The 55,976-nt window shown below is 55.3% G+C and carries 61 protein-coding genes (2 of these 61 only partly in view); 38 read left to right on the top strand and 23 right to left on the bottom strand.

Annotated elements, in window-relative coordinates; all coding sequences use genetic code 11:
* From gltB to ACO6S1_RS05845, 5 genes are all read left to right on the top strand, one after another.
* Window positions 1–564, top strand: the 3' portion of a protein-coding gene (gene gltB, locus ACO6S1_RS05865; protein WP_422345386.1) for a glutamate synthase large subunit. 3,963 nt of this gene lie to the left of the window's left edge; the window shows 564 of its 4,527 coding nt (coding positions 3,964–4,527); the start codon falls outside the window, past its left edge; the stop codon is at window positions 562–564.
* 70 nt (window positions 565–634) lie between these two features.
* Window positions 635–961 (top strand): hypothetical protein, encoded by a 327-nt coding sequence (locus ACO6S1_RS05860; RefSeq protein WP_422345385.1) that lies wholly within the window; start codon window positions 635–637, stop codon window positions 959–961.
* Between the two features lie 101 nt (window positions 962–1,062).
* Entirely contained in the window at window positions 1,063–1,398 is a 336-nt protein-coding gene (locus tag ACO6S1_RS05855; RefSeq protein WP_422345384.1) for a VOC family protein, read from the top strand.
* 141 nt (window positions 1,399–1,539) lie between these two features.
* Window positions 1,540–1,977 carry a hypothetical protein gene (locus ACO6S1_RS05850; RefSeq protein ID WP_422345383.1) on the top strand — a complete coding sequence of 146 codons (438 nt, stop codon included), beginning with the start codon at window positions 1,540–1,542 and terminating at the stop codon, window positions 1,975–1,977.
* 100 nt (window positions 1,978–2,077) lie between these two features.
* Window positions 2,078–2,749, top strand: coding sequence for a glutathione S-transferase family protein (locus ACO6S1_RS05845; protein ID WP_422345382.1), 672 nt, complete (start codon window positions 2,078–2,080; stop codon window positions 2,747–2,749).
* Here the strand turns inward: ACO6S1_RS05845 and ACO6S1_RS05840 are convergent.
* A complete protein-coding gene (locus ACO6S1_RS05840) occupies window positions 2,746–3,213 on the bottom strand; it encodes a GNAT family N-acetyltransferase (RefSeq protein WP_422345381.1) in 468 nt (155 codons plus the stop codon). The two genes, ACO6S1_RS05845 and ACO6S1_RS05840, sit on opposite strands and share 4 nt — an antisense overlap.
* A gap of 4 nt (window positions 3,214–3,217) precedes the next feature.
* On the bottom strand, window positions 3,218–3,979 hold the full coding sequence (gene ubiG / locus ACO6S1_RS05835) for a bifunctional 2-polyprenyl-6-hydroxyphenol methylase/3-demethylubiquinol 3-O-methyltransferase UbiG (protein WP_422345380.1): 762 nt from the start codon (window positions 3,977–3,979) through the stop codon (window positions 3,218–3,220).
* A 72-nt stretch (window positions 3,980–4,051) separates the two neighbouring features.
* On the opposite strand from ubiG, the gene ACO6S1_RS05830 reads away from it, so the two are divergent.
* The 5 genes from ACO6S1_RS05830 to ACO6S1_RS05810 all read left to right on the top strand — a co-directional run bounded on the left by ACO6S1_RS05830 (window position 4,052) and on the right by ACO6S1_RS05810 (window position 10,457).
* On the top strand, window positions 4,052–5,317 hold the full coding sequence (locus tag ACO6S1_RS05830) for an aspartate kinase (protein WP_422345379.1): 1,266 nt from the start codon (window positions 4,052–4,054) through the stop codon (window positions 5,315–5,317).
* A 118-nt stretch (window positions 5,318–5,435) separates the two neighbouring features.
* Window positions 5,436–6,440, top strand: a complete 1,005-nt coding sequence (locus tag ACO6S1_RS05825) for an NAD(P)H-dependent flavin oxidoreductase (RefSeq protein ID WP_422345378.1) — start codon at window positions 5,436–5,438, stop codon at window positions 6,438–6,440.
* Between the two features lie 77 nt (window positions 6,441–6,517).
* Window positions 6,518–7,054 (top strand): PH domain-containing protein, encoded by a 537-nt coding sequence (locus ACO6S1_RS05820; RefSeq protein WP_422345377.1) that lies wholly within the window; start codon window positions 6,518–6,520, stop codon window positions 7,052–7,054.
* Entirely contained in the window at window positions 7,051–8,577 is a 1,527-nt protein-coding gene (locus ACO6S1_RS05815; protein WP_422345376.1) for a PH domain-containing protein, read from the top strand. The genes ACO6S1_RS05820 and ACO6S1_RS05815 overlap by 4 nt, the downstream gene beginning before the upstream one ends.
* Window positions 8,578–8,660: 83 nt before the next feature.
* Window positions 8,661–10,457 carry a DUF885 domain-containing protein gene (locus ACO6S1_RS05810; RefSeq protein ID WP_422345375.1) on the top strand — a complete coding sequence of 599 codons (1,797 nt, stop codon included), beginning with the start codon at window positions 8,661–8,663 and terminating at the stop codon, window positions 10,455–10,457.
* Window positions 10,458–10,495: 38 nt separating this feature from the next.
* On the opposite strand, the gene ACO6S1_RS05805 is transcribed toward ACO6S1_RS05810, so the two are convergent.
* The 6 genes from ACO6S1_RS05805 to ACO6S1_RS05780 form a co-directional block, all read right to left on the bottom strand.
* Window positions 10,496–11,146 (bottom strand): hypothetical protein, encoded by a 651-nt coding sequence (locus ACO6S1_RS05805; RefSeq protein ID WP_422345374.1) that lies wholly within the window; start codon window positions 11,144–11,146, stop codon window positions 10,496–10,498.
* An 89-nt stretch (window positions 11,147–11,235) separates the two neighbouring features.
* Window positions 11,236–11,772, bottom strand: coding sequence for a demethoxyubiquinone hydroxylase family protein (locus tag ACO6S1_RS05800; protein ID WP_422345373.1), 537 nt, complete (start codon window positions 11,770–11,772; stop codon window positions 11,236–11,238).
* Window positions 11,765–12,250 (bottom strand): disulfide bond formation protein B, encoded by a 486-nt coding sequence (locus tag ACO6S1_RS05795; protein WP_422345372.1) that lies wholly within the window; start codon window positions 12,248–12,250, stop codon window positions 11,765–11,767. Before ACO6S1_RS05795 ends, ACO6S1_RS05800 begins: the two co-directional genes overlap by 8 nt.
* Before the next feature lie 10 nt (window positions 12,251–12,260).
* Window positions 12,261–13,625 (bottom strand): S41 family peptidase, encoded by a 1,365-nt coding sequence (locus ACO6S1_RS05790; RefSeq protein ID WP_422345371.1) that lies wholly within the window; start codon window positions 13,623–13,625, stop codon window positions 12,261–12,263.
* A 335-nt stretch (window positions 13,626–13,960) separates the two neighbouring features.
* The gene (locus tag ACO6S1_RS05785) at window positions 13,961–14,383 is read right to left on the bottom strand and encodes a bactofilin family protein (RefSeq protein WP_422345370.1); all 423 of its coding nucleotides are present in this window, start codon (window positions 14,381–14,383) and stop codon (window positions 13,961–13,963) included.
* Window positions 14,376–15,569: a M23 family metallopeptidase gene (locus ACO6S1_RS05780; protein ID WP_422345369.1), complete on the bottom strand. Its 1,194-nt coding sequence runs from the start codon at window positions 15,567–15,569 to the stop codon at window positions 14,376–14,378. Before ACO6S1_RS05780 ends, ACO6S1_RS05785 begins: the two co-directional genes overlap by 8 nt.
* Before the next feature lie 254 nt (window positions 15,570–15,823).
* Here ACO6S1_RS05780 and ACO6S1_RS05775 point away from each other — a divergent pair, with 254 nt between their 5' ends.
* From ACO6S1_RS05775 to ACO6S1_RS05755, 5 genes are all read left to right on the top strand, one after another.
* A complete protein-coding gene (locus ACO6S1_RS05775; RefSeq protein WP_422345368.1) occupies window positions 15,824–17,077 on the top strand; it encodes a glutamate-5-semialdehyde dehydrogenase in 1,254 nt (417 codons plus the stop codon).
* Between the two features lie 10 nt (window positions 17,078–17,087).
* Window positions 17,088–17,729 carry a nicotinate-nucleotide adenylyltransferase gene (locus tag ACO6S1_RS05770; RefSeq protein WP_422345367.1) on the top strand — a complete coding sequence of 214 codons (642 nt, stop codon included), beginning with the start codon at window positions 17,088–17,090 and terminating at the stop codon, window positions 17,727–17,729.
* Window positions 17,730–17,824: 95 nt separating this feature from the next.
* Complete coding sequence (rsfS, locus tag ACO6S1_RS05765) at window positions 17,825–18,151, top strand: ribosome silencing factor (protein WP_422346148.1); 327 nt, start codon at window positions 17,825–17,827, stop codon at window positions 18,149–18,151.
* Window positions 18,152–18,171: 20 nt separating this feature from the next.
* Window positions 18,172–18,594 (top strand): 23S rRNA (pseudouridine(1915)-N(3))-methyltransferase RlmH, encoded by a 423-nt coding sequence (locus ACO6S1_RS05760; protein WP_422345366.1) that lies wholly within the window; start codon window positions 18,172–18,174, stop codon window positions 18,592–18,594.
* A 4-nt stretch (window positions 18,595–18,598) separates the two neighbouring features.
* Entirely contained in the window at window positions 18,599–19,795 is a 1,197-nt protein-coding gene (locus ACO6S1_RS05755; protein WP_422345365.1) for a murein hydrolase activator EnvC family protein, read from the top strand.
* Window positions 19,796–19,836: 41 nt separating this feature from the next.
* Here the strand turns inward: ACO6S1_RS05755 and ACO6S1_RS05750 are convergent, their stop codons facing one another.
* Window positions 19,837–21,345, bottom strand: coding sequence for a YifB family Mg chelatase-like AAA ATPase (locus tag ACO6S1_RS05750; RefSeq protein WP_422345364.1), 1,509 nt, complete (start codon window positions 21,343–21,345; stop codon window positions 19,837–19,839).
* Between the two features lie 207 nt (window positions 21,346–21,552).
* Here ACO6S1_RS05750 and ACO6S1_RS05745 point away from each other — a divergent pair, with 207 nt between their 5' ends.
* From ACO6S1_RS05745 to dapE, 9 genes are all read left to right on the top strand, one after another.
* Window positions 21,553–22,278, top strand: coding sequence for a hypothetical protein (locus ACO6S1_RS05745; RefSeq protein ID WP_422345363.1), 726 nt, complete (start codon window positions 21,553–21,555; stop codon window positions 22,276–22,278).
* A 153-nt stretch (window positions 22,279–22,431) separates the two neighbouring features.
* The gene (locus tag ACO6S1_RS05740) at window positions 22,432–22,770 is read left to right on the top strand and encodes a hypothetical protein (protein WP_422345362.1); all 339 of its coding nucleotides are present in this window, start codon (window positions 22,432–22,434) and stop codon (window positions 22,768–22,770) included.
* Between the two features lie 142 nt (window positions 22,771–22,912).
* The gene (rpmH, locus tag ACO6S1_RS05735) at window positions 22,913–23,047 is read left to right on the top strand and encodes a 50S ribosomal protein L34 (protein WP_422345361.1); all 135 of its coding nucleotides are present in this window, start codon (window positions 22,913–22,915) and stop codon (window positions 23,045–23,047) included.
* Window positions 23,048–23,079: 32 nt separating this feature from the next.
* Window positions 23,080–23,475, top strand: a complete 396-nt coding sequence (rnpA, locus tag ACO6S1_RS05730) for a ribonuclease P protein component (protein WP_422345360.1) — start codon at window positions 23,080–23,082, stop codon at window positions 23,473–23,475.
* A gap of 6 nt (window positions 23,476–23,481) precedes the next feature.
* Window positions 23,482–23,694 carry a membrane protein insertion efficiency factor YidD gene (yidD, locus tag ACO6S1_RS05725; RefSeq protein WP_422345359.1) on the top strand — a complete coding sequence of 71 codons (213 nt, stop codon included), beginning with the start codon at window positions 23,482–23,484 and terminating at the stop codon, window positions 23,692–23,694.
* Between the two features lie 64 nt (window positions 23,695–23,758).
* Entirely contained in the window at window positions 23,759–25,573 is a 1,815-nt protein-coding gene (gene yidC, locus ACO6S1_RS05720) for a membrane protein insertase YidC (protein WP_422345358.1), read from the top strand.
* Window positions 25,570–26,190, top strand: a complete 621-nt coding sequence (gene yihA, locus ACO6S1_RS05715) for a ribosome biogenesis GTP-binding protein YihA/YsxC (RefSeq protein WP_422345357.1) — start codon at window positions 25,570–25,572, stop codon at window positions 26,188–26,190. Before yidC ends, yihA begins: the two co-directional genes overlap by 4 nt.
* A gap of 50 nt (window positions 26,191–26,240) precedes the next feature.
* Window positions 26,241–26,912 carry a glutathione S-transferase family protein gene (locus ACO6S1_RS05710; RefSeq protein ID WP_422345356.1) on the top strand — a complete coding sequence of 224 codons (672 nt, stop codon included), beginning with the start codon at window positions 26,241–26,243 and terminating at the stop codon, window positions 26,910–26,912.
* An 8-nt stretch (window positions 26,913–26,920) separates the two neighbouring features.
* Window positions 26,921–28,063 carry a succinyl-diaminopimelate desuccinylase gene (gene dapE, locus ACO6S1_RS05705; protein ID WP_422345355.1) on the top strand — a complete coding sequence of 381 codons (1,143 nt, stop codon included), beginning with the start codon at window positions 26,921–26,923 and terminating at the stop codon, window positions 28,061–28,063.
* A 95-nt stretch (window positions 28,064–28,158) separates the two neighbouring features.
* Here the strand turns inward: dapE and ACO6S1_RS05700 are convergent, their stop codons facing one another.
* The 3 genes from ACO6S1_RS05700 to ACO6S1_RS05690 are packed head-to-tail and all read right to left on the bottom strand — an operon-like array spanning window position 28,159 to window position 30,720.
* Window positions 28,159–28,719 (bottom strand): Smr/MutS family protein, encoded by a 561-nt coding sequence (locus ACO6S1_RS05700; protein WP_422345354.1) that lies wholly within the window; start codon window positions 28,717–28,719, stop codon window positions 28,159–28,161.
* A gap of 5 nt (window positions 28,720–28,724) precedes the next feature.
* Window positions 28,725–30,029 carry a murein transglycosylase A gene (locus ACO6S1_RS05695; protein ID WP_422345353.1) on the bottom strand — a complete coding sequence of 435 codons (1,305 nt, stop codon included), beginning with the start codon at window positions 30,027–30,029 and terminating at the stop codon, window positions 28,725–28,727.
* A 28-nt stretch (window positions 30,030–30,057) separates the two neighbouring features.
* Entirely contained in the window at window positions 30,058–30,720 is a 663-nt protein-coding gene (locus ACO6S1_RS05690) for a Tim44/TimA family putative adaptor protein (protein WP_422346147.1), read from the bottom strand.
* Window positions 30,721–31,056: 336 nt separating this feature from the next.
* On the opposite strand from ACO6S1_RS05690, the gene secB reads away from it, so the two are divergent.
* Genes secB through trpS form a run of 3 tightly spaced genes read left to right on the top strand, consistent with a single transcriptional unit; the run spans window position 31,057 to window position 34,211 of the window.
* The gene (gene secB / locus ACO6S1_RS05685) at window positions 31,057–31,569 is read left to right on the top strand and encodes a protein-export chaperone SecB (RefSeq protein WP_422345352.1); all 513 of its coding nucleotides are present in this window, start codon (window positions 31,057–31,059) and stop codon (window positions 31,567–31,569) included.
* A gap of 54 nt (window positions 31,570–31,623) precedes the next feature.
* Window positions 31,624–33,213, top strand: a complete 1,590-nt coding sequence (gene murJ, locus ACO6S1_RS05680) for a murein biosynthesis integral membrane protein MurJ (protein ID WP_422345351.1) — start codon at window positions 31,624–31,626, stop codon at window positions 33,211–33,213.
* 2 nt (window positions 33,214–33,215) lie between these two features.
* Window positions 33,216–34,211 carry a tryptophan--tRNA ligase gene (gene trpS / locus ACO6S1_RS05675; RefSeq protein WP_422345350.1) on the top strand — a complete coding sequence of 332 codons (996 nt, stop codon included), beginning with the start codon at window positions 33,216–33,218 and terminating at the stop codon, window positions 34,209–34,211.
* Window positions 34,212–34,247: 36 nt separating this feature from the next.
* Here trpS and ACO6S1_RS05670 read toward each other — a convergent pair whose 3' ends face one another.
* Window positions 34,248–34,727: an Lrp/AsnC family transcriptional regulator gene (locus tag ACO6S1_RS05670; RefSeq protein WP_422345349.1), complete on the bottom strand. Its 480-nt coding sequence runs from the start codon at window positions 34,725–34,727 to the stop codon at window positions 34,248–34,250.
* A gap of 151 nt (window positions 34,728–34,878) precedes the next feature.
* Here ACO6S1_RS05670 and ACO6S1_RS05665 point away from each other — a divergent pair, with 151 nt between their 5' ends.
* The gene (locus tag ACO6S1_RS05665) at window positions 34,879–36,993 is read left to right on the top strand and encodes a S9 family peptidase (RefSeq protein ID WP_422345348.1); all 2,115 of its coding nucleotides are present in this window, start codon (window positions 34,879–34,881) and stop codon (window positions 36,991–36,993) included.
* Here ACO6S1_RS05665 and ACO6S1_RS05660 read toward each other — a convergent pair.
* Complete coding sequence (locus ACO6S1_RS05660) at window positions 36,979–38,583, bottom strand: AbgT family transporter (RefSeq protein WP_422345347.1); 1,605 nt, start codon at window positions 38,581–38,583, stop codon at window positions 36,979–36,981. The two genes, ACO6S1_RS05665 and ACO6S1_RS05660, sit on opposite strands and share 15 nt — an antisense overlap.
* A gap of 93 nt (window positions 38,584–38,676) precedes the next feature.
* Window positions 38,677–39,312 (bottom strand): GNAT family N-acetyltransferase, encoded by a 636-nt coding sequence (locus tag ACO6S1_RS05655; protein WP_422345346.1) that lies wholly within the window; start codon window positions 39,310–39,312, stop codon window positions 38,677–38,679.
* 169 nt (window positions 39,313–39,481) lie between these two features.
* On the opposite strand from ACO6S1_RS05655, the gene ACO6S1_RS05650 reads away from it, so the two are divergent.
* The 6 genes from ACO6S1_RS05650 (at window position 39,482) to ACO6S1_RS05625 (ending at window position 44,573) form a co-directional block, all read left to right on the top strand.
* The gene (locus ACO6S1_RS05650) at window positions 39,482–40,324 is read left to right on the top strand and encodes a class II aldolase/adducin family protein (protein ID WP_422345345.1); all 843 of its coding nucleotides are present in this window, start codon (window positions 39,482–39,484) and stop codon (window positions 40,322–40,324) included.
* 50 nt (window positions 40,325–40,374) lie between these two features.
* A complete protein-coding gene (gene murA / locus ACO6S1_RS05645) occupies window positions 40,375–41,658 on the top strand; it encodes a UDP-N-acetylglucosamine 1-carboxyvinyltransferase (RefSeq protein WP_422345344.1) in 1,284 nt (427 codons plus the stop codon).
* 86 nt (window positions 41,659–41,744) lie between these two features.
* Window positions 41,745–42,155, top strand: coding sequence for a nuclear transport factor 2 family protein (locus ACO6S1_RS05640; RefSeq protein WP_422345343.1), 411 nt, complete (start codon window positions 41,745–41,747; stop codon window positions 42,153–42,155).
* Between the two features lie 14 nt (window positions 42,156–42,169).
* The gene (locus ACO6S1_RS05635; protein WP_422345342.1) at window positions 42,170–42,511 is read left to right on the top strand and encodes a putative quinol monooxygenase; all 342 of its coding nucleotides are present in this window, start codon (window positions 42,170–42,172) and stop codon (window positions 42,509–42,511) included.
* Between the two features lie 21 nt (window positions 42,512–42,532).
* On the top strand, window positions 42,533–43,780 hold the full coding sequence (locus ACO6S1_RS05630) for a cytochrome P450 (RefSeq protein WP_422345341.1): 1,248 nt from the start codon (window positions 42,533–42,535) through the stop codon (window positions 43,778–43,780).
* 28 nt (window positions 43,781–43,808) lie between these two features.
* Window positions 43,809–44,573, top strand: coding sequence for an SDR family NAD(P)-dependent oxidoreductase (locus tag ACO6S1_RS05625; RefSeq protein ID WP_422345340.1), 765 nt, complete (start codon window positions 43,809–43,811; stop codon window positions 44,571–44,573).
* A gap of 118 nt (window positions 44,574–44,691) precedes the next feature.
* Here ACO6S1_RS05625 and ACO6S1_RS05620 read toward each other — a convergent pair whose 3' ends face one another.
* From ACO6S1_RS05620 to ACO6S1_RS05610, 3 genes are all read right to left on the bottom strand, one after another.
* Window positions 44,692–45,441, bottom strand: coding sequence for a hypothetical protein (locus ACO6S1_RS05620; RefSeq protein WP_422345339.1), 750 nt, complete (start codon window positions 45,439–45,441; stop codon window positions 44,692–44,694).
* Between the two features lie 114 nt (window positions 45,442–45,555).
* Entirely contained in the window at window positions 45,556–45,993 is a 438-nt protein-coding gene (locus ACO6S1_RS05615; protein ID WP_422345338.1) for a DUF1330 domain-containing protein, read from the bottom strand.
* Window positions 45,994–46,018: 25 nt separating this feature from the next.
* The gene (locus ACO6S1_RS05610; RefSeq protein WP_422345337.1) at window positions 46,019–46,570 is read right to left on the bottom strand and encodes a GNAT family N-acetyltransferase; all 552 of its coding nucleotides are present in this window, start codon (window positions 46,568–46,570) and stop codon (window positions 46,019–46,021) included.
* 88 nt (window positions 46,571–46,658) lie between these two features.
* Between ACO6S1_RS05610 and ACO6S1_RS05605 the strand changes: the two genes are divergently transcribed.
* Entirely contained in the window at window positions 46,659–46,880 is a 222-nt protein-coding gene (locus ACO6S1_RS05605) for a hypothetical protein (RefSeq protein WP_422345336.1), read from the top strand.
* A 262-nt stretch (window positions 46,881–47,142) separates the two neighbouring features.
* Window positions 47,143–48,060, top strand: a complete 918-nt coding sequence (gene rarD / locus ACO6S1_RS05600) for an EamA family transporter RarD (RefSeq protein ID WP_422345335.1) — start codon at window positions 47,143–47,145, stop codon at window positions 48,058–48,060.
* 5 nt (window positions 48,061–48,065) lie between these two features.
* Here rarD and pyrC read toward each other — a convergent pair whose 3' ends face one another.
* On the bottom strand, window positions 48,066–49,112 hold the full coding sequence (gene pyrC / locus ACO6S1_RS05595; RefSeq protein ID WP_422345334.1) for a dihydroorotase: 1,047 nt from the start codon (window positions 49,110–49,112) through the stop codon (window positions 48,066–48,068).
* 44 nt (window positions 49,113–49,156) lie between these two features.
* On the opposite strand from pyrC, the gene ACO6S1_RS05590 reads away from it, so the two are divergent.
* Window positions 49,157–49,906 carry a YgfZ/GcvT domain-containing protein gene (locus ACO6S1_RS05590; RefSeq protein WP_422345333.1) on the top strand — a complete coding sequence of 250 codons (750 nt, stop codon included), beginning with the start codon at window positions 49,157–49,159 and terminating at the stop codon, window positions 49,904–49,906.
* Between the two features lies 1 nt (window position 49,907).
* Here ACO6S1_RS05590 and ACO6S1_RS05585 read toward each other — a convergent pair whose 3' ends face one another.
* The 4 genes from ACO6S1_RS05585 to hisS all read right to left on the bottom strand — a co-directional run bounded on the left by ACO6S1_RS05585 (window position 49,908) and on the right by hisS (window position 54,527).
* A complete protein-coding gene (locus tag ACO6S1_RS05585; protein ID WP_422345332.1) occupies window positions 49,908–50,594 on the bottom strand; it encodes a DUF4167 domain-containing protein in 687 nt (228 codons plus the stop codon).
* 243 nt (window positions 50,595–50,837) lie between these two features.
* Window positions 50,838–52,130 carry a peptide chain release factor N(5)-glutamine methyltransferase gene (gene prmC, locus ACO6S1_RS05580; protein ID WP_422345331.1) on the bottom strand — a complete coding sequence of 431 codons (1,293 nt, stop codon included), beginning with the start codon at window positions 52,128–52,130 and terminating at the stop codon, window positions 50,838–50,840.
* Entirely contained in the window at window positions 52,123–53,199 is a 1,077-nt protein-coding gene (gene prfA / locus ACO6S1_RS05575) for a peptide chain release factor 1 (protein WP_422345330.1), read from the bottom strand. The genes prmC and prfA overlap by 8 nt, the downstream gene beginning before the upstream one ends.
* On the bottom strand, window positions 53,196–54,527 hold the full coding sequence (hisS, locus tag ACO6S1_RS05570; protein WP_422345329.1) for a histidine--tRNA ligase: 1,332 nt from the start codon (window positions 54,525–54,527) through the stop codon (window positions 53,196–53,198). The genes prfA and hisS overlap by 4 nt, the downstream gene beginning before the upstream one ends.
* A gap of 165 nt (window positions 54,528–54,692) precedes the next feature.
* Between hisS and ACO6S1_RS05565 the strand changes: the two genes are divergently transcribed.
* Window positions 54,693–55,976, top strand: partial view of a M61 family metallopeptidase gene (locus ACO6S1_RS05565; protein WP_422346146.1) — the 5' portion only. It continues 699 nt past the right edge of the window; the window shows 1,284 of its 1,983 coding nt (coding positions 1–1,284); it begins with the start codon at window positions 54,693–54,695; its stop codon lies beyond the right edge, outside the window.

The raw sequence follows: 55,976 nt of genomic DNA, 5'->3' as shown, positions 1-55,976 counted from the left end.
GACTATGTCGGCAAGGGCCTGTCCGGCGGCAAGATTGTCGTCCGCCCAATGGTCAGCTCACCGCTCGACAGCAAGGCCAATACGATTATCGGCAATACGGTGCTTTATGGCGCAACCTCCGGTCAGCTTTTTGCAGCGGGGCAAGCCGGCGAACGGTTCGCGGTCCGTAATAGCGGCGCGGATGTGGTTGTTGAAGGCTGCGGTGCCAATGGCTGCGAATATATGACCGGCGGTAATGCGGTTATCCTTGGCGCGGTCGGCAATAATTTCGGCGCAGGCATGACCGGCGGCATGGCCTTCATCCTCGATCTCAACCGCGATTTTGAAAAATATGCCAATCCCGAAAGCATCATCTGGCAACGACTGGACAGCGGCTATTGGGAAGAGCATCTCAAATCCCTGATCGAAGCGCATCACCGGACCACCGACAGCAACTGGTCAGAGACCATCTTGCGCGACTGGGACCGCTGGCGGGAACGCTTCTGGCAGGTTTGTCCGAAAGAAATGGTCGAACGGCTGGATCATCCGCTGTCGGATAGGGATGCTGTCGTTGCGGCAGAGTAGAACGAGAGATCAGACTATCGACCCAACTTACTATAGATATCGGATCTTTCGGGAGTGGAAGCTGGGCCTAATGGTCTTGGTCTTCGGTATTTTCGCATTTTCGATCTATGCTCTGAAAGCAGAAGGCGTTTGGAGCGTTAGAAACCAACCGGGCAAAGTTTTAGAAGGTCATATTTCGAAGATTTTCAACAAGACATCGGAATATTCAATTCCTACGACCGCCTATATGCGGATTGAGCTAAAGGATGGGCGCAAGGTCCTCATCAAAGACAGGGTCAATTTCATTGTGACTTGCCGAGTTGATGACAAGGTTCAACTCAGGGAAATGATTGCCGACAACGGAAGATACTTTTACAAGATTGAACCTAAAAAATGTGTTGATTCATCGAAGACATGACAGATCGGCGTGATGTAACGGCGGGGTTAGGCCTGCTTGGGCTAACCGGCCTTGTATCCTGTGCGCCCAAATCTGCCTCCCGATTAACAGGAGCCAAAACCATGCCCAAAATCACGCCCAATTATATGGAAATGAAAGCGATCGACCTTGGTGCCAGTAAGGCCTTTTATGAAAAAGCCTTCGGTTTTTCCTTTACCGATTATGGGCCGGAATATGCCGCCGTTGAAGGCGGACCTGTGCAAATTGGCATCGCTGCTGGCGAAGAGCCGCCCGCGCCGATGCCGACCTTTGAAACGGATGATCTCGAGGCCGCCCTTGCGCAGGTAAAAACAGCCGGCGGCGCCATCGTCAAAGAGATTTTTCCTTATCCCGGCGGTCGGCGCTTTGAATGTCTTGATCCTTCGGGCAATCGTCTGGCCATTTATCAGGTCGCATGATTTCGGCTTTCCGTGCTGGTTTTACGGCAATTTACGATTCTTGCTGAATGACTCTGCGCCGGTTCAGCTTTGACTCAGATCAGGGCTGCTAGACGCCAAGTGTCGTTGGCGAACAACGATGACTGTTTAGGAGGCTCAGCTATGCGATCACTTTTCTCTCTCCCTTTATTGGCCGTGTCGCTGAGCCTTTCTGTCCCCGCTGCGGCGCAGGATGAAGCCGCTGAATCCGAGATGATCGATAAGCTCAACGATCCGGAATTTCAGGATGATATGGTATCGGTAATGTCCGGTTTCATGACGGCGATGATGGACTTGCCCATTGGTCAATTTGCGGCCGCGATGGAAAAAGCCGTCCCGGAAGACTTGAATGATGGTGAGACATTTTCCAATGTCGATCCCGATGCCACATTGGGTGATCTGGCTGCGCGTGACAATCCTGATTTCAACGCCGACATGGAAGACAAAATGCGCAAGGGCACTGTGATGATGGGCATCATGGCCAGTGAATTTGGGGCTTTGCTTCCGCAGCTCAAAGCAATTGGCGAAAAGATGAAGCGGCGTATGGATGCGCTGGAATAGGCGCGTCTGACAAGCCGTTTTGTAACGCCTGAGCATCTATTCACCTTTTCGTGCATCAAGCCCCTTCCCCCGCAACCCATTCCCGATTAACAGCAACGTTATGTGGCAGTTATTCCAATTTCCTCTTTGTCCGTTTTCGCGTAAAGTTCGCCTGTTAATGGGCGAAAAATCGGTCGGCTATGAGCTTGTCCGCGAGTCGCCATGGGAACAGCGGGATGCGTATCTCGATATGAACCCGGCTGGCCGGACTCCGGTGCTTCGACATGCCGAGCGTGGAACGGTTCTGGCCGATAGTGTCGCGATCTGTGAATATATCGAAGAGACGGTCGAAAAAACGCCGATGATAAACGGTACCGCCACTAACCGGGCTGAGATACGCCGACTCGTAGCCTGGTTTGACGAGCAGTTTTACGGCGATGTCACGGCGCCCATGCTCTATGAACGGATGCACAAACGCATCGTCCATCGCGCACCGCCGGATGCCAAGATTTTGCGCGAAGCGATGCGGCGGGCCAATGTCCATCTCGACTATATTGACTATCTGATCGATCACCGCAGCTGGCTGGCCGGCGCGACCATGAGTTTGGCCGACCTTTCTGCCGCAGCACAAATATCGGTCGCGGATTATCTCGGCGGCATTGACTGGACCGGACATGAACAGACGAAAGCATGGTACGCGATGTTCAAATCGCGCCCCTCTTTTCGGCCACTATTATCGGAGCGCATGGAAGTAATCGCTCCTCCGGCCCATTACGAAAAAGTCGATTTTTAGGACCTTTCGGGATCGCCGCCGGTCAAGCGGAGAATCATCTGCACTTTGTCCATTCCTTGCGCAAAGCCATCGGTCTCTAAATGCACCGTTTGAAAACCGAATTTTGCGAAAAAGGGGGCAATTTGAGGAGTTGTGAAAAGCTCTGCCTCGACAAAAGACCCTGACGCTTCAATCGCTTGCAGACGGTATTCGGCGAGCAATCGACCCAGCCCCGATCCATGGTGGGCATTATCCACCATGCCCCAGGTAAAGCGTGCCTGGCCGCGATCTTCCTTCCTAAAACCGCCACACCCGCAAATTGCGCCGGCTTTTTCAATCACGAAATATTCTCCGGTCGGTTGATTCAGAAAATTTTCAAAGGCGGGGCGCTCGCTAGCATCAAAATAGCGTGGCACGTTGCTGTCAAACAAAGCAAGACAAGCCGCTTTGTCGGAAGGGACATAAAGGCGGACGGAATCGCTCAATCCCTCAATCGCGCACCACCGTCATCAGATAATTGAGCGACAAATTCTCTGACAAAGCAAAACCATGGGAGGGACTGTAGGACAGGCCGGTGGTGTCGGTGACTTTCAATCCGGCCTGCCCCAGCAGTTTTTCCAGCTCATCAGGAGTGAAAAATTGATCATGATGATGTGTGCCCTTGGGAATACGCCCCGTCATTTCGGCAAGATCGACCAGCATGATTTTCGACATGGCGGTGCGATTGGGCGTGGACAAAATCATCAGGCCGTCATCGGACATCGCATGGGCCAACCCAGCCACGAAACCATCGGCATCATCGACATGTTCAATCACTTCGAGCGAAGTCACCAGATCGAAACCGTTCTCGCCGAACTTTTCGATCCCGATATTGCGATAGTCGATATCCAGCCGCTGCGGTTCGGCATGCGCCTTGGCCGCGTCGATATTTTCCGGCGCGGCGTCGAGCCCGGTGACCGCTGCGCCCATCCGGGCCAAAGGCTCACAAACCAGTCCGGCGCCGCATCCGACATCAAGTGCGCGCCTGCCGGCCAAAGGTCGCAAATCAGACGCTGCGACGCCGAAATGCAGATTGATCGCATCCCTGATATAGCCGAGCCGCACCGGATTGAGCCGATGCAGCATGGCGGATGACCCGTTCGGATCCCACCAATCGGCCGCCAAAGCTCCAAAATGCGCGGCCTCTTGCGCGTTTATCGTGCTCTTGGTTGCGCCTGAAACCGAACTCTTGCTGGTGCTTGCCTTTGTCATAACGTCTCTTTATCACAGCCCGCGCGTCTCGTTCAGACCCTTTTTTCAATAGAAAGACAGATAACAGGCATCATGGCACGGATAGTGATGAAATTTGGCGGCACGTCGATGGCGGGGATTGAGCGAATTCGCCGGGTTGCACAAATCGTCAAACAACAGGCAGATGCCGGGCATGAAGTCGCGGTGGTCGTCTCGGCCATGGCGGGAGACACCGACCGGCTCGTCAATTTCTGCCGCGAAGCCAGCTCGCTCTACGATGCTGCGGAATATGACGTGGTGGTCGCAAGCGGCGAACAGGTGACATCTGGCCTGCTCGCAATCGCGTTACAATCGCTGGGCGCCAAGGCGCGCAGCTGGCTCGGCTGGCAAATGCCGATCCGAACCATCGAATCGCATAGCAAGGCGCGGATCGAAACCGTCGATGCCGACGCTCTCACCGCTTCCATGCAAAGCGGTGAAATCGCTATCATTCCGGGCTTTCAGGGCATTAGTCAGGATGGCCGGATCACGACGCTTGGCCGCGGCGGGTCTGATACCAGTGCCGTTGCCATTGCCGCAGCAGTCAAAGCGGATCGTTGCGATATCTATACCGACGTTGACGGTGTCTATACCACCGACCCGCGCATTGTGACAAAGGCCCGCAAGCTGAAAACCGTGACTTTTGAGGAAATGCTGGAGCTGGCCAGCGTCGGCGCAAAGGTGCTGCAGACGCGCTCGGTCGGTTTGGCGATGAAAGAAAATGTACGTATTCAGGTGCTGTCATCCTTTACTGAGGACGGTTCACCAGTTGCAGATGATCTACCTGGAACAATGATCGTCAGCGAAAGCGAAATGGAGAAAGAGGATATGGAGCGTCAACTCATCACGGGCATCGCCCATGACAAGAATGAATCCAAAATCACCCTGACCCGCGTGCCAGACAAACCGGGTGCCGTGGCAAATATCTTCGAGCCGCTCGCCAAGGCCGCGATCAATGTGGATATGATTATTCAGAATGTCGGACGCGAAAAAGGCGAAACTGATGTGACCTTCACGGCACCGACCAGCGATCTGGACCGGACCATGCAGGTGCTGGAAAAGGCCAAGGAGAGCATTGGCTATAACCGGCTGATTTCCGACACAAACGTCGCGAAAATATCGGTCGTGGGCGTCGGTATGAAAAGCCATGCCGGTGTAGCCTCGACAATGTTCAAGGCACTCGCCGATCGCGGCGTCAATATTCAGGCAATTACGACGTCGGAAATCAAGGTCAGCGTGCTGATCGAGGAAGACTATACCGAACTGGCACTGCGGGTGCTTCACACCGCATATGGCCTGGATGCAGAGGATGCAGCTTAACAATCTCCCTCCCCTTCAGGGGAGGGATTAAGGGAGGGGGAGGCTTTGCACCTTATACGATATCCCCCTCTCCCAACCCTCTCCCCTGAACGGGAGAGGGCATTTAGAAAGAAACCCAATGACCCAATCCAAACTCTCGACCTTAATGCAGCGCGGCACCGACCTGCTTGGCAGTGAAACCGCGATCATGTGCGGCGCGATGAGCTGGGTGTCCGAGCGCAATCTGGTCAGCGCCATTTCCAATGCAGGCGGCTTTGGCGTCATTGCTTGTGGTGCGATGACCCCGGATTTGCTCGATACAGAAATCGCCGAAACCAAGAAGCGGACCAGCAAACCGTTCGGCGTCAACCTGATTACCATGCATCCGGACCTGATGAAGCTGATCGCAGTGTGTGGCAATCATGACGTCAGCCATGTTGTACTCGCCGGCGGTCTGCCGCCCAAGGGCAGCCTTGAGGCGATCAAGGAAATCGGTGCAAAAGTCATCTGTTTTGCGCCGGCCATGGCGCTGGCCAAGAAATTCATCCGCTCCGGCGTTGACGCCATCGTAATTGAAGGCATGGAAGCGGGCGGTCATATCGGGCCAGTCTCGACGTCCGTACTGGCGCAGGAAATTCTGCCCGAAATTGCGGATCAATTGCCGGTTTTCGTCGCTGGCGGTATCGGCACCGGCGAGATGATTGGCGCCTATCTTGAAATGGGCGCAAGCGGGGTTCAGCTCGGCACGCGCTTTGTCTGCGCACATGAATCCATCGCTCACCCCAATTTCAAGAAAGCCTTTATTCGCGGCAATGCCCGCGATGCCGTAACCAGCGTTCAGGTCGACCCCCGCCTGCCGGTCATTCCGGTTCGCGCGCTCAAAAACAAGGGCACCGAAGAGTTTACTCGCAAGCAGATTGAAGTGGCGAAATTGCTCGACGCCGGTGAAATTGAAATGGGCGAAGCACAGTTGCAAATCGAACATTTCTGGGCTGGCGCTCTGCGCAAGGCGGTGATTGACGGCGATGTCGAAAATGGCTCCGTCATGGCCGGGCAATCGGTTGGCATGGTCAAGTCCGAGGAAAGCGTTGCGGATATTATCAAGACGCTGACGGAAGAGGCGGAAACAGCGCTGGCGCGCTAACGCTAGCCGCTTGTCGCTCGAGTCCAGGCTGCGCTATCTGTCTTGCCTAAATAACACAGCTTCGGCATAGTCGCTTCATGACAGAAGCCATTGCCACCCCCGACCCTCTCGCAGAAATGGAACAGGATATGGCGCGGGCCTATAACCAGGGTCTGACACCGCTGCATCCCCCGCAAAAATCCCTGATTCGTCTCAATACGGTGATCCTTGCCGCCATTTTGATTATCGCTGCAATCGTCGGCGAATTTGCGATCCGCAACGTTATACCCGGCATCGGCGGCATGATCATCGGGCCCGTCACAGCGATGGCGCTTTTCCTGATCATCCTGTTGCCAGGTCGGATCTATCGCCGCTGGGGCTATGATATGGGTGACGAACAACTGCGGGTTTTGCGCGGTTTCCTTTGGCGGACGGACACGATCGTGCCGTTTAACCGCATCCAGCATATCGATGTGGCGCAAGGTCCCTTTCAGCGAATGTTCGGGCTGTCGACACTGATCGTCCACACGGCTGGCACCCATAACAGCATCGTCACCTTGCCCGGTCTTAGCACATCCGATGCAGAGGACATGCGCGACACGATCAAAGGTCATATTCGCCAAGACATGATATGAATGACCTATCCGTAACAACAGCAGAAACGATGGACCCGGAAGCGGCAGACAGCGCATCCTTTCGCCATCTGCATCCGCTCAGCATCATTCTGAAATCGGTTGCCGCTATCGGCCAGAATCTGATTGCGATGGGCGTGCTCTATTTCAGCGTATTCGATCAGAATATCGTCTATGCTGCGCTCGCCGCTCTGGCGCTACTGGCCATCATCATTGGAATAACCGCGCTGATCTGGTCGCGCTTCACCTATCATGTCGGCGCAAAAGAAATCCGCATCAAAAGCGGCCTGCTCAGCCGCAATAACCGATCCATACCGTTCGACCGGATTCAGGATGTCAGCCTGGAGCAAAAACTGGTCAGCCGGATATTGGGACTCGCCACGGTCAAGCTGGAAACCGGCTCTGGCGGCAGCGAGGATGGCAAGCTGGATGCGCTGGCTCTGGCGGATGCCGAAGCGCTGCGGGATACGCTGCGCGACTATAAATCCGGCGTCACCACAAGCGCGGCAGAGCAGGCGGTAGCTGCACCAACTGATATCGGCTCAGATGAGGGAACCCCTTTATTTACAATGGACAACCGGCGGATATTCATCGCGGGCCTGTTCAATTTTTCCTTCGTTCTACTCGCCATATTGGCCGCTATCGCCCAGAATCTCGACTTCCTGTTGCCGGATGATTTCTTCAATCCCTGGTATTGGGCGGAGCAGTTGACCGAGCAGGACGTGGTCAACGGGTTAAGCTTTACCGCCCAGATTGCCGGCGCTGTCGGCGCGCTGGTTTCGCTGATTGCAGTGGGTCTGGGCAGCGGCATTATCCGGACCTTCATTCGCGAATATGGATTTCGTTTGGATCGCGTTGACCGAGGGCAGCCGGGTTTCCGGCGTCGGCGCGGACTGTTCACGCTGACCGACATGGTCATGCCGATCCACCGGGTGCAGGCGGCAATCCTCAGAACCGGTCCGGTCCGTCAGCGCTTCGGCTGGTATCACCTCAAATTCCAGTCGCTGGCCAGTGATGGCAGCGGCGAGAGCGACCATAGCGCTGCCCCTTGTGCACAGATGGACGAAGTCGACCCGATACTGGCCGAAACCAAGATCGCCAATGTACCACCCGATCTCGACTTTCATCATGTCAGCCCAGCGCTCTGGTGGCGCGATGCGGTTATTTTGGCGATTATATTGAGCATCGTGAGCATTGGCCTTGGCCGGTTTGTACAACCCGGTTTTTACGCGCTGATATTGATTGCGATCCCGATTATCGCCGTTTCGGTGTTGAACTGGCGCCATCATCAATATGCGCTGACCGATACGCAATTGTTCGTGCGCGCGGGCTGGTGGCGGCGCAAGCTGACGATATTGCCGATCCGCAAGATCCAGACTGTTGATGTCGGTCAATCGCCGCTGGACCATCCCCTTGATCTGGCGACAGTCACGGTGGGCATTGCCGGTGGATCACCGATGGCTCCTTTGAAGATTAATGATATTCCCATGACCACAGCGATGGCGCTGCGCGATAAGCTGATTTAACCGGCGCGCATCGACAATGGCGCTTGACAGAAGGCACCGAATAACCACGATAGTAACCAATGATATTTTCAGGGGAGTTCGGCATGATCCGTGCGCATTTTAAACTATTGGTTTCCATATCGGCACTGGCGTTAAGCCTTCCCGCCGTGGCGCAAAGCAACACTTCCGATGTCGCGGAACAAAATACCCCGCAAAAGTCTGCCGCGCTCCATCAGATCATCGACGATTACTGGGCCTATAGCCTGAAACAATATCCCGAATTTGCTTCTTCGCTCGGCGTCGATGACCCCGATGGCGGGGTTACTGATCAAAGCCTTGAAGCGGAAGACAAGCGGGTCGAAAAAGCCAAAACCTGGCTGGTCCAGCTCGACAAGATTGACCAGAACAGCCTGTCAGAGGACGACAAAACCAATTACGGCATCCTGCGCCGCAGCCTGGCGGAACAGATTGAAGCGAGCACCTATGGTCAGCGCGCGATCAATTTCACCAACCGCAGCGGCTGGCATCAGAGCTTTGCCAGCATGCAAAACAACCTGCCCTTTCGCACAGCAGCGGATTACCAAGTCTATATCAACCGTCTGAAAAAATATGATATTGTACATGGCCAGTCGATCGCGGTTGCCAATCAGGCACTCAAGGGCGGCTATGTCCAGCCCTGCGTCTCGATGGTCGGCTATGAGACCAGCATATCCGGACTGATCAAAGAGAATCCGAAGGAATCGCGCTTTTTCGAGCCGTTTAAACGGACAAAACCGGACGGGATTGACCAGGCGACTTTCGACGGCCTTGCCGCTGACGCTGCCGAGGCTATTGCCCAGACTGTTATGCCAGCACTGAAAGAGCATCTGGACTGGTATACCGGCCAATATGCGCCCAATTGCGCCAAAGAACCTGGCGTGTCGGCTCAACCGGGTGGCGACAAATATTATGATTTCCGCATTCGCCAGATGACAACGACCGAAAAGACGGCCGACGAGATTCACAATATCGGCCTGTCCGAAGTCGCCCGCATCCGCGCCGAGATGGTCGAAGTCTCGAAAAAAGCCGGATTTGAAACCCGCGAAGCGTTTATCGAAGATCTCCGCACCAACCCGAAATATTATGCCAAGACGCCCGAAGAGCTGATGGAAAAAGTCGCGCGGGTGACCAAGTTGATTGATGGCAAAATGCCGTCAATCATCGGCAAGCTGGCGCGGCTGCCTTATGGGATCAAGGAAATCCCGGCCGAAACCGCAGAAGGCACGACCACCGCTTATTATAATCCGGGATCGCCCGATGTCGGCATTGCCGGCTTCTATTATGTCAACACGTCGAAGCTGGATCAGCGACCCTTCTGGGAAATCCCTGCTCTCAGTGTTCATGAAGCAGTGCCCGGCCACCATATGCAGATCGCCTTGCAGCAGGAACTCGACATGCCGGACTTCCGCAAACATGGCGCCTTTTTCACTGCCTTCGTCGAAGGCTGGGGCCTCTATTCCGAGCGGCTGGGCATTGAAATGGGGCTCTATGATACGCCCGCCAAGGATATGGGTCGCCTTTCCTATGAAATGTGGCGCGCCACACGGCTGGTGGTCGACACCGGCATCCATAGCAAAGGTTGGAGCAAGCAGCGCGCGATTGATTTCATGACCGACAACACCGCGCTCAGCCCCGCCAATATCGAGGCGGAGGTGAACCGCTATATCAGCTGGCCCGGACAGGCGCTGGCCTATAAAATGGGTGAGCTGAAAATTCGCGAATTGCGCACCAAGGCGACGGAAGAACTTGGCGCGAACTTTGATCTACGCGAATTTCATGATGTGGTGCTGGGACAAGGAGCGGTGCCGCTCGATATGCTCGAGGCACAGGTGAACCGCTGGATTGAAGGGAAGAAAAACTAGGCCTACCGGGCTCCGCATCAGGTGCGGACTACTATAGTTTATTCATCATCCGCAGGAACCGGCGGCGGCGTGTCATCAGCCACCGGAGGAACGGCAAGATCATTGCCGGCCCGACTCTCGACATTTGACGCTTCCAAAGCCTCGGCATCTTGCGCTTCTAACCGTGCGCGCGCCTCGGCCGCGCCCGCTTCGCGGGCTTCGCGCTGCGCTTCAATTTCGCGGAGGCGCTCTTCCACTGCTTCGGCCTCTCCATCAATGCGCGCCAGTCGTTTCTGACGCTCTTCCTCGATCAACCGGCCCCAGTTGACGGTGTCATCCTGCCCTTTTTCGGCATAAGCCTGTGTCAGCAATTTCTGCGTGCAGCCGGTAAAACCGCCAGCACCCGTAGGTGAGCAGCTTTGCGTACCGTCTTTTCCTACATATTCATAAGAGCGGACACGTTCTGCCCAGGCGTCATTTTTCGGATCATTGGGATCCGCGCGCAACGTTTCGGGAATCCGGTATCGTTCCGATTCGTCTTTGCGCGCGCAGACAACAATTTCGCCATCCGTACTCTGAGGGCAGGGATCGTCACCATAGATAACCAACTGGTTAACCCGGTCTCCAGCCTCGTCCTGAGCCATTGCGGGTGTTGCCAAGATACCGCCTGTTAGCAGTAATGGAGCGGAAAGAAGAGCTGCTTTAATCATGATAATCCTTTGCCACCGACTGAATGAACCCGCGCTGAAGGGTAATAATCCGACCGATATGGTTTGGCCAATCAATTCCGCCTGGCCAATCAGATCCGCTTGGAAAGCCCTATCGCGACTTTGCAACCCAGCCGGATCGCAGCACTCAGGACCGGATAGCCCGGGGTTTCTTCTGCGCCAGCCTCAATCGCAGTCTGTTTATGCTCCAGTTCCTCTTCGCGAAACTCCGCAATCTTACTGAGCAGTTCAGGGTCATCTTGCGATTCCAGCTGTTCCATCTGCTCCTGATAATGCAGGTCAATTTCGGTTTCCACAGCAGCGGTACAGGCCATGGCAGCGCGCGGCCCCATGATTGCGGTTCCAGCCCCCAGAGCATAGCCCGCCGCTTTCCAGAACGGTTGCAGCAGAGTAGGTCTCACGTTGCGCTCAACAATCATGCGATCAAATGCGTCGAGGTGGCGTTGCTCCTGCTCCGCCATATGGTGGATCGCACTGCTGTCAGGCGCATCATCACCCATCACGGCGAGTTGCCCCTTGTAGATTTGCGCTGCGCCATATTCACCGGCCTGGTTGACCCGGATCATCGATGCGATATCTGCTTTGGCTTTGCCCAGTGTATCAGCCATGCTGCAAGTCCTTTCGACCCTTTGCCATCAATATCAAGATGAGCATGGCGCCGCCCACAGACAAGAGAAAATTATAGCCGGCCAGTGATATGCCAAAGAGCGTCCAAGGCGCGACATCACAGCGCACCAGCGGTGCGTTCATTATGGAGTCGAGCATGTCCCCGCCCGCCGGCAAGTTGGTCGCACAGGATGTGATTCCCTCCCACCAGCCATATTCCACACCGGCATGGAAACCGCCGATCATTCCGCTGGTAGCTATGGCGAGCGCAGCGATCACGATCAGAACGCCGGACCATTTGTTATTGCGTAGTATGATGGCGCCCAGTCCCAGGAAAAACGCAGCCCAATGGGGCCAGCGCTGCCACATGCACATTTCGCAGGGATAAAGGCCAAAGACATATTGGCTGATCAAGGCCCCGCCGAGCAAAGCCCCCGGAATGATCAGAGACAGCCACAAGGCTGCACGGGAAAGGATCATATCCTGATTCCTAGTTTTTAGCGGTTGCCGCTTTCACTGACTTTTTTGTCGACGCCTTGTTCATTGCGACTTTCAGCCCCTCTGGCCCCAATCGCCCGATGGTCTGCAGGGCGTAATGCAACTGAAAATCCTCAATGCCTTCTTTTTCGAGCTCTTCTGCAGTCTTCGCGAAACGCGGATCGTCCTTGGTATCTTCTTCCAGAACATCATCTTCCAACTTCACTTCGTTGATGAGATGTTTGCGCAAATCGGATTCACGAAACCGCGGACGGGTCTTGTAATCAGGGTCAGACAATTGCGGCACAATGATATCCGGCTCAATGCCGCCTTCCTGCACAGATTTGCCGGACGGGGTATAATAACGCGCGGTGGTCAGGCGCAGGGCCGAGGTATTGGAGAGCGGCAACAATGTCTGCACCGATCCCTTGCCAAAGCTGCGCTCACCCATCACCAGCCCGCGATGATGGTCCTGCAAAGCGCCTGCAACGATTTCAGAAGCCGACGCAGAGCCGGCATCAATCAAGACAATGACCGGCAGGCCGTTGGCCGCATCGCCGCTTTTCGCGAAATAGCGCTCAATATCGGATTTCGAACGACCGCGCTGCGATACGATTTCGCCGCGTGACAGAAATACATCAGAGACATTGACCGCCTCGTCCAGCAAACCACCCGGATTGGAGCGCATATCCAGAATATAGCCGAGTGGCTTTCTGCCGAGCGATTTATCGATACTGGAAATCGCCGCCCGTACATCGGCACCGGTATCATTCGAGAAACTGTTAATGCTGATCACGCCAATCTTGTCTTTGATTTCCCAGGTCACGGGCTTCAGATCAATGATTGCACGGTTCATCGATACGTCAAAAGGCTTGTCCCGGCCTGGCCGTACAATCGTCAATTTGATCGGTGAGCCCGGCTTGCCGCGCATTTCTTCGACCGCTTCATCCAGCGAACCGCCATAGATCAGTGCGCCGTTGATATGGGTGATATAATCGCCGGCTTTGACGCCGGCCTTGTCCGCAGGTGTGTCCTTAAACGGCGCAATCACTTTTACCGCGCCGTCTTCCATCGTTACCGACAAGCCAAGGCCGCCATAATTTCCATCCGTCTGCGTCCGCAGATTTTCAAAATCACGGGCATCGAGAAAACTGCTATGCGGGTCAAGGCTGCCTAGCATGCCATTTATCGCACCCTTGATCAGGTCTGCGTCATCCACTTGATCAACATAATCGGTGCGCACCCGGTCAAACACGCTCATAAACTGTTCCATCTCGCGATAGGTATTCGCGTCAACGGCAGAAATGGCAGAGGTGGTCGCGGGCAACAGCGCGACGGTCAATACCAGAGCGGTGGCTTGCAGAAGGGGCTTTTTCATATTTGGAGTCCTGTGAATCTCAATATCACGCGAATATAGGCGTTAAACAGGGATAATGCCAAGCACCTTAACCAACTATGACGATCAGGCGCTTTCCTACATCACCTGAATTGTAATATTCTCAGTCCGGCTCTTTCTCAGTTTTGAATATCAAACCATATCAACCACGGGTCGAAAGCACAGTGGCTAAAGACAAGGAAAGCTTGACAAAAACAGGTGTGAATTGTGTGAACTTTGGAACTGTGAACAGGATTTGTAAGCAGCAGTGATGACGCAACCCATCGGGCCTGCAAAGGCCAAAAAAAACTGTGTCAACTTTGCCGGAAAAACGGTGTTTAGGCCGCTCTATCGTCCGCTGTCAGTTCCAATGATGGTGCTTTTTTCGCCATATCGACAGTGGTCTTTGCCAGATTCGGGGATTTCGCACTCTTATGCTTGAACTTGCCATCGACATGGCCGCCTTGTTCAATAGTGACATTTTCATAAGATACATCACCGCCAATGCGGGCGCTGGAACTGATAACCAGATCGCCGGCTTCGATGGAGCCTTCTACCGCTCCCGACAAGCTGGCATTTTGCGCAATGATCGCACCCTGAATCTTGCTCGATGGCCCTTGAACTAGCGACAGGCATCTGATGTCACCAATCACTTCGCCGTCGATATGCAGATCAACTTTGGCATCGATGTTGCCGGTTATTGTAATGCCGTCTCCGATGATGGAGAAGCTCGATCCGTTGCTTGCGCTGCTTCTAGCCACGGCTGGAGCCTGACTTTTCGGTACGCTTCGTTGGTGCGCTTGTTCGCTGTCTTGCGACGGCTTGGATTTTGAGAACATCTGTATTCGCCTCCAGAAATGGTCTTGGGTTCACTGCTTTGCCGTTCAGCCGTACTTCGAAATGAAGATGCGTGCCGGTTGAACGGCCGGTGCTTCCCATTGCCCCAACTTGTAATCCTTGTTTCACTTTTTGACCAGTGGTCACATGAATTTTGGAAAGATGCGCATAGCGCGTCATCAAGCCATTGCCATGGGTGATTTCAACGGTTTTGCCATAACCCGATTTCCAACCAGCATGGGTAATCGTACCGCGGGCCGCCGACAAAATAGGCTGTCCATGCGGTCCTTTGAAATCGATACCGCTGTGCATCGCTCCGCCGCCGGTAAACGGATCACGGCGATAACCGTAACCACTCGACATCATGTTAATGTCCGCTGGCATGGCAGATGGAATGGTCAACAATGTGCGTTCCAGTTGATCCATCCGCACCAGCGCGTTGTTCAAACGCTCCAGCGTCGGGTGCAATTGCTTGTCTTCATCATCAAAAAACGGGATGAGCGGGCCACCAACCGCATTGCCAGACGCTTTGGTAAGCGTGGCAGGGTTGAGCCCAAATCTGCGAATTGCAGCTTCTGCATCGGCCGTGCGCTTCATCGCCGCGCGCGTTAGTTTGCGGGCAAAAGCGATCTGACGGGCCTCCACCTTCGCTAGAAACGCCGCTTCCGGAAAGGCCGCGCTGATCTTGTCAGTATTTTCAGACAGTTTTTTGTCGGTATCCGCGGCTTCGTTAGCTATTGCTGCATTATCGCCAAAATGTTCCTTGAACATATCGTCGAGTATATCTTGACGCTGGCTGAGATCACTCGCCACGCCATCGATTGATTCTTTGTAAGCTGCAACCCGGCTTTGGCTGCTGTTTACAGCGGCCTCTTTTTCAGCCAACGCCATCCGTTCGCTGGTTACCGTCAATTGATTGACCGTCATCGCCAGAGTGATGATCAGCCAAAGACTGATGACCACGGCAACAGTGATTGCAACCCGTTTTTGCAACTGTCCTGAAATCGTAAGGAATCGAACCTGTCCATTGGCGCGCATAAAAAATTCGCGATCTGTGAACATATGATCCAATCGGGCGAAAAGCCCTTCCTTGGTTTTTTGATTGTGCATGACCCGTATACTCTTACTAATCCCCGAAGCCGCGCTAGCAGAGGCTTGTTAACGGCGCGAATCATGGGGATGCGAGTCGTGACGAGTCGAAACAGGTATGCGGTGAGTTGCAAAATTAATGTAAAATTAACCGACATTAGCTGATTTTTTCGATTCGTTTGTGCGATTTATCACAATCTCAAAGAGCAATTTTTGCACCCTTTCGACTTCAATTTTGCCTACTATGACGTCAACAGTCATGCTAGCAGCAGCGCATGAGCGATTACAAAGACTTGATGACCGATATGGGTGAACGCGCGCGCGGCGCCTTTGCCGCGCTGTCTGGCATCACAAGCGCCCAGAAAGCAGAGGCTTTGGTAGCGGCAGCATCTGCTTTGCGCCACAGTCAGCCTGGGATACTCGCTGCCAATGCGCAAGACATGATAAAGGGGCGCGAAAATGGTCTGAGCGACGCCATGCTGGACCGTTTGATGATTGATGCAGAGCGGCTTGACGTCATAGCGTCTGCGGTTGAACAAGTGGCGGCGCTTCCAGACCCGGTTGGCGCAATAATCGACCGGAATGAGCGGCCCAACGGCCTCATTATGGAGCGCGTGCGAGTGCCGCTTGGCGTCATCGGTATAATCTACGAAAGCCGCCCTAATGTGACGGCAGATGCCGCGGCCTTGGGATTGCGATCGGGCAATGCGGTCATCTTGCGCGGGGGATCAGAGGCCATGGAAAGCAACCGGGCAATTCATGCCGCGATGGTTGCCGGGGTTACGGCGGCTGGCTTGCCGGAACATGCAATACAACTAGTCCAGACGACGGACCGGGCCGCTGTTGGGGCGATGCTGAAAGCCGCTGGCCTGATCGACATCATCATTCCGCGCGGCGGCAAATCGCTAGTGGCACGGGTGCAGGAAGAAGCACGGGTTCCCGTGCTCGCGCATCTGGATGGTATTTGCCATACCTATATCGGAAAGGCAGCGGATCAGGACAAAGCCATCGCCATTGCGGTGAACGCCAAAATGCGCCGCACCGGAATTTGCGGAGCGATGGAAACATTGCTGGTCGATCAGGATTATCCGGCTCCTGGGCCTCTTTTGAGAGCTCTACTCGATGCAGGTTGTGAAGTACGCGGGGATGATGCGATCATGGAGCTTGATCCGCGCACGGTATCGGCTGAAGCGGAAGACTGGGATACCGAATATCTTGCCCCGATCGTGGCGGCAAGGATGGTCGGCGGCGTGGATGAGGCACTGGCTCATATTGCCGATCATGGCTCCCATCATACCGATGTTGTGGTGACAGAAGACGAGGCAGTGGCCAACCGGTTCATTCAGCATGCGGACAGTGCGATCGTCATGTGGAATGCCTCCAGCCAGTTTGCCGACGGCGGTGAATTTGGCTTGGGCGCAGAAATTGGCATTTCCACTGGCCGCCTGCATGCGCGCGGTCCCGTCGCCTTGGAAGGTTTGACGACTTACAAATGGGTCGTGCGCGGAACAGGGCAGATACGACCTTGAGATATGGTCCGTGAAAACCACCGGCCTCCTAGGTGGCTCCTTTAACCCTGCCCATGGTGCGCATCGCTCGATCAGTCTGTTCGCGATGGAGGAATTGGCGCTGGATGAGCTGTGGTGGCTGGTGTCGCCGGGGAACCCCTTGAAAGAGGGCTCAAAGGACATGGCGCCTCTGGGCGCACGGCTGGCATCGGCCCAGAAAATGGCGCGGCGCAGCGCCATTCGGCCTACTGCTATCGAACAAAGCCTCGGCACCCGTTATACTTATGACACTCTCTTGGCGTTGGTCCGGCGCTATCCGAAGCGGCAATTTGTCTGGATCATGGGGGCGGACAATCTGGCGCAATTCCACCGGTGGAAAGACTGGCGGAAAATAGCGCGATTATTGCCGATTGCAGTTATCGCGCGGCCCGGCTATGATGATGATGCTTTTGCGGCACCCGCAATGGCTTGGCTCCGGCGCTCTGTCCGGCCTGCGAGCCAGCGTAGGAACTGGACTAATTGGAGTACGCCAGCGCTGACATTTTTGCGCTATCGTCCCGACCCCCGCTCGGCCACCGCGATCCGGATGGCTCGGCCCCATTGGCACAAACAATATGCTGATCGCTGCGTTCGCGACGCCGTGACACGCAATTTGGTTTGCCAGACAGATTGATAGGATTTGAATTGACGAAATCGAAAAGCAAAGCTCTGAAATCGGCCACTTCCAAAGAAGGAAGAGCTGAATCAGATGCCCTTTATGCGTTGGTGATGAAATCTCTCGACGATGATCAGGCGCAGGATATTGTCTCGATTCCGCTCGAAGGAAAAAGCAATATTGCCGACCATATGGTCATCGCAGAAGGGCGTTCGACTCGACAAGTTGCATCAATGGCCCAAAAACTGGCCGAGCGCGTCAAGCAAGCCGGGGGAGAAGCCCGGATTGAAGGTCTTGCCAATGCCGACTGGGTCCTGATCGACGCAGGCGATGTCATAATCCATCTCTTCCGCCCCGAAGTCCGCAGTTTCTACAATCTGGAACGCATGTGGGCGGTTGGCGAAGAAGATGCTTCGGAATCAGAGGCGGCGGAAGCCTAGCCCAGACAGATTTATCGGCCATGAGACTTCATATCGTTGCACGCGGAAAAATTGGCCGCAGCCCCGAACAGGAGTTGGTCGAGCGCTATATGAAGCGAATCAACTGGGAGATGAAACTGAGCGAGTTGCCTGAGCAAGGCGGCAAAGCACCGAAAATCAGTGATCAAACGAAAATCATCGCACTGGATGAAACCGGCGAAAACTGGACCAGCAAAGCCTTTGCCGAGTTATTGAATCGTTGGCGCGACAATGGCGTGCGTGAAGCACGCTTCCTGATCGGTGCAGCAGATGGTTTGACTGAAGAAGAACGCAATAGCGCGGATCATTTCTTTTCTTTCGGCAAGGCTACCTGGCCGCATCTGATGGCCAGAGCGATGCTCGCAGAGCAATTATTCCGCGCGACAGCCATTATCGCCAACCATCCCTATCATCGGGAGGGCTGAATAGATGCTTCGCTGGCTTTTTCTTCCACTCGGCGTAGCCGCGCTGGGCGCTGTTTTTACAGCCGCGCTGCCAGCGCAAACACGAAGTCTTTCGCTCAGCGAAGAACAGCAAGCGCTGGTAACTGCGCGCGAGCAATCGGAAAGAGCCCGCCAACGCAGTGATGCGCTGCGCCGTCAGGCAGAGGCTGCGACCAATGCAGAAGAGCGGATCAGTATCGAAGCGGCGGCTCTGGCCGCTCGCATTCAGGCTGCGGAAGCCGATAATCGCGCTGCGCGCTCCCGGATCGCCATTGTCGAACAGCTGCAAGAAACCCAGCGGGCGCGTCTGGCAGAAAAACAGCAGCCGGTGGTCCGTCTCACTGCCGCTTTACAGATGATGACACGCAAGCCAACCGCGGTCGCGCTTGTCGAACCGCGGTCGCTCGATGAGCTAATCTATATCCGCTCGATCATGTCCGCGGTCATCCCGGAAATCGAGGAACGTACCGCGAGTTTACGCCGCGAAGTGGAGCAAGGCGAAAAGCTGCGCGCCCAGTCAGCGCGCGCGATTGCATCGCTGAACGAAAGCCAGCAACGCCTTGCTCTGCGGCGCAAGCAACTCGCAAGCCTCGAAGCCAACGAACGGGTCGACGCGCAACAATTTTCCAATGATGCCGGCCTCGAACAGGACCGCGCCTTGGCCTTGGGCGAAGAGGCGAGAGACATTTTGGACCTGATGGACCAGATCCGCGAAAGCGGCGTCGTCCGTCAATCTTTGGCTCAGCTTGATGGACCATTGCTTCGCCCGAGCCAAAATGGTGATCGCCCGATTAAGCCCGAGGTTAGCAACAACAATGTCGAGAGCGCTTATCGGCTTCCGGTGATTGGCAACATCGTTACCGGCCTTGGAGAAGTATCGGATAGCGGATATCGCTCTCGTGGCCTCACGATCGCAGTAGATCCCGGCGCGCAGATTGTAGCACCAGCCGCAGGCCGCGTGGCCTTTTCAGGGCGCTATCGCGGCTATGGCAATATCCTGATCATTGAGCATGACGCGAACTGGACAAGCCTTATCACCAATCTAGCTACGACGAGCGTCAAGGTGGGTGACCGCGTGGTACAAGGGGCTCCGGTGGGAAGGTCAGGCCAGGATGATCCCAACGTAACGGTGGAACTGCGTCGCAATGGCCGGCCAATAGACATTGCCGCGCTGATCGGCTGATCGGAATCTTCCAAACAATTGTCACCTGATCTTCCAGATACCTAGTTTCGCGGAGGTTGACGGCGATAGCTGAGAGCTTCGGCCACATGGGCCCGGCCAATCTGTGCCACGCCTGCGAGATCGGCAATCGTCCGCGACACCCTCAAAACCCGTGTATAGCCGCGCGCAGAAAGGCGCATGGTTTCAGCTGCTTGCGCCAGAAGTCGCCGTCCAGGTTCATCCGGAGTAGCAAATTTTTCAAGCGCTTTGCCATCAATCCCGGTGTTTGTCCGAATATCAAGATCAGCATAGCGTTGCGCTTGCAAGTCTCTGGCGCGCGCCACGCGGGCGGCCACGACATCGGAACCTTCGGTGGGCCGAGGCATGGTCAGATCAGCCGCGGAAAGTGCTTCCACCTCAATATGCAGATCAATCCGGTCCAGCAAAGGTCCCGACACCTTTGCCTGATAGTCTGAAGCACATTTGGGCGCCCGCGAACAGGCCAGCGCCGCATCCCCGAGATGCCCGCAACGGCAGGGATTCATAGCCGCCACCATCTGCACCCGCGCCGGAAAAGTGACATGGGCGTTGGCTCGCGCAACGCTGACTTCACCGGTTTCCAGGGGCTGACGTAGGGAATCGAGCACCGCGCGCTGGAATTCCGGCAACTCGTCGAGAAACAAGACGCCCAGATGAGCCAAGCTGACCTCTCCGGGACGGACCTTGAGGCCGCCGCCAACCAATGCGGCCATCGATGCGCTGTGATGTGGTGCGCGAAATGGACGCGCGCGACTCATTTGGCCGCCTTCCAGCGTTCCCGCGACACTGGCAACCATTGAGACTTCCAGAGCTTCAGCTGGCGAGAGCGGCGGTAGAATCCCCGGCAAGCAAGATGCGAGAAGCGACTTGCCCGATCCCGGCGGCCCATTCATTAGCAGATTATGCCCGCCAGCTGCTGCAATCTCCAAGGCGCGTTTGGCGGTTTCCTGACCCTTCACATCTTTCAAATCCGGGCCATGATCAGGCTCTGGTGCGGCGCCGGCCTGCGGCGGGCTGAGAACCGCCTGACCCTTGAAGTGATTGAGCAAGGCAAGCAGGCCGTGTGGCGCCAATATCTCGACGTCGCCTGCCCAGGCCGCCTCCGGACCCTGCGAAGCCGGACAAATCAGTCCCAGATGAGCGCCCGATGCATGGAGTGCTGCGAGCAGGACGCCCGGCGTGGCGGCAAGTCTGCCATCCAGAGCCAGCTCCCCGACGACCACATACGCTGCCAATGTCTCGGCATCAATAATGCCCATAGCTCCAAGCAAAGCCAGCGCTATCGGCAGGTCATAATGCGACCCCTCTTTGGGCAAATCAGCGGGTGACAGGTTGATCGTGATCCGCTTGGGCGGCAGCGACAGACCCAGCGCAGCTATCGCCGCTCGAACACGTTCCCGGCTTTCGGCTACAGCTTTATCGGGCAATCCAACGACGTTGAATGCGGGCAGGCCGGGCGCAACCTGACACTGCACCTCCACCGCTCTTGCTTCGAGACCAAGATAAGCGACGGTGGATACCAGTGCTACCATATCATACCGCCATATCTGCTTGTCATCCCCGGGAACAGTGGCAAGGCGAATCGCCAGAGTCGAGCAGGAACAATCGCATGGCCGAAACCGTCAAGATCGCGGTACTTTGGCCGACAACCAGGGCAATTCTTGGTTAATTTTCCGCAAACCAACCGTTTCTACATTTTAGCAAGCGCTGTCTGGCAATAACGGCTCATGGAAAGTGGAATGATATCAAAAGCGGCATTTGATCAGCCGGTCAAGGAACAGACACCCGGACTGTGGGTGATGGTCTTTGCGGCAATCGCGCTACTTTTGATACCTGCCAGCCCTGCGCAGGCAGGAGATGCCAGCTATACCGTCACAGAGACGATCGAAACCTTTGAATATGACATCGTCGAACCCGCGCATGAAGAAGACGATTGGTCTTATACATCCGCGCAAGCCCTTTTCGGCCCTTTTCGGGTGATATCCGACGATACCGCCGAAATGTCCGGCACGGTCGACAGCCATTCTCCCGCCCTGTTTGCAAAAATGTTGCAGCAATATCCGGATATAAGGCGGATCGAGATGATCGATTGCAACGGATCAATAGATGAAGAAGCCAATTTGAACCTTGCTCGGCAAATCCGCCGTGCCGGTATCAGCACACATGTCCCTTCGCGCGGTTCGGTAAGATCGGGAGCGGTTGAGCTGTTTCTTGCAGGAGTCCGCAAAACCGCAGACCCGGGTGCTGAATTTGTCGTCCATAGCTGGATTGATGAAGACGGCCGAGAAGCGAATGATTTTCCACCCACTGATCCGGTACATGCCGAATATCTAACCTACTATGCCGAAATGGGAATTCCAGCAGACAAGGCGCTGGCATTCTATGCGCTGACAAACAGTGTGCCTTTCGCTGAACAGCTCAAGCTCTCCCGCACAGACCTGGCGCGCTTTCAGCTGTTGCACTAAAGGCAATAGTCACATTCAGATTTACGGGTGAGGCGATTCTGTTTCGTCTTCCATTCATGCTATATGCATAAAATAGAATGATAATCGACAAGCAGCGTGATTTATTCGACCGCGCGACTTGCAGGTTGCGTGGCCATGCATCACATAGAAAGTATGAAAGTGGATATAGACGAAAAGCTGAAGAAAAAACGGTTGCGATACACGTCCGGTACGCGATTCGCGCTGTCGATTCTTGGCTTCACGCTTATGCTGCTGTCCCCAATCGTTGGTGCCATTCCTGGGCCCGGCTTTATCATCATGTTCCCGCTTGGACTGGCGCTGGTATTGCAAAATTCGCGTTGGGCGAAGAAACGCTACGCTGATTTCAAGCGGCGTTTTCCGAAATATGCCCAATGGACCGATTGGGCCATGCGCCGCAAACGGCACAAGACGCTGCCTGACGATTTTGAGTTGCCAATATTTGGCAAGGTGAAAACCAAGTCGGAAAGTTGAATTTTTTGCCCCTATTTTTTTTGGAGGCATAGCGGGCTAATGCTTGACTTTCCGCGGCTGCACACTTATCCGCAGCCTCAACAAGGTGGCCGCAGCTTATAGCGGCCTTTTTTATCGAAATTTTATACGTAGGATAAACGCGATGAAGCGCACATTTCAACCGAGCTGCCTGGTCCGCAAACGGCGCCATGGTTTCCGCGCCCGCAAAGCGACCGTCGGAGGCCGCAAAGTACTGGCCGCCCGCCGTAACCGTGGCCGCAAGAAACTCTCTGCCTAAGGCATCTGCTCCGGCAGAAACCGGGTGATGCGGTGATCAAGCCGCAGCCTCAACTTATCGACAATCAAGAAACCGTTCGCGATATCCAAGTGATTCGCAAACGCCCTGATTTCCTTGCGGCGAATCGCGGCAAGCGATTCGTGACCGCGAGCTTCGTTTTGCTCGCATATCAACGTCCGGCGGGCCATTTAGCGGCACCGGAAACAATTCGCTACGGTATTACAGTGACCAAGAAGATTGGCAACGCGGTGGCACGCAACCGAATGAAGCGCCGCTTTCGGTCTTTGCTCGCTGAGTTACTGCCGCAATTCGGCATAAAGGGTGCGGATCATATCATGATTGGCCGCAAACAAGATGGAGAGCAGGATTTCGCCGCGATGAAATCAGATCTTGAAAAAGCGCTGAAAAATCTCGCGAAAAAGCTGTAAAAATCCATGTTGAAAGCTATTTTCATCTTCTTCGTACGCTGCTGGCAATGGGGCCCGTCGCGTATTTTACCGCCGACCTGCCGCTATAGCCCCACCTGCTCGGCTTATGCGATTGAAGCCATCGAAAAACACGGTGCAATTAGGGGTGGCTGGTTGGGCGCGAAACGGCTATTGCGCTGTCATCCTTGGGGGAGCTCTGGTTATGACCCGGTTCCTTGAACCCAATTGGCACCAGTCTTACTTGGTGTAAAATCGATCTTTGAGCCAGAATTTAGGAATTAGTGTGGACGACAAGCGTAACATCATCATGGCGGTCTTGCTAACCGGTATCATCCTGTTTGGCTGGCCGGTTCTGATGGAAACATTTTTCCCGGATATGGTGAACAAGAATGAAGCTGTGGAACAGGCCGAGGAAGCAGCCGCTGAGCCGATAAATGGCTCTGCTCCGGCGGTTTCAACCACACCAGGTTCGGCCACCATTGGGGCGGATGCCGCAGTCGGCACGATCCGCAAGCTGCCGGTCGTCCTCGCAGAAAGTCCCCGCGTTGCGATCGAAACACCGCGCCTCAAAGGCTCGATTAACCTAAAAGGCGCGCGGTTTGACGACCTGACGCTGACCGATCACACGACAGAGCTGGCCAAAGACAGCCCACCTGTGCGCCTGTTCTCGCCATCGGGTACAAAAAACGCCTATTTCAGCCGCTTTGGCTGGGCTGGCGACGGCGTTGCACTGCCGGATGACAATACCGTGTGGAACGCCGACAAGGGCAAATTGACGCCGGAATCGCCAGTCACATTAAGCTGGGCAAATGACGCCGGGCAAACATTCGCGATCACATTGTCCATTGATGAAAATTATCTGCTCACCGCCGAACAAAGCGTGACCAATCGCGGCGAAAACGCGATTGCGCTTAATCCCTTTGGTATTATCAGCCGGGTGCGCGACCTCGACAATGTCCCGCCGGGCGAAGCGGATAGCTGGACGATCCATATCGGCCCGATGGGTGTATTTGATGGCGTCGCCAATTTTGATACCGATTATGAAGATGTCGATGAAGCAGGTGCCAATGGCATCGCGGCAAATGCGACCAAGGGCTGGATCGGTTTTACCGACAAATATTGGCTCGGCGCACTGATCCCTGTCGGCAATGCGAAAGTAGAAGCCAAATTTCGCGCAGGTAAGGGTGATGTTTACCAGGCTCAGATCGCCCGCGAAAATGCCCAGGTGATTGCACCGGGCAAAGTACTCAACACGACAACACGACTATTTGCCGGCGCCAAGGAAACCGCGCTTCTCGACACCTATAAAGAGCAATATGATATCACCCTGCTGGACCGCGCGGTGGACTGGGGCTGGTTCTACTGGTTTGAAAAGCCGCTTTTCTATCTGCTCGACTGGCTATTCAAATTTTCCGGTAACTTTGGCGTTGCGATCATATTGATGACTTTTGTCGTGCGCGGGATCATGTTCCCGATTGCACAGAAACAATTCGCCTCCATGGCCCAAATGCGCGCCGTGCAACCAAAAATGAAGAAGATCCAAGAAAAATATAAGGAAGACAAGCAGAAGCAGCAGCAGGAAATCATGAAGCTGTATAAGGATGAAAAGGTCAATCCGCTCGCCGGCTGCTTGCCCATCTTCCTGCAAATTCCGATTTTCTTTGCGCTCTATAAAGTGCTGATGCTCTCGATCGAAATGCGCCATCAGCCGTTTACGCTGTGGATCAAGGATCTGTCGGCGCCCGATCCGCTGACGCCGGTCAACCTGTTCGGCCTGATCCCGTTTGATCCGCCAAGTTTCCTCGCCGTCGGCATATTGCCGATCCTGATGGGCATCACCATGCACTATCAGTTCAAGCTGAACCCGCAGCAAATGGATCCGATGCAGCAGCAGATTTTCGGTCTGATGCCGTGGATATTGGTGTTCATCATGGCGCCATTTGCCGCTGGCTTGCAACTCTACTGGACTGTGTCCAACATCCTCACCATTGCGCAGCAAAAATGGCTCTATTCGCGCCATCCACAGCTGAAAGAGCAAATGGCGAAAGATGCTGAGGAAAAGGCGAAGAAGGCCGCGGAAGAAAAAGCGGGCGCATGACCCCTCTTCATCCGAAAATCTTTTCCGGGCCGATTTCTTTCCTGAAATCGGCACCGCAACTGCAGTTTTTGCCGGACCCGACGGTACCCGAAATTGCCTTTGCGGGTCGGTCTAATGTTGGCAAGTCATCGCTGATCAATGCGCTGACCGGTCGCAACGGGCTTGCGCGGACATCCAATACGCCGGGGCGAACCCAGGAACTCAATTTCTTCGATATCGGTGACCCGCTGATCTTCCGGATATGCGATATGCCTGGCTATGGTTTTGCCAAAGCCCCGCCCAAAGTGGTCCAGAAATGGCGTTATCTGATCAACGACTATCTGCGTGGGAGGCAAGTACTCAAGCGTACCTTTGTGCTGATTGATTCACGCCACGGCATCAAGAATACTGACGAAGACGTGCTGGAGATGCTCGACAAGGCAGCGGTCAGCTACCGGATCGTGATGACCAAGGCCGACAAGGTCAAAGCCAATGAACTGGAGGCAACGAAAGAAAAAGTCATTGCTGCAGCAAAAAAACATCCCGCTGCACATCCTGATCTGATCGTTACATCATCAGAGAAAAAGCAAGGCATTGATGAATTGCGTATGGCGGTGCTCGAGGCCGTTCAAATATAGTCTGCATTTGTTACTCGACTTCGCCTGAAACCACCGGCTAATATACCAACATGAAACTGATAATCGGAAACAAAGCCTATTCCAGCTGGTCCATGCGTGGATGGCTCGCCTGCAAACAATCCGGCCTCTCGTTCGAAGAGCTCACCGTGCCGCTTTATGGTGAAGACTGGGATGACATGCGAACCAGCGAAAATTTTGCGCCATCTGGAGGCAAGGTGCCTATTTTGTGGGATGGCGAAAGTGTAATCTGGGATAGCCTGGCGATTATCGACTGGCTCGCCGACAAAACCCATCGCGATCGCTTCTGGCCAAAGGACGAAACCGCGCGCGGTATGGCCCGGTCGATGGCCGCAGAAATGCACAGCGGTTTCTTGGCTCTGCGCAAACAATGCCCCATGAATACCCGCAAGCGCTTTGAGGGTTTGAAGTTCAGTCCCGAAGTGCTTCAGGACGCCGCCCGCATCATGCAGCTATGGGCGCAGGCGCGGGCACGCTTTGGCAGGGGTGGACCATTTCTATTCGGAACTTTTGGTGCTGTCGACATCATGTATGCACCGATAGTGTCACGTTTTCAGACTTACGGTGTTCAGGTCCCCGGTTTTGCGGCATCCTATATGGACACCATGTTAGGCCATGACTGGATGATGGAGTGGATGGATGCTGCCGAAGAGGAACCTTGGGTGATCGAACATTTTGACACCCCAGAAGCAGCACAAGGCTGAGCGCTAACATGAGTGACAATAGCGCCCTTGAACTGGCGAAGCGCCTGATAGCCTGCCCAAGCATTACACCCGCAACCGGCAGTGTTTTTGATGAAATGCAAGATATGCTGGAACCGCTGGGTTTTGAGGTATCGCGGTTTATTGCGGGTGATCGGCCAGAGGACGAGGGTCTGGGTGGAGCGGTCGAAAACCTCTTCGCGATCCGCAAGGGTGCCCCAGGTACCCGTCATTTTGCATTTGCCGGGCATCTTGATGTGGTGCCGCCGGGCGAAGGCTGGGCCACCGAACCGTTCGTTCCTGAAGTCAAAGGCGATCTGCTCCACGGACGCGGCGCGGTCGATATGAAGGGCAGTATTGCCGCTTTTGTCAACGCCCTGCACCGCCTACCAAGCGACCTCGGCACCATCAGCCTGATTATAACCGGTGATGAAGAAGGCCCGGCACGTTTCGGTACGGTTGCGCTGATGGACTTGATGGCGGAACGTGGCATTACGCCTGATCTTTGTCTGGTGGGCGAACCCACATCGGTAAACCGGTTGGGCGATATGATGAAAATCGGTCGGCGCGGATCGGTCAATATGTGGATCACCGTTAACGGCATGCAAGGCCACGTCGCCTATCCTCATCTAGCCGACAACCCGATCACCAAGCTCGGCAAAATCCTGAGCGAAATTGACGCGATCAAACTGGATGAAGGCACCGACTGGTTTCAGCCAAGCAATATCGAATTTACTGATCTCAGTGTTGGCAATCCTGCGCATAATGTTATCCCCGCCAAGGCCGAAGGACGCTTGTCGATCCGGTTTAATGACCAGCATAGCGGCGATAGCCTGAGCGCCCTGGTCCGTGAGATAGTCGAGCGCCATGGGGGCGAACTCAATCCGATTATTTCGGGCGAACCCTTTCTGACACCGCCGGGCGAACTGTCCGGGTTGATTGCAGCAGCCATCACCGAAGTGACCGGCGTGGAACCGGAATTATCGACAACCGGTGGCACGTCTGACGCGCGGTTTCTGTCGAAAATTGTGCCGGTAGTAGAATTCGGGCTGTGCAATGCCACGATGCATAAATTGGATGAAGCTGTCGCAGTGGATGATCTGGATCAGCTGGCGAACATATATGCTTTGGTGGTGAAACGGGCTTTGGCCTAACGATTTTGTGCTCCGCACGTGATGCAGAGCCCACGGTTACAGAGCGTGGCAGCCATACTAGGCTTCGCATGAAGTGCGGAGCATCGTTGCGTACATTATCGCCGTCGCCGCAATATGATATAGAGCGCCCCTGCGCCGCCATGCCGTGGATGAGCACGCCGGACTGCCGCTATATGCGACGCATGGCGCGACGCCGCCAACCAGTCGGAAATGGCTGCGCGAATAGCACCACGACCACCTTCTCGCCGCCGCTCTTCGTCAGTCCGCGCTTTGCCAGTGATCAACAATATTGCGCGGTGGCCCGCCGCAATACTTAATTCCAGCGCGCTATCCAGCCGGCCATGGGCCGAAGACAAGGTATAGCCATGCAGGTCAATGGTCACATCCGGTTGCACCACACCCTTGTTCAGGCGGCGGTCCCAGTGACCATCAAGGCCCGCTTTTTCCGGAACCGCCACCTGATCGCGCAACGGAATCGCCCTTGTCGATGCGCCGCCAAATGTTTCCGCCGTTATCGGGCCACGCCGTTCGGGCAGTTTTTTAGCGACAGGTAAGGATTTGACCCGGCTGACGCGCGCCTGATCCAGTGGCTCAACTGTCTCGATGACTTTTTGCCATAGCGCCTTTTCACCGGCGGTTAGAGGCCGGTCAGCCATGCGACCTAGTAGCCTTGCCTTGTCTGGAGAAGCTTGGCGACACTGCCCTTGGGCAGGAAGATAAGCGCCTGTCCGCGCGACGACATGCCGCCAGCAATTTGTGCCGCCTCTTCGCCTGCGCCCCAGAAAGTATCAAACCGGTTCGAACCTTTGATCGCTCCCCCGGTATCCTGCGCAACCCAAAGGCCGTCTGCGATATTATGCTCCATATCCAGAAACACGGGTGCGCCAAGCGGAACGAATTTGGGATCGGTTGCGACCGATGTCCGGCCAACAACCGGATGACCCATAGCGCCTAGCGGGCCGGGGCCTGTGAGTTCGCGAAAGAAGATATAGCTCTTGTTTTCGCGCATGATCTTGCGCCCCTCTTCGGGATTTGCGCGCAACCATTCGACAATACCCTGCATGTTGGCCTTGCCATCGGCAAGCAGGCCGCGTTCGCGCATCACCCGGCCGATGCCGGTATAGTCACGGCCATTCTGTCCGTCATAGCCAATCCGCATGACTGAACCGTCGGGCATGGCGATCCGGCCCGAACCCTGGATTTGCAAAAAGAAAAATTCGATATGATCAGACGCCCAGGCCAACTCGAGACCCTTGCCTTCCAACGCACCATCATCAATCTGCGCGCGTTCTTCAAACGGCACCAACCGCGTGCCATTGATTTTGCCCCGGATACGCTTGTCCTTCAAATCTTCCGAAAATAGGCCAAGATCAACATCGAGCAAATTGGTTGGGCGCCGGTAAATCGGAACCTGACTGCCATTGTTGCGCACGCGCGATCCCTGAATCTGGGGTTCAAAATAGCCGGTGGCAAAGGCTTTGCCATCTCCAACCTGCACCGCTTCAAAATAGCGTTCAAAAAATTGTCGTGCGTCATCTTCCGGCCAGTTGGTTGCAGCCTCGCAGGACTGACGCCAATCTTCACCCTGGGTCAGGCCGCTATTGTCGGTGCGACGCACCAAAGACGAACAGCTGGTGCGGAACGATTGCAGCGCCGCGCGTGCCTTTACCGGTTGCAAGTTGAGCGATGCTATATCGCGACCGAGAGCAATTCCAGCTCCGGTGGCTCTGGTGTCGTCATCAGAAATGGGAGTGACTTGGTCAGAGGCAATGGCTTCAATTGTTCCCGCCGTTTGCCGGACCGGGGTTTGCCAAACCGTTGGGCGCGTTGGCTGAGAGACCGGTTGCGGGCCCGCAACCCATTCCCCGCCTTCAGGCGGTGCACCGCGGGCTGTTCCTTCCGGGATAATGGATAGCGAACAGGCGCTAACAAGCGCCATCGCGCCAAACAATCCCCCGATTTTCATAATCTTAGTGCTGAGTTCCGCGAACGCGTTAAGCTTCATCGGTCTCGTCAAGAATCCAGTTCGGATTGGCGCTGGAAAGATCACGCATGAAGGTCCAAACATCATGCGTCTCCACGGCATCCGTCAATGAGCCACCGATCAGTTTGCCGTCCTTGTCTTTAACGACAGCAGCAATATCGGCATCAAAACGTACGGTGATACGAGCCATCGGCCGATCATAATCAGCATCAGCAATGCGCGCGTCTTCGATCCGCACCAGCCGGTTTTCAAGAATCTCGCCGTTCTTTTCCCGCGCTTCAATAGCGGTGATAAAGCTTTCATAGACATCATCATCACACAATTCTTTGAGCTGTTCGCGGTCTCCGGTCCAGAAAGCCTCCAAAATCATATCATAGGCCGCCTTGGCACCTTCGACAAAGCGACCGGCGTCAAAATTGCGATCAGCATTGATGATGGCGCGTATGCCCGATTCGGCTGCGGCGTCATAGATCATCGCCGGTTGCGGTGCAGGAGCCGGCGAAGCTGGCACGATATCCGGAATAGGACCATCGCGATTATCTTCGCGCGCGGTCCGATCCTGAGGACGCTTATCCAAGCCGTTCTCTATGTTTCGGGGGGTATGCTCCTGTTCATGACCGGTGCGTTTTCCCAATACGGAATAGAGGCGCAGGCCCAGAAAAGCAGCTACCATCGCTAACAGAACAATCTCGATAGTCACGATATCTCCAATATCTCAAATTCCCCTCTACATAGGCAGGAATTGCGCCAGTTTCAAATGGCTTTCTCTTTTCCGGCGCGTATTTCGCGATCTGTTGTCTGCTTTAAGGAGCTCTTATCGGCTAAACTAAGCCAAGCTTTGTGAATATGGCCTTACGGAATATTACTGATGCCCGCCGCTTATCGACTGGAAGAGCAGACATATTTGAGGCATTGCCCTGCCTCTAATCCCCTGCTAGGCGCGCTGCAAACGGGGCGTTGCGATACTTCCTCGACATTATGATTCTATTTTTCCGAAAGGACGAGCCAAATGGCTGACGAAAATGACAATATCACCACTCCAGAAACGGCAGCCAATGGGGCTGACAATCAACCACAAATCGGTGTTATCTCGCAATATGTGAAAGACCTTTCAGTCGAAAACCCAAATGCTCCCGATGTTTATCAGTGGGAAACCCAGCCACAGATTGATGTTCAGTTCAATATCGGTTCGAAGCCGGTTTCGGATGAGGTTAATGAAGTTGAGCTGAAAATCGATGTGGTAGCAAAAGCGGACCAAGGCATCGCCTTTCAGGTTGAGCTGCTTTACTGCGGCCTTTTCGGATTGCGCAATGTCTCTGATGAACAAGCCCATCCGTTCCTGTTTGCTGAAGCACCGCGCTTGCTCTTCCCATTTGCTCGCGCAATCATTTCCGACGCCGTACGCGATGCCGGATTCCAGCCACTGATGCTTGAGCCGATTGACTTCACCGCACTCTATATGCAGCAGCGTGAGCAGCAAGCCGCGATGCAATCTGGAGAACAACCGGTTGGTAACGCCTGAGCATAACGTCTTCAGGGGCATGAATATGCTGCGTGACCGTATCAGGGCGCGCTGGTGAACCTGCTAAAATCTACCGGAACCATAGCGGGACTGACAATGGTCAGCCGCATATTTGGGTTCGTGCGCGATATCATGCTCGCGCGAGTCCTTGGTGCAGGCGCGGCGGCAGACGCATGGCAACTCGCGTTTCAGCTCCCCAATATCTTTCGCAGGCTATTTGCCGAAGGGGCCTTTTCAGCCGCTTTCGTACCGCTGTTCAACCGCAAGATGGAAGAGGATGAGCAACGCTCTGCCGCACAGAATTTTGCGGTTGATGTGCTATCGGTATTCGTTCCGATTTTGCTTGTTTTCTCAGCCATCATGATGCTGGCAATGCCGGGTATCATCTGGCTGATTGACGATTTTGGAGAAGGTGGTCGGACTTCGGAATTCTCCATTTCACTGGCGCGGATAACCTTTCCCTATCTTGGCCTGATCAGCATGACGACGCTCTTCGCTGCGATCTTGAACAGTCTGAGCCGCTTTGCCGCTGCCGCTGCGGCTCCAATCATGCTGAATATTTGCATGATCTCAGCCTTGCTGATTGCGCTTTGGATAGATGGTGGCCAAGATCCTCGACAAGCCGCGTATTTTCTCGCGATGGGCGTTGCCTTGGCCGGCTTGTTTCAGATGCTGTGGCTCTATTACTGGGCCAGAAAGGCTGGCTTTACCTTTGCGATCCGGAAACCGAGGATCACCCCAGACGTCAAAGAACTCGGCGTCCTGATCCTGCCCGCAATATTTGGTGCCGGAATTTATCAGATCAGCCGCTTCATTGACTTGTTTTTTCTGGGCCGCCTGCCGGAAGGCAGCTTCGTCTATCTGGCTATGGCCGACCGGCTCAACCAGTTGCCGCTTGGCATTATCGGTATTGCACTGGGCACCGCAATCCTGCCTGCCCTGTCGCGCTTCATTGCCAAGGACGACCAGGGCGGCGCACAGAGATTGCAGAGCAACGCCATCGAGCTGGCGATGTTATTGACCATTCCCGCGACCATTGCTCTGTTCTTCGCTGCAGGGCCACTGGTTACGTCCTTTTATGTCGGTGGCAATTTCAAAGCGAGCGATGGCGGGACCACCGCGAGCGTGGTCGCTGCGCTAGTCGTCGGCCTACCAGCCTATGTTCTCGTCAAAGTTCTGATCCCTGGGTTTTTCGCGCGCAAAGATACCAAAACTCCGGTTTATACTGCAGCCATTTCCTTGTTTATCAACATCGCGCTCAATCTGCTGCTCATTCCGATCTACGGCATTGTCGGGCTGGCTTTTGCCGGAGCCGTGGCGGCGTGGGCTAATTGCGCCATGCTTTACACGATGCTGCACCGGCGCGGTCATTTTCATCTGGAAATCTCACTGCTGCTGCGAATCATTCGGATCACCATTTCGGCAGCTGGCATGGCTATTGTGTTAATCTATGCCGCGCCGATTGGCGAAGGGTTATATGATGGCACCATCTGGCAGCGGATCGGGTCAATAACCGCTCTGGTCAGCGCCGGCGGTCTTGTTTATGCGGTGCTGGCATGGGTGACGGGCGCGGTAGATCGCGACAAGATCGCCCTACTAACCAAGAAGAAGGCAGCCGATGAGGCAGCACAAAAAGGACAATGATCATGCGTACGGTTTCGGGCATACAGCCCACGGGTAATCTCCATCTCGGCAATTATCTGGGCGCGATCAAAAACTGGGTGAAGCTGCAGCAGGAATCGGAATGCCTTTTCTTTCTCGCTGACTTGCATGCGATTACAGTGCCCAATGATCCAGCAGAATTGTCTGCCAATTGTCGTGACATGACGGCGGCGTTGATCGCTGCCGGGGTCGATACGCAAAAATCGATATTGTTCAATCAGGCCCGGGTTCCCCAGCATGCCGAGCTGGCATGGTTGTTGATTTGCAACACACCAATGGGCTGGTTGGATCGCATGACGCAGTTCAAGGAAAAATCCGGTAAGCATAAACAGCGCAGCTCACTGGGCCTTTACGGCTATCCCGTTCTGCAGGCCGCCGACGTGCTGATTTATCAGGCCACCCATGTGCCGGTGGGCGAGGATCAGAAACAGCATCTGGAGCTGGCCCGCGATATCGCGACGAAGTTTAACAGCGATACCGAACAAGAGGTTTTCACGCTACCCGAGCCCTATATCGGCGCAACGGCTGCTCGGATCATGTCGTTGCGCGATGGTGCAGCGAAAATGAGCAAATCCGATCCGTCGGACCTGAGCCGGATCAACATGACCGATGATGACGACACCATCGCCAAGAAGATCAAAAAGGCGCGTACAGATGCCGATCCTTTGCCCGGCAAGCTGGAGGACTTGGAGGGCCGTGCAGAGGCGACAAATCTGGTCGGTATTTATGCTGCGCTGGAAGACAGCACACCCCAGGCAGTGCTCGACCAACATGCCGGACAAGGCTTTGGTGCCTTCAAACCGGCCCTGGCCGATCTTGCCGTTTCCAAGCTGTCCCCGATCCGCAACCGGTATGAAGAATTGCGTCAGGACGAAGGAGCGATCGACGCTATCTTGCGTGATGGTGCCGAACGGGCGCAGGCTTTGGCCCAGCCGACGGTGGATAAAGCTTATTCGGCTCTGGGACTGCTCCGCGATTAAGCTGTTCTGGCCTCGATGAAGCGGGCCCAGCCCATCTTATAACGGGATCGCTGTCTCGAACTTTTTGCAAGACCAGATGACATGGCTATCATACCGCCTGATGGCGGGGTTGCTCATAAAGGTCTGTTTGCCCCAATCCTCATACCATTCCAGACTGGGGCCCTGCACCACCAGGCAATAGTCGACGGGGCCTGAGATATGATAGCCCTGCAGAATCTCGGGCGTGACGCGAATCTGTTCGTCAAAGGCATCAAAGGCTTCGATGCTTTCATTCTGAAAGGAAACAAGGACGATCAAGCGAACGCCGATTTCACCGCTGCGCAGCACCGCCACGTCTTTTTCAATGAAACCCGTATCTCGCAGCAGTTTCAGCCGCCGCCTTACCGCGGACGCTGACAAGCCCACCGCTTCACCTATATCGGCATGCGTGCGCTGATTGTCGCTTTGGACAATCTTCAGAATCCGCCGATCAAAATCATCCAGATCAGATATCGTGATGGTTGCGTTATTCGTCATATTTTCCACTTCATACGCATATTTACGCCGACTTTATAACGATTAAAAGCGAGAATAAGCAGAAAATCGTTGCTAGATCACTGTCACCTCATCTTCGACGTTCCTCAGTTTCTTTTTGGATAATTCCTCCATCCTTCAGAAGGCCCTCACAATGAAACGTTCCTTTTCCCTGTTCTGCACCATTTTCTTGATGTGCACAGCGGCCATTCCAGCCCAGGCTGCTGACAAAACCGTTTCACCGTCCGCTACCGAGAACCGCTGCAGCGATGGCGTGCTGGAATGCATCGTATCGATTGAAACCCCCGGAGCGCCATCCATATCGCCAGACGGCAAGGCAGTAGCCTTCACGATCCGGACAGCGGACTGGGAGAAAAACCGCTTTGATCGCGAAATCCATCTCACGGAAAATGGCAAGACCTTTCAGCTGACCAACAATCCCAAAGGATCATCCGGCGATATTGCCTGGTCTCCTGATGGCAAGCTGATTTCCTATCAAGCCAATACCGATATCGGCACCCAGATTTTCCTGATGAACCGCGACGGCAGCGACGTGCGCCAAATCACGGCTTTACCGGGTGGAATCAATTCCTATATCTGGTCGCCTGATGGCCGCTACATGGCTTTGAAACTGAGCGAGCGACCAGCAAAATCCAAAGCACAGGTGGAAAAAGCTTATGGCAGTTTCGCATTTGCCGACGATTATTCCGGCCGCGACCATCTGTGGTTGCTCGACCTGACAAAGGCCGCGAGTGCCAAAGCACCGATTACCGAGCGCGCCGAACATGCGGACACAGAGGCACCCTTACGGCGGCTGACAGGAGGCACGGCCTTCACCATTGGCAGCTTCTTTGGCGGCAGCTTTACGTTCACACCCGACAGTAAGGAAATCCTGTTCGATCATGCCAATAGCGGATCGCCCTATGATTTGGGTACGCAGGATATTTCCGCGGTCAATATCGCGACCGCCAAGCAGCGCCCTGTTGTCCGCCGTCCTGGCATGGATCTCGACCCTAAAGTCTCTCCCGATGGCAAGACCGTGGCCTTTCATATGGGCGAGCCGCCTTATTACTATACCCGTCAATATTGGATGGGCCTGACCCCGATTGAAGGCGGAAAGATCGAACAGATCAGCAATAGTACCGATAAGTATAATGATGCCAATATTATTGGCTGGCAAGGTAACTCGATATTTTTCATGTCGCAATATCGGGTCGAAAGCCATCTGTACCGCATGGATTTGGATACGCGTGTTGTCACCAATTTGACCGCTGGTCGCGGCCGGGTAGAGGGATATTCCTTTACCGCTGACGGCAAAACTGTTGCGTTTGGCGCGGTGGATGGTGAGCGTGCGAAGGAGATTTACACCCGCAAAGTGACGGCGACCGGATATGCTGATGAAAGGCGCCTTACTCAATTCAGTCAGGCGATTGCCGACTGGCCGAATACGGAAGTACGTCTGGTTCAGTGGACCACGCCGGACGGACTGGATTTGGAAGGCGTTCTGACCTTACCAGCTCCGGAAAACCGGCTGGATGGACCTATGCCGGTGCTGGTTATCGCTCATGGGGGTCCATCAATCGCCGCACGCCCACGGCGCATGCCAGATGAAGTCTATCCGACCGAATATTGGCTGCGCAAAGGGGCCGCAATTTTTGAACCCAATTACCGGGGGTCGGGAAGCTATACCGACGAACTGATGGCAGCCAACGTTCGCTCCTTGGGGATCGGCTACACGGTAGACATCGAGTCCGGGATCGATCACTTGATAAAAATCGGGATAGCCGACCCCGAAAAACTCGGTGCCATGGGCTGGAGCGCCGGCGGCTCAGTGACTGCGGGACTCGCCGTGCGAACGACGCGCTTCAAGGCGTTTTCCGTGGGTGCAGGGATAACCAGCTACGCAACCTATTATGGGCTAAGTGATCAGCCCACCAGCCCGCTCGCCTATCTGAAAGCAACACCATCGGATGATCCGGAAATTTACAAAGCAACAGGAGCCATGGGCTCGATCAAAAATGCGGTCACACCGACGCTGATCCAACATGGCCGAGATGATAACCGGGTGCCCTTCGCCAATGGGATGGAATTCTTCCGCGGACTTAAGGATGCTGGCGTCGAAACCGAACTGATTATCTATGAAGATACAGGTCACGTCATATCACGGCCAAAGGAGTGGATGGCAGCGATGGAACATAATATCCGTTGGTTTGATACCCATCTCTTTGGTGACAGGGACAGCCCGGACCTCGGCTTAGTTGGCCGCTAAAGGCGGCGGCGCGAAGACCGGGGATGCGGGGCCCAGCGGGATTTCAAACGCCACCCAGACCATGATCAGTGCCAGTCCTGCGCCGAGCAACCAGAGCGCATAGGGCAGCATCATCGCAGTCAGGTTGCCAATACCGAAATCCTTGTTCCAGCGCTGACAGAAGATCAGGATGAGCGGGAAATAGACCATTAGCGGCGTTATGATATTGGTCGCGCTGTCACCCACGCGATAGGCTGCCGTGGTGGTTTCCGCGCTGACCCCGATCAGCATCAGCATCGGCACCAATATTGGCGCGAGCAGCGCCCATTTGGCACTGGCCGAGCCAACAAACAGATTCATAACTGCGACGAATATGACCACCAGGGCTAATAATATTGGCGCGGGCAGATCAAGGCTTTGCAGCATCTCTGCGCCATGGACTGCGGTAATCAGGCCGAGATTCGACCATCCGAACATCGCCACAAAATGCGCGACCATGAAGGCGAGAACCAGGAAATAGGCCATGTCGGCCATGCTGTCGCTCATCATCTTGACAAGATCACGATGGGTTTTGATATTGCCGACGCCCTTGCCATAGGCCCAGCCCGCAAGCAGGAAGAGCAAAAAGAAACCGGCGACCAGCGATTGGTAAAAGGGCGTGAACTGTGCCTCCGCCGAAGCGGTTTCATCGATCAGCGCCGTACCGGGACCAACGGTCATCAACAGCCAAAGCGCGATTACGCCAAGCGTTGCAAGGCCCGCATAGCGCAGACCGCGTTTCTCACCCTCATCGAGTGGACGATCCTGCACATCATCAGCAGGTTCGTCGCTATCAGCAACATTGCCGCTGGGGTTGATCGATCCGCTATAGGTACCCATGCGCGGTTCGATAATCTTGTCGGTGACATACCAAATGACCGGCAGAAAAACGAAAGTCATGACAAAGATAAAATACCAGTTTCCGGCAATATTGGCTTCCCAGCCCGGAAACACGGTTTCCGCAGCCGCTTGGGTAATGCCGAATAGCAGGGCATCGAGCTGTCCCGGAAACAGATTTGCCGAGAACCCGCCGGATACGCCCGCAAAAGCAGCAGCTATGCCCGCAATCGGATGGCGGCCGGCAGCAGCAAAAATAACACCCGCCAAGGGAATCAAAACCACATAGGCCGCGTCCGCCGCCAGATTGCCGAGCATCGCCACCAGCGCGACAATCGGCGTGAGCAGGAATGTCGGCGCGTTGCGCACGCCTGCGCGCATCGCAGTGCCGAACAGGCCCGAGCGCTCTGCCACGCCGGCGCCGAGCATCACCACCAGCACGTAGCCGAGCGGATGGAAATGGGTGAAAGTCTTGGGCATCTCTACCCATAACCGCCGGATATTATCGGCAGAGAGCAAACTCGTCGCGGCAATGACCGTGCGTTCACCGGTGTCCGGGTCGACCGCGATCGGATGTATGGCTGACCAACCCAGCAGATCGGCCACAACCGACAAGGCAACAACGAAAAGGATCAGGTAGAAAAACAGAAAGACCGGGTCTGGAAGCTTGTTGCCTGTTCGCTCAATCCATCCGAAAATTCCGGTATTCAGGCTTTGCGCGCTGCCGTTTGTCATTGAATCTGGTCTCCGCCTGAATGAATGTAAAACCTGTTCATAGCCATATATCCCTTTCAATCGTCAAGAATAATGGTTGTTGATAGGCTGTATCTATGGATGACCAAGTGTGGCTGGACTATCAAAAGCAGCAAAGACTTCGCTCAACCCGATTGGCTTTTCCATTGCCCGCAAAGCATTCAGTGCGCTTGTCAGATCAAGCCGATAATAGGCCACAGGGCCTTCACTGTGCGTTATCTTGGCGCCAAGTGCGGCGACGAGGCGAACGGCTTTTCTGTTCTCGCGCATGATCGCGATATCCATTGTTCGCAGTCCTTTCGCCACGCAATCCGAGAATAAAGCCGCGATAAGAACGCGAGACACGCCTTTGCCATGATAGTCATCGAGTACCGCAATCGCGAACTCGCCACTGGTTGGATCGTCCGGGTTCCTGATGGCATGGGCCGCGGCAATGCCCGGATGATGATCCTCATCCATATCGACCACGCCCCAGGCAATATGATTCTCACCGTCCACAGCCGACAGCTTTTCCACGACCGATGGCGGCACGGTCTTGAAGCTGGAAAAGAAGCGCAAATAGCGGGAGCGGTCGGACAATTCCATGATTCCGCGCTCGATCTCATCCTGATCAGACGGGTGCAATGGCCGCAGGCAAGCCTGCATGCCAGACCGCAGCTCTGTGAGAATCACGCAGGGACGTTCGGGTCCGGTATCGATTTGTTCTGGCATGATTGGCCTTCTTGGGGGGTTGGGGTGCTATTACGCTTATCAAAATTTCCATCCGGTTGATAGGATCGCCCGCGGACAAGGTCCGAAGCAGAAAAAGCTGTCCTTTGCGGTCAAGATTATGCCATTATTGTGTCAACAGATCGAAACGATTCTATGAGGAGAGAAAGTGATGGCCACCGCAGTAAAGGACGCTGGTAGCGCAATGCAGGTCGATGCCGGGTTCAATATTCCCGATCCGACAACCATTGACCGACTTGAAGGCAAAGTCTCCGATGCGGAATGGAAATTGCGCTGTGATCTCGCCGCAACCTATCGACTTTGTGCGATGCACGCCTGGACCGATCTGGTTTTCACCCACATCTCCGCGCGCTTGCCGGATGAAGATGGCGAAGAACGGTTTCTGATCAATCCTTATGGCGTGATGTTTGACGAAATGACCGCCAGTTCGCTGGTCAAGATAGACCTGGAAGGCAATATAAAGCAGGACACTCCCTATTTCATCAATCCAGCCGGGTTCACCATCCACAGCGCGGTGCACAGCGCCCGCGAAGATGCGGGATGCGTCATTCACGTGCACACGCCTTATGGTATCGCCGTCTCGGTCCAGAAAGAAGGCCTGCGCCGTTACACCCAATTTTCGATGCAGGTGCATGATGATCTGGCCTATCACGATTATGAAGGCATTGCGCTGGACCTGGAAGAGCGAGAGCGCCTGATTGCCGATGTGGGTGAAAAGAACCTGCTTATCCTGCGCAATCACGGGACACTGACGCTAGGTAAAAATTGTGCATTGGCTTTCCTGCGCATGTATTTTCTGGAAAATGCCTGCAAGACCCAAATCCTGGCGCAAGCGGTGGGTGGGACCGAGCATTTGCACGAGGAACCGGAAGAAATGGGCCACCGCGTGCACCAGCAAACCGCGCCTGCCTTCATGCCGGGTCTGGGGGATAACCTCGTCTGGCCGGGCCTGATGCGCAAATTGAATCGCACCAATCCGGGTTTTGACTATTGATTACATCCGCTGCGGCTTGCGCGGCGCTTCATTTTCGCTAAACCATCGCGATGGATATTATCTCAATTCGCGGCGGCAAAAAGCTGTCTGGCCCTATTCCGATTTCTGGCGCTAAAAACAGTGCGTTGACTCTGCTGCCTTGCGCGCTGCTCACCGAAGAGCCGGTAACGTTGCGCAACCTGCCACGGCTCGCTGATGTCGACAGTTTCGGCCATTTGCTCAATCAGCTTGGCGTATCGACCACCATTGAAGGCGCGCGGCCGGAAGATTTCGGACGGGTAATGACCCTGAAAGCCGGAAAGATCACGTCTACCGAAGCGCCCTATGACATTGTCCGCAAGATGCGCGCTTCCATCCTCGTGCTTGGGCCTTTGTTGGCGCGTGCTGGAGAATGCCGGGTATCCTTGCCCGGCGGCTGTGCGATAGGGAACCGGCCGATTGATTTGCATTTGAAAGCGATTGAAGCGCTGGGCGCGACTATTGAGACGACCAGCGGCTATGTGACTGCCCGCCAGCCGGACGGCGGATTGCCGGGTGGTGAATTTACCTTCGCCGTCGTTTCTGTTGGCGCGACCGAAAACGCTCTGATGGCAGCCGTGCTGGCCAATGGCGAGAGCCGCCTCAGAAACGCCGCGCGGGAACCGGAAATTATTGATCTGTGCAATATGCTGGTCGCAATGGGCGCAGAGATTGAAGGCATCGGATCATCCGACCTAACGATACACGGCGTTCCCCGCCTGCACGGTTGCACCTATCGGGTGATGGCCGACCGCATCGAAGCGGGTAGCTATGCCTGCGCTGTCGGCATTACCGGCGGAGAGGTTGATCTGGTCGGCGCCAATGCGGACGAAATGGAAGCGACCTTAGCGGCCTTGACCGAAGCAGGGCTGCATATTGAGCCCTATAACAAAGGCATCAAGGTTGCAGCCAACGGAACGCTGAAACCACTCACTCTCTCGACCGCACCCTACCCGGGCCTTGCCACCGATATGCAGGCACAGCTGATGGCTATGCTCTGCATGGCCGATGGAGCAAGCGTGCTCACCGAAACGATTTTCGAAAACCGCTATATGCACGTGCCCGAACTCAACCGGATGGGCGCGGACATCGAGACCAAGGGCCGAACGGCCGTTGTGCGTGGCGTCAAGAAAATGACCGGTGCCCCGGTCATGGCCACCGATCTGCGGGCGTCGATGAGTCTCGTGATCGCGGCGCTGGCAGCGGAAGGCGAAACCCAGTTGCAGCGCATCTATCATCTTGATCGCGGCTATGAGAGGCTCGAGGAAAAACTCGCTGCTGTAGGCGCCGATATTGAACGCATCAGCGGGGACTAGGTGATAATAGGCTAGCACTTATGGCAGCTTGCATGTCGGGCGCTTTTACCGTGTAATCCTTTTCATAAATAGGAGAGGATGAGTCCATGTTTTCAGGGCCAATAGAAGACCGGCTGGCAATCCGGGAATTGCACGACAGCTATTGCGATGCCGTTTTACGGACAGACCCCGATGATTGGGGAGCCCTCTGGACTGAAGATGCTGTCTGGTCGCTTATGGGCACCGAGGTCGTGGGGCGCGAAAATATCGTCAACCTCTGGAACGGCGCGATGAGCCAGTTTGATGCTGTCAGCTTCCTGGGCATACCAGGCAGCCTTGAAGTCACCGGCAACACCGCCACTGGCCGATACCAGACCCATGAGATCCTGGTCGAAAAGGGCGAACCGCGTATTGCTGGCGGACGCTATGATGATGAGTTCGTCAAAATTGACGGCCAATGGCTCTACAAAAAACGTATATTCAATGTCGTCGCTCAACTGGGCGGACAAAAGCTTTAGGGGGAATTTGAAGCATGGCTAAAATATTAATCGCAGCCCATATTGATGTGGATCCGGCAACACGCGAAGAATGTCTGATTAAGGCGCAGCCCTATATTGACGGCGCTCTGAGTCAGGAAGGCTGTCTGTGCTATAGCTGGGCTGCGGATATGAATAACCCCGAACGCATCGAAGTGTTTGAAGAATGGACCGACGAGGAAGCTCTCGCGCAGCATTTCAAGGACGTGCATTATTCGAGCATGCTCGCACATATCGGCAGCTTTGGGCTGAAAAATGCGGTCAGCGCCAAATATCGCGTCGATGCGGAAAGCCCGGTTTACAATGCAGAAGGCGTCCCTACCCCCGCCTTTGATTGAACATTCAGCAGGAATAATGACATGAACGAAGCGGTCTCAAAATCCCTTTTTCAACCGGATATCCTGGTTGATCCATTCGACTTTTACGAAGAGCAGCGCGCCAAAAACCCTGTCTTTCTAGATGAAGCGAGCGGTGCTTACATTGTCTTGGACTATGACCTGATATCCGAGGCCGTTGGTCGGCTGGATGACTTTTCCAATAATTTCACCGCTTTATTGTCCGGTGGAAAATCGGATGAAGAATTGGCGAATGATGAAGAAATTCAGGCCATCCAATCCGAAGGGTGGCCGCAGGTCAATACCTTGTTGACGGCTGACCAGCCCGTGCACACCCGCTTCCGCAAACTCGTCAATCTCGCTTTCTCCATGCCCAAGGTCAACAAGCTCGAAGACAGCATCAGGGCCATGTCCACCGAATTGATTGATGGCTTTATCGACAAGGGCGAATGTGAGTTCATGGAAGAATATGCCATTCCCATGCCGGTCAGAACGATTGCCGTGCAGCTGGGACTGGACGTCGCCGATGCCGGTACGATCAAGCGCTGGACCAATGCCTTTGTGGACCGGTTATCCGGCATGATGACCCGCGAGCGGCAACTAGAAACCGAACGCGAAGTGGTGGAATATCAACATGCGCTGAAAGCCAATATGGATGCGCGCCGAAAAGAGGCGAAAGACGATATCCTGTCCGATCTGGTCAATGCGCAAGTGGATGGCGAACGCCCCCTTGATGACGCGGAATCGCTTTCCATTGTCCAGCAGCTGATGGTGGCCGGTAACGAAACGACCACCGCTGCTTTGGGCGAAGGCCTGCGCCTGTTTGCGACCAACCCCGACCAGTATAAAAAGATTCAGGACGATCCTTCGCTGATCCCCAATGCGGTCGAAGAAGTATTGCGGATGTCGAGCGGCTCTTCCGGTATCTGGCGGGTGATGCACCGGGATGCGGAACTGGGCGGCGTCATGCTGCCCAAGGGCGCGATGGTGATGATGCGCTATCATGCCGCCAATCGCGATCCCAAGCAGTTTGAGAACCCCAATGAATTTCAGGTGGACCGCAAAAATGCGCGGACTCATCTCGCCTTTGGTAAAGGCATTCACATGTGCGTCGGTAATATGTTGTCGCGTAAGGAAATGACGGTGTCCTTTCAGGAATTTGCCAAACGGATCGACAATATCCGGATCAAGGAAGGCGCGGAACTGACCTATCCGCCCAATATGATGCTGCGCGGGCTATCGTCTTTGCCGCTCACTTTTGACAAACGCTGATAACAGACAAAGGGCAGAGACTATGGGGATGATGGACGGAAAAGTTGCGCTTATTTCCGGTGGCGCCGAAGGCATTGGCGGCACCGCAGGCAGACGATTTGTCGAAGAAGGCGGATCCGTCATGCTCGGCGATATCCAGCTCGAAAAAGCACAGGCCCATGCCGCGTCTTTGGGCGATCGCGCAGCAGCAATAGAGCTGGACGTCCGCAATCTTGACCAATGGCATGCCGCGGTAAAGGCAACGCAGGACAGGTTTGGCAAGATTACCACCCTGTTCAATATTGCAGGCATTTCCGAGCCCGGCGCGGTTGATGATGTGGACCTCGACAGTTGGAGCCGAACCATCGACATTAATCTCAACGGCACCTTTTACGGCTGCCGGGCGGCCCTGCCTGCAATCGTGGACAGCGATGAAGACGGATCGATAGTCAATGTCGGCTCCATGCTCGCGATGCGCCCCGGATCTGGCATGGCGGCCTATTCTGCGAGCAAAGGCGCGGTTACGGCGCTGAGCAAATCACTGGCGCTGCATTGTGCCGCACAGGGGAACAAGGTCCGGGTAAACACCGTCCACCCGGGGGCCATCGATACGCCGATGTACCAACGCTATCTCGCCGCATTTCCCGGAACCCATGAAGAGGCCGTTGTCGCCTTTAATTCCAATCATCCGATCAACCGCGTCGGCCAGGCGGAAGAAGTCGCCAATGCGATGATCTGGCTGTCCAGCGCAGGGGCGAGCTTTACCACCGCAAACGATGTCACCGTCGATGGCGGCGGCAGTTACCGGGAATAGGATCGGTCTAAGACAGATAAGGGCCGTTCATCAGCCAAAGAAAAGGGGCCGCCGAAGCCGCCCCTCCTTCAGCCAGATGTGAGATGCGAAATTCTGGCGTCGGTAATCTTGGTATTCTTTAGCGCCCGTTACTGGCGACAATATCGACCACGGTGCCTCCGCCGGAGCGGCTGTTGAGCGTAATCACATAGGCGCCATCGTCCGAACCGCGCGTCCCGCCCAGGACATGCTCGCTGCCGCGCAGCAGATATTCTGCGCTATAACCGCCGCGTTTGGCCTGGGTGTAATAATAGTCCACGACATTTTTCATCGGGCTGGCGGTGGAGAAGCTGACCACGCGAATGTCGCATAGCCCGCCTTCAACGCCGGCCGCTTCCTTGACATTGGCCTTGGGATAGACCGGAAATTCCGGTGGCATCCGGTTGGCCCAACCCATATCATAGCTAAGCTTTTGATCGCACGTGCCTTTGCCGCGCTGTGCCTGCGCCTTTGCACCAAGAGTTACGCCTTCGGAACCGGCGCAGCTGGTGCACTCGTCATCCGATGTCATGTTACGCGGCTTGGGCGCGCTGAGCATCTTGCCCTCGAACTGCGCGTTGGCATAAGCTTTGCCGCCGGCTGGTGGCACTTTCCCGTCAATCGCGCCATTTGCTCCGCGGATCGCATTGGTGTTGGCCTGGTCGGTCAGATTGGGATCAACCAATATCTGGTCTTCCAGGGCATCTTTCATCGCCGGGTCGGCGGTCAGATTATCATCCAGTTCGGCCAGTTCGGCTTCATTGCCTTCGTTGCTACCGCAAGCGGCCAAGGTCAGCGGCAAGGTAAATGCCGTCGCTGTCAGCAAGAGGGAACGGGATAGATGTGTCATGCAATATGCTCCTGAATATGCCCGGATAATTGCACCAAAAAGCGTTAATTTTTTGTTAGGAAACGTGGTTAAACCGCCAATCTCCTGTTAACCACCTGTCCCAAATCGGGATTCTCAGCCAAACCCGTCCGGCCCATCCATTTCCCCGAATCGAATGAGTCGGGACGTCAAAACAGCCGCCTGCCGATTGACCACCGCCTTTTGATATTCGGGATCCGTGACCATTTCGAGAAACGCGCCGCTATTGGGGTAGCGCGCAATGAACGAACTGTCCCATTGCTTGTCATCCGGCCCGATCACCATCGCTTCCATCTTGCCGCGCCAGATAATCGTCCCGCCAACCCGTTTGAAAATCGGTCCGCTGGTCTTGCCATATTCCTCATAGGCCCGCGCGCCGGTCCAGCCATGGGCCGCATTGGGGTGATCCTCGGGATATTGCGCTGTTTCATGAAATCGCAACAGGTTGAGCATGTTGATCGGCACATCGCGGGGCAGCGCCTTGAATGCATCAAAATGTTCCCGCGAGGGATCGAGATATCGGTCTTCGGCCATAGCCATGGTCTCCTCTCGTCGCAGCTTATTGAAACTGCTTTCTATTCTCCATCCATTGTTCGCGTGATTGGCCCCAGTCGTCAACCCGCGCGTTCTGATAAGGTTCGGGCAATGCGGTTGGCCCACGATTGGTCGACCCAAGCCGTTCGGCCAGCCGGATCGAGGGATGGTTTTCCGGATCAATCGTATGACAGATGTCGCTCCATCCCAGCGTATCGACAGCATAGTTCATGCTCGCCACAGCCGCTTCCAGCGCATAGCCCTTGCCGGCATATTCAGGCGCCACGCCCCAGCCGACTTCCGTGCCCGGCCAGCTATCGGGATACCAGGGTCCAATCCGCCCAATCCACTGGCCACTATCTTTGAGGATGAGCGAGAACATCGCATAGCCGCGCACATGCCATGCGCCCACCATCCCGCACAGGTCACGCCAGCTTTCCGCCCGGCTCTTGACACCGCCGATGAAAGTCATGGTTTCCGCATTGGATTGAAACGCCGCCCAGCTTTCAAAATCATCGCCATTGGGCGGGCGCAGGATCAATCGCTCGGTTTCAATACTGATATCATCGATGCTCATCGCTATCCTCCCTGAACCGCGCTGTTATCATAGGTTTATCTGCATAGAAACACTTGCAAAACTGGTGCACTATGCCTATAATACAGTTATGGCTAATCTAATCTCTATACTCATCGGCGGCATCGCCCTTATTTTGGCTTTTGTCGGACTTGTTCCCCTTCTCGGCTGGACCAACTGGCTGATTTTACCCATTGCTGGTGTCGGCGCCCTTTTCGGCCTGATATCTTCGCGCAGCAGCGGCATGTATTTCTGCCTGATCGTCATGGCCATATGTGCTTTCCGCCTCTGGATCGGCGGCGGTATTATCTGATCCCTTTCTGCACGGCGTAGCCAACTGGTCTGAAAGCCGTCTGCGAAATTCGACAAATTATGCGCAAAATCGTGGTGAAATTCTGTCGAACCGTTTGCCTTCGGCGACAAGCTGAGCCCGTGCCTGAAGCTGTCCAACAAGATCCTGTCCCATTCATCGACCGAAACATAACCCAAGTGCGACCGTGTAGGACAGCATAATTATCAACGCCCCAAACTAATTTATATTGCCACCCCATCGGCCCGGGCCTAGGCGCAATAGCATGACAGGCCAAGCATCCACCAGCCGACTGGGGCTCTTACAGGCGCTTCTTGCGTGCTGCATCTGGGGTGTAATGCCAATTTATTTCAAGCTGTTAGAGAGTGTTGCCCCGCTCGAAGTCGTTGCCCACCGGATTGTTTGGTCGGTGCCGGTTCTTTTGATCATCCTCTATTTCCGTAAAAATCTATCCGGTCTGCGCGCCGCTTGGGCAGAAGCAAAAATACGGGGGCCCTTGCTGGCGACCGCCCTGCTCATTACCGTTAACTGGCTCGTCTATGTCTGGGCCATTCAGGAAGACCACATTCTCGCAGCTAGCCTCGGCTATTTCATCAGCCCATTGCTCAGCGTTTTTCTCGCTAACATCTTCCTCAAGGAAAAGCTGAGTCGCAACCAATGGATCGCTGTCGGCATAGCCGCCATTGGTGTTTCCATCCTCGCGATGGAGGCATGGCAGACCCTGTGGATCAGTCTCGCACTGGCGGGGTCATGGGGGTTATATGGCTTGGTCCGCAAAGTTACTGATGTCGGTCCAATCGTCGGGCTGACTGTGGAGACGAGCTATCTGCTTTTGCCTTTCCTGCTGTTTATCGGCTGGATCACTTTTGGTACCACAACGCCGACCACAACCACGCATCTTGGTGACAATCTCACCATCGATATACTGCTGCTGGGCGGTGCAATAGTCACGGCCACGCCGCTGATGCTATTTGCTGCGGCGGTCAAGAAAATGAAGTTCAGCACCATTGGACTAACGCAATATATTGCGCCGACATTGCAATTTCTGATCGGTGTATTTCTCTACAAAGAGCCGCTCACGACATCGCATATCATCTGCTTCATGCTGATCTGGATCAGCCTGGCGATATTCTCCGCCGACGCGATTTTCGGCGGCGCCAACAAGAAAACGGCTGCGGCCTAGTTCCCCTACCCGACAATCTGCCAACGCAATTCCTGCCCCGCGTGAAACGGAACGATAGTCGCCCCGCCCGCCTCGATAGTTTCCGGTACAATCGTCGTCGAACGCTGCAAGGTCACCGTCCCCTCATTGAGCGGCAGGCCATAGAAATTGGGGCCATGTTCCGAGGCAAAACCTTCGAGCTTGTCGAGCGCGCCTTCTTCTTCAAAAACGGTGGCATAGCTTTCCAGCGCATAGGGCGCGTTGAAAATACCGGCACAACCACAGGCGGATTCCTTGGCATGAATTTCATGGGGCGCGCTGTCCGTACCGAGGAAATATTTCGGCGATCCCGACGTCGCCGCTTTGCGCAAGGCCAGCCGGTGCTGTTCGCGTTTGGCCACTGGCAGGCAATAGGAATGCGGCCTTATGCCGCCCTGAAACATCGCATTGCGGTTGATGTGGAGATGTTGCGGTGTGATCGTCGCACCGACATTGGGGCCGGCGGCATTCACAAAATCAACCGCGTCGGCCGTGGTGATATGCTCGAACACCACTTTCAGTTCCGGCAATTGATCGACAATTTTGGACAGGGTGCGCTCGATAAATACAGCTTCCCGGTCGAACACATCGACATCGGCATCGGTAACTTCGCCATGAATGAGCAGCGGCATGCCGATATCCTGCATCCGCTCCAGCACCGGCATGATATTGGCGACATCGGTCACCCCATGGGCGCTGTTGGTGGTGGCATTGGCGGGATAAAGTTTGGCCGCAGTGAAAACGCCGCCTTCAAAGCCTTTCACAATGTCCACCGCATCCGACGTATCGGTCAGATAACAGGTCATCAGCGGGGTGAATCCTGCATGATCCGGAACAGCCGCCAAAATCCTGTCCCTATAGGCAGCCGCGCTTGCGCTGTCCGTCACGGGCGGTGACAGATTGGGCATGACGATCGCGCGGGCAAATTGCCGCGCCGTATAATTGGCCACGGACCTCAGCATATCCCCATCGCGCAGATGGACATGCCAGTCATCCGGCTGACGGATGGTGATCTGGTCTGGCGATTGATTCATGGTTCGGGCTTTCTTTTAATGCTCAGCGTCCCTACCTAATCTGCATGACCGAAACCAGACTAAATGAACGCGCGGTGATCCGCATATCTGCAACGGATAATAGCGAGGATTGTCGCGAGTTCCTTCAGGGACTCGTTACACAGGATATGCAGGCAGTCCAGCCGGGTGCGCCTTCATGGTCTGCGTTGCTTACGGCGCAAGGCAAAGTGCTGTTCGACTTTTTCCTGTGGGCCGATGGCGACGACATCCTGATCGACTGTGAAAAGGACCATGCCGAAGCCTTGGCCAGGCGTCTCAAACTCTATCGTCTGCGCCGCAAGATCGGCATTGAGATAGACGCAAGTCTCACCGTACACTGGTCTCGCGAAGCAGAAGGGAAGCCCGCTGATCCGCGGCTATCGCTCTTGGGCTATCGCTGGTTCGACGACAGCCAAAAAGAGGAAAGCGTTGATGCGGCCTATAAAGCCCACCGCCTTTCCCTGGGCGTGACCGAGGGTCAGGCCGAACTGGGCAGCGACAAGACTTTATGGCTGGAATGCAATGCCACGGAACTGAACGGCGTCAGCTTCACCAAAGGCTGCTATGTCGGTCAGGAAAACACCGCGCGGATGAACTACCGGCAAAAGGTCAATCGCCGACTGGTCGTCGTGCCGCTTGATCAGGCCGATGAAAAACGCCAGCGCGTGGCCTATCCCGATCTTGGACTGTCCATCGAACATCGCCGAGTCGACGATATTACGGGCTTTGCTCTGCCGGACTGGCTAAAGGCCGCTCTATCCGCGCAACCCGTATAGTTTAAGCCGCGTCGCCTTCTTCGGCTGCTTTGGCCTTTACGGTGCGCCGTTTGCGCACAGGTTTCTTTTCGACTTCAACCTCATCATCATCCGGTTTGATCGAAATGGCCGGTGGTAGAGCGCTGACATCCAGTCCGTTTGGTTCGCCATTGCTTTCTGCAGCCACATCGGCGGGTTTACGCGGACGACGAGCCCGGACAGGTGTTTTCTTGACCGGCGCTTCTGCTTTTTCAGAGTCCTGATCTGCTGATGCGGCAGCTTCCTCATTCTCGGCATCCGCTCTCGGTCCGCGGTCGCGTTGCTGGCGTCCACGTGAGCTACGATCCTCACGTTCGCCGTCTTGCTGCTCGTCCCTGTCATCGCGACCATCATTACGGTCTGTATTTTGACCGCGCTGCTGTTCTTCGCGGGCCAGACGCTGCTCTTCACGGCGCGCCTGGGTATCCGCATTGACGCGGAAATAATGGTCGGCAAATTGGTGATAATATTCGGCGTTAACGCGGTCGCCATTGACCTGTGCATCCTGCGCCATTTTCTTGTATTTATCGAGCATCTGGGCTGCATTGCCGCGCGCACGATTGTCGATCCGGTTATCCCGATCGGCACCGCCACCACCACGATTGCTCTGATTGCGATTGCTATTGTTGTTCCGGCCACGGCGACGGCCGCCGGCCTGACGATTATTCATCAAATTCTGGGTGTCCTTATACCGTTAATAAACTCGGTCTTTCCTGTTATTTTCCTGCCACAAAGGCAGTGCCCGTGCCCCAGATCAAATGACCTGCAGCAACCCAAAAAAGATAAATGATCGCCGGACATCAGCAATATTATCTATATGGGGGTAGGCCAGCGATTTTAGGGATATTGCCAGAAATCATCTGGGCCTGAAACATCCTTAGCGCCTTCATAAGCCAAAACCAAGCAAATTCTATCAGGCGGGCGCGCGGCGCAATATCAGCAACCGGTCATTGCCGCCCAAATCCTGTTTACATTCAACGGCATAACGATGTTTTTCCGCCAATTTCGTGACAGGCTCGGCCTGATCAAATCCGATTTCCAACAGCGCGGCACCGTTTTCCGCCAATAATGCGTCCAGAGCCGGAATGATGATATGATAGTCATCCATCCCCTCCGCCCCGGCGAACAGCGCGGCATGCGGCTCATAGTCCGTCACTTCCCTGGATAATTTCGCCTTTGTCGAAACATAAGGCGGATTGGCGAGAATCAGATCAAAGGGGCCGCCGAGAGATTGCGTCCAATTTGCGGCCGTCCAGTCCTGCAACAGGAAACGCGCCCGGTCACTCAATTCCAGCCGATCAGCGTTATTATGCGCCATGGCCAGCGCCGGCGCACTGGCATCCATCCCGACGCCGCGCGCTTCGGGAAATTCGGACAAAGCCGCGAGCAACAGCGCCCCGCTGCCCGTACCGAGATCGAGAATCATGTTCGGCCGATGCCCGGCGCCCCATTGCACGGCGGTTTCGATCAATATTTCGCTATCGGGACGCGGGATCAGCACATCGGACGATACCTGAAACGGCAAGCTCCAAAACTCCCGCTCGCCGACAATATGCGCCACCGGCTCATGCGCCTTACGGCGCTCCAGCAGAGCGGAAAAGCCATCGGGAACATCGAGTTTTGGCAGATGGAGAAGCAAATCCTGCCGGTTCATGCCCAGAGCATGCGCCATCAGCAATTCCGCATCGAGACGCGGTGTGTCGCTGACCGCTTCCAATGCCTGCGCTGCTTGCTGCAACGCCAGAGAAAGCCCCTCCCCTTCAGGGGAGGGGTTGGGGTGGGGCGCATAGCCGTCGGGCTGGTCCAGTTTCTGCAGATGATCCAGAATTTGCTCCAGTACACCTTCCACGTTTTTCATCACGTCATCGTTAGAGAAGCGCAGCGTTTCATAACCAAGTCGCCTCAGCTGCTGATCCCGCTTTGAGTCATGATCCGCATCATGCGTGTCGCCGTCAATCTCGACAACGAGCCTTTTTTGCGGGCATAAAAAATCTGCAATATAACGGCTAACAACAGCTTGCCGTCGGAATTTGAAGCCACTGAGTTGCGAATTCGAGAGCGATCGCCATAATCTCTTTTCGGGCTCTGTAGGATTTGCCCGCATCTCTTTGGCGCGACCATGTTGCACCGCCAGTTCGGCCTTCGATAGGCCCCACCCCTTGCCCCTCCCCTGAAGGGGAGGGGTTTGTTGTTGTCTATCACCCATCCAGATTGGCGAGGCGGCTGGCTTCATCCTCGGCGATCAGAGCATCGACCATCTCGCCGAGCGCGCCGCCTTCGACGATTTCGGGCAGCTTGTGCAGGGTCAGGTTGATCCGGTGATCGGTCACCCGGCCTTGCGGATAATTATAGGTGCGAATGCGTTCGGAGCGGTCGCCGGAGCCGACCATGGCCTTGCGGGCATCGGCCTCTTCGCTCGCCACGGCTGCGCGCTCCTGTTCGTAGAGCCGCGCGGCGAGTACTTTCATCGCCTGCGCCTTGTTCTTGTGCTGTGATTTGCCGTCCTGACATTGCACAACCAGGCCTGTGGGCAGATGGGTGATGCGAATCGCGCTGTCGGTCTTGTTGACGTGCTGACCGCCTGCACCGCTGGCCCGATAGGTGTCGATGCGCAGGTCTTCGGTGCGGATATCGACATCGACTTCTTCGGGTTCGGGCAGGACCGCAACGGTGGCGGCAGAGGTGTGTATGCGTCCGCCACTCTCGGTTTCCGGCACGCGCTGGACCCGGTGGACGCCGGATTCGAATTTGAGCTTGGCGAACACGCCCTTGCCCTGAATATTGGCGACAACCTCCTTGAAACCGCCAACCTCCGACGCATTGGCGGAGATCAGTTCTATCTTCCAGCCCTGTTCGTCGGCAAAGCGGCTGTACATGCGGTAAAGATCGCCCGCGAAAAGCGCCGCTTCATCGCCGCCGGTGCCGGCGCGAATTTCCAGCATCGCAGGGCGTTCATCCGCCGCATCCTTGGGCAGCAATTGCAAGGCGAGCGCAAGTTCCGCCTTTTCCAGCGCTTTCTTGACGTCATCCACCTCGTCCGCCGCCATGGCTTTCATCTCGGCATCATCACCGGCGAGCATTTCTTCGAGCCCTGCCTGCTCATCACGCAGGCGCTTTACCTCGGCAGCCGCGTTCGCAACCGGTTCGATCTCGGCATATTCCTTGGACGTCTCGACAAATTTATCGCCGTCGAGATTGCCAGAGGCCATCATCGCCTGCAGCTCGGCAAAACGCGCTTCGATCTGGGCGATGCGTTGGGGGGTTATGGTGGTCAATCGGCCTCTCCCAATTGCGCGACTTCTTGCTCCAAATCTGTCAGATTGGCGTCAAGTTTATCGAGGTCTTCAGAAAACCTGAGGTCCCACATCTTTTCTATGACGGCCGCGACATCCAGTTCGGTCTGCTCGCCCGTCGCAAGGTTTTTAAACTGCACGTTACCGGACGCCAGTTCATCTTCGCCGATGATAATGACAGCCAATGCGCCGATCTGATTGGCCCGCGCCATGCGCTTTTTGAATTTGCCGCTGCCGAAAATTTCTGCCGAAAATTGTGACCCGCGAAGTTCACTTGCCACGGACAGGGCTTTGGCTGAGGCCGTCTCACCCATCGGCAAAATCGCTAATTCTATTGGGTTAGCAGGAACATCGGCAAGCAACATCCCCAGCCGTTCAATCCCGGCGGCCCAACCCACAGCGGGGGTTGCAGGCCCGCCGAGCGATTCAATCAAGCCATCATAACGCCCACCGGCCAGCACAGTACCCTGCGCGCCCAACCGGTCAGTCACAAATTCAAACGCGGTGTGGCGATAATAGTCGAGCCCGCGCACCAGCCGGCTGTTGCGCTCCCACGCCACGCCGCAGGCATCCAGTCCTTCGGTGACCTCGGCAAAAAATTCCTTCGCTTCGCTCGACAGATAGGCGTCAATATCCGGCGCGCTGTCGGCAATCGGGCGGTCCTGCCGCTCTTTGCTGTCCAATATCCGCAGCGGATTGCGCTCCAGCCGGTCCTGGCTATCCTTGGACAGATTCGCCTTGTGCGCCTGAAAATGCGCGACCAGCGCGTCCCGCCAGGCATCTCGGCTCTCGGCATCGCCCAAGGTATTGAGCTGCAAGGTCACGCCATCGGCTATGCCCAGCTCCTTCAAAAGCTGATCGGCAAAACACAGCAATTCGACATCGGCTGCCGCTTCACCTGCGCCAATAATTTCGGCATCGAGCTGGTGAAACTGCCGATAGCGGCCCTTTTGCGGGCGCTCATAGCGGAACAAGGGACCGTGCGTGGACAGCTTCAACGGCATATGCTGCTGCCAGCCGTTGGTCAGAAAGGCGCGGCTGATACCGGCGGTAAATTCGGGACGCAGAGTCAGGCTGTCACCGCCGCGGTCTTCAAAACTGTACATTTCCTTCGACACGACATCGGTGGTTTCACCCAGGGACCGCGCAAAGACGGAAGTGGGCTCAAACACCGGCATCTGCACGCCCTTGAACCCGTAAAGCCGCCGAACGCGCTCGAACGTCTCCACCACATGCTGGAAACGTTCCTGGTCCTCGCCAAATATATCCTGCGTGCCGCGAACGGGTTGCGGTGTCTGTATCTTTGCCATGTTTGCCCTTTTGTCCTGAGCGCGCTTTAGCCGGTGCTGCGCAAAAGCGAAAGATGGCTTATTTTCTATCGCCAAAACGCACGCTTTTTCTTCTCCGCCCTCTGGACGCAGCCGCTAAAAAGCGTCATTCAGCACAAAAGCCACGTTACAGGGGAATGAGTGAGTATGCGTCTGGTTGCATTTTTGGGCCTGTTTTCGGTCCTGTCTTTCGTTTCGCCTGTCACCGCCGCCTCAGCTGCCATGCCGGAGAATCTGAGCAAGCCGACCTATGTTGCGGCGGAAGATACGATCCCGACAGCGCAGGACATCCCCTTCCCCGGCACCATGCGGCTGGAGGTCGATGCCCGCGATAACCAGCAGGGCGTATTCCGCGTAACGCAGGTTATTCCGGTTGCCAAGGCTGGCAAATTAACCCTGCTTTATCCCGAATGGCTGCCCGGCAATCACGCCCCGCGCGGCGAGATTGAAAAGCTGGCGGCGCTGGAATTTACCGCCAATGGCCAAAAGATCGATTGGGTCCGTGATGATATCGATGTGTACGCCTTTCATCTGAACGTGCCCGAAGGCGTGTCGGAAATTACCGCCAAATTCCAATTCACCTCGGCCACCACCAGCAGTCAAGGCCGCATTGTCATGGCGCCATCGATGTTGAACCTGCGCTGGCATCAGGTTTCCCTGTATCCCGCGGGCTATTATGTCCGCCAAATCCCGGTCGAAGCGACCGCTATTTATCCCGCCGGCTGGCAAGCGGCCAGCGCGATGCGGCCTTTAGCGCGGCAACCCAACACAGATAATCTCAATCGCGTGGTTTATCAGAAGACAGATTATGACACGCTGATCGACAGCCCCGTCTTTGCCGGTAAAAATTTCCAGTCCCACCGGCTGAGTCGCCGCGTGCACCTGAATATCGTCGCGGACGATGCAAAATATCTCAAACCCAATAAATCGCACATTGCCAAACATAGCAAACTGGTGCGCGAAGCCGAGGCGCTGTTCGACAGCCATCCCTATGACCGCTATGATTTCCTGCTCGCGCTGACCGAGGAAATGGGCAGTATTGGAATTGAGCATCATCGCTCCTCGGAAAATGGTGTGAACCGCGAATATTTTACCAAATGGGATGATGGCCCCGGTCGCCGCAACCTGTTGCCGCACGAAATTGTCCATAGCTGGAACGGCAAATATCGCCGCCCCGCCGGCATGTGGACGCCCGATTTCCGTGAACCGATGCGCGACAGCCTGCTTTGGATCTATGAGGGGCAGTCGCAGTTCTGGGGCTATGTTCTTGGTGCGCGTTCCGGCCTCTATTCCAAACAGGACACGCTGGATGCCTTTGCGGCCATCGCGGCGGGTATGGATCTCCGCGTGGGCCGCCTTTGGCGCCCGCTGATCGACACAACTCATGATCCGATTATTGCCGCGCGCAAACCCAAACCGTGGAGCAGCTGG

Source organism: Parasphingorhabdus sp., assembly GCF_965233695.1.
GTDB lineage: Bacteria > Pseudomonadota > Alphaproteobacteria > Sphingomonadales > Sphingomonadaceae > Parasphingorhabdus.
The sequence above is the reverse complement of the archived record's forward strand: the minus strand, read 5'-3'. Positions and strand labels throughout refer to the sequence as shown.

Coding starts and splice junctions, on each gene's coding strand:
- ACO6S1_RS05860 (WP_422345385.1), top strand. CDS start 635: ATGGTCTTGGTCTTCGGTATTTTCGCATTTTCGATCTATGCTCTGAAA.
- ACO6S1_RS05855 (WP_422345384.1), top strand. CDS start 1,063: ATGCCCAAAATCACGCCCAATTATATGGAAATGAAAGCGATCGACCTT.
- ACO6S1_RS05850 (WP_422345383.1), top strand. CDS start 1,540: ATGCGATCACTTTTCTCTCTCCCTTTATTGGCCGTGTCGCTGAGCCTT.
- ACO6S1_RS05845 (WP_422345382.1), top strand. CDS start 2,078: ATGTGGCAGTTATTCCAATTTCCTCTTTGTCCGTTTTCGCGTAAAGTT.
- ubiG (WP_422345380.1), bottom strand. CDS start 3,979: ATGACAAAGGCAAGCACCAGCAAGAGTTCGGTTTCAGGCGCAACCAAG.
- ACO6S1_RS05830 (WP_422345379.1), top strand. CDS start 4,052: ATGGCACGGATAGTGATGAAATTTGGCGGCACGTCGATGGCGGGGATT.
- ACO6S1_RS05825 (WP_422345378.1), top strand. CDS start 5,436: ATGACCCAATCCAAACTCTCGACCTTAATGCAGCGCGGCACCGACCTG.
- ACO6S1_RS05820 (WP_422345377.1), top strand. CDS start 6,518: ATGACAGAAGCCATTGCCACCCCCGACCCTCTCGCAGAAATGGAACAG.
- ACO6S1_RS05815 (WP_422345376.1), top strand. CDS start 7,051: ATGAATGACCTATCCGTAACAACAGCAGAAACGATGGACCCGGAAGCG.
- ACO6S1_RS05810 (WP_422345375.1), top strand. CDS start 8,661: ATGATCCGTGCGCATTTTAAACTATTGGTTTCCATATCGGCACTGGCG.
- ACO6S1_RS05805 (WP_422345374.1), bottom strand. CDS start 11,146: ATGATTAAAGCAGCTCTTCTTTCCGCTCCATTACTGCTAACAGGCGGT.
- ACO6S1_RS05800 (WP_422345373.1), bottom strand. CDS start 11,772: ATGGCTGATACACTGGGCAAAGCCAAAGCAGATATCGCATCGATGATC.
- ACO6S1_RS05795 (WP_422345372.1), bottom strand. CDS start 12,250: ATGATCCTTTCCCGTGCAGCCTTGTGGCTGTCTCTGATCATTCCGGGG.
- ACO6S1_RS05790 (WP_422345371.1), bottom strand. CDS start 13,625: ATGAAAAAGCCCCTTCTGCAAGCCACCGCTCTGGTATTGACCGTCGCG.
- ACO6S1_RS05780 (WP_422345369.1), bottom strand. CDS start 15,569: ATGCACAATCAAAAAACCAAGGAAGGGCTTTTCGCCCGATTGGATCAT.
- ACO6S1_RS05775 (WP_422345368.1), top strand. CDS start 15,824: ATGAGCGATTACAAAGACTTGATGACCGATATGGGTGAACGCGCGCGC.
- rsfS (WP_422346148.1), top strand. CDS start 17,825: ATGAAATCTCTCGACGATGATCAGGCGCAGGATATTGTCTCGATTCCG.
- ACO6S1_RS05760 (WP_422345366.1), top strand. CDS start 18,172: ATGAGACTTCATATCGTTGCACGCGGAAAAATTGGCCGCAGCCCCGAA.
- ACO6S1_RS05755 (WP_422345365.1), top strand. CDS start 18,599: ATGCTTCGCTGGCTTTTTCTTCCACTCGGCGTAGCCGCGCTGGGCGCT.
- ACO6S1_RS05750 (WP_422345364.1), bottom strand. CDS start 21,345: ATGGTAGCACTGGTATCCACCGTCGCTTATCTTGGTCTCGAAGCAAGA.
- ACO6S1_RS05745 (WP_422345363.1), top strand. CDS start 21,553: ATGATATCAAAAGCGGCATTTGATCAGCCGGTCAAGGAACAGACACCC.
- ACO6S1_RS05740 (WP_422345362.1), top strand. CDS start 22,432: ATGAAAGTGGATATAGACGAAAAGCTGAAGAAAAAACGGTTGCGATAC.
- rpmH (WP_422345361.1), top strand. CDS start 22,913: ATGAAGCGCACATTTCAACCGAGCTGCCTGGTCCGCAAACGGCGCCAT.
- yidD (WP_422345359.1), top strand. CDS start 23,482: ATGTTGAAAGCTATTTTCATCTTCTTCGTACGCTGCTGGCAATGGGGC.
- yihA (WP_422345357.1), top strand. CDS start 25,570: ATGACCCCTCTTCATCCGAAAATCTTTTCCGGGCCGATTTCTTTCCTG.
- ACO6S1_RS05710 (WP_422345356.1), top strand. CDS start 26,241: ATGAAACTGATAATCGGAAACAAAGCCTATTCCAGCTGGTCCATGCGT.
- dapE (WP_422345355.1), top strand. CDS start 26,921: ATGAGTGACAATAGCGCCCTTGAACTGGCGAAGCGCCTGATAGCCTGC.
- ACO6S1_RS05700 (WP_422345354.1), bottom strand. CDS start 28,719: ATGGCTGACCGGCCTCTAACCGCCGGTGAAAAGGCGCTATGGCAAAAA.
- ACO6S1_RS05695 (WP_422345353.1), bottom strand. CDS start 30,029: ATGAAAATCGGGGGATTGTTTGGCGCGATGGCGCTTGTTAGCGCCTGT.
- ACO6S1_RS05690 (WP_422346147.1), bottom strand. CDS start 30,720: ATGGTAGCTGCTTTTCTGGGCCTGCGCCTCTATTCCGTATTGGGAAAA.
- secB (WP_422345352.1), top strand. CDS start 31,057: ATGGCTGACGAAAATGACAATATCACCACTCCAGAAACGGCAGCCAAT.
- trpS (WP_422345350.1), top strand. CDS start 33,216: ATGCGTACGGTTTCGGGCATACAGCCCACGGGTAATCTCCATCTCGGC.
- ACO6S1_RS05670 (WP_422345349.1), bottom strand. CDS start 34,727: ATGACGAATAACGCAACCATCACGATATCTGATCTGGATGATTTTGAT.
- ACO6S1_RS05665 (WP_422345348.1), top strand. CDS start 34,879: ATGAAACGTTCCTTTTCCCTGTTCTGCACCATTTTCTTGATGTGCACA.
- ACO6S1_RS05660 (WP_422345347.1), bottom strand. CDS start 38,583: ATGACAAACGGCAGCGCGCAAAGCCTGAATACCGGAATTTTCGGATGG.
- ACO6S1_RS05655 (WP_422345346.1), bottom strand. CDS start 39,312: ATGCCAGAACAAATCGATACCGGACCCGAACGTCCCTGCGTGATTCTC.
- ACO6S1_RS05650 (WP_422345345.1), top strand. CDS start 39,482: ATGGCCACCGCAGTAAAGGACGCTGGTAGCGCAATGCAGGTCGATGCC.
- murA (WP_422345344.1), top strand. CDS start 40,375: ATGGATATTATCTCAATTCGCGGCGGCAAAAAGCTGTCTGGCCCTATT.
- ACO6S1_RS05640 (WP_422345343.1), top strand. CDS start 41,745: ATGTTTTCAGGGCCAATAGAAGACCGGCTGGCAATCCGGGAATTGCAC.
- ACO6S1_RS05635 (WP_422345342.1), top strand. CDS start 42,170: ATGGCTAAAATATTAATCGCAGCCCATATTGATGTGGATCCGGCAACA.
- ACO6S1_RS05630 (WP_422345341.1), top strand. CDS start 42,533: ATGAACGAAGCGGTCTCAAAATCCCTTTTTCAACCGGATATCCTGGTT.
- ACO6S1_RS05625 (WP_422345340.1), top strand. CDS start 43,809: ATGATGGACGGAAAAGTTGCGCTTATTTCCGGTGGCGCCGAAGGCATT.
- ACO6S1_RS05620 (WP_422345339.1), bottom strand. CDS start 45,441: ATGACACATCTATCCCGTTCCCTCTTGCTGACAGCGACGGCATTTACC.
- ACO6S1_RS05615 (WP_422345338.1), bottom strand. CDS start 45,993: ATGGCCGAAGACCGATATCTCGATCCCTCGCGGGAACATTTTGATGCA.
- ACO6S1_RS05610 (WP_422345337.1), bottom strand. CDS start 46,570: ATGAGCATCGATGATATCAGTATTGAAACCGAGCGATTGATCCTGCGC.
- ACO6S1_RS05605 (WP_422345336.1), top strand. CDS start 46,659: ATGGCTAATCTAATCTCTATACTCATCGGCGGCATCGCCCTTATTTTG.
- rarD (WP_422345335.1), top strand. CDS start 47,143: ATGACAGGCCAAGCATCCACCAGCCGACTGGGGCTCTTACAGGCGCTT.
- pyrC (WP_422345334.1), bottom strand. CDS start 49,112: ATGAATCAATCGCCAGACCAGATCACCATCCGTCAGCCGGATGACTGG.
- ACO6S1_RS05590 (WP_422345333.1), top strand. CDS start 49,157: ATGACCGAAACCAGACTAAATGAACGCGCGGTGATCCGCATATCTGCA.
- ACO6S1_RS05585 (WP_422345332.1), bottom strand. CDS start 50,594: ATGAATAATCGTCAGGCCGGCGGCCGTCGCCGTGGCCGGAACAACAAT.
- prmC (WP_422345331.1), bottom strand. CDS start 52,130: ATGGGTGATAGACAACAACAAACCCCTCCCCTTCAGGGGAGGGGCAAG.
- hisS (WP_422345329.1), bottom strand. CDS start 54,527: ATGGCAAAGATACAGACACCGCAACCCGTTCGCGGCACGCAGGATATA.